The organism is Pseudomonas sp. AC070 (assembly GCF_979258635.1).
On record NZ_OZ409871.1, the window covers coordinates 2,298,336 to 2,355,308 of the forward strand.

General features: G+C 58.2%; 50 protein-coding genes, 1 tRNA gene and 2 pseudogenes (2 of these 53 running past the window's edge). 28 read left to right on the forward strand and 25 right to left on the reverse strand.

Annotation, left to right across the window (positions count from 1 at the left end; genetic code table 11):
• The 5 genes from ACZZ0Q_RS10385 to ACZZ0Q_RS10405 all read left to right on the forward strand — a co-directional run.
• A protein-coding gene (locus ACZZ0Q_RS10385) for an alpha/beta fold hydrolase (RefSeq protein ID WP_463560539.1) crosses the window boundary here: on the forward strand, window positions 1–24 show its end. The gene continues 777 nt to the left of window position 1, outside the view; the window shows 24 of its 801 coding nt (coding positions 778–801); its start codon lies beyond the left edge, outside the window; its stop codon occupies window positions 22–24.
• The gene (locus ACZZ0Q_RS10390) at window positions 21–884 is read left to right on the forward strand and encodes an alpha/beta hydrolase (protein ID WP_463560541.1); all 864 of its coding nucleotides are present in this window, start codon (window positions 21–23) and stop codon (window positions 882–884) included. The genes ACZZ0Q_RS10385 and ACZZ0Q_RS10390 overlap by 4 nt, the downstream gene beginning before the upstream one ends.
• 92 nt (window positions 885–976) lie before the next feature.
• Window positions 977–1,792, forward strand: coding sequence for a DUF4892 domain-containing protein (locus tag ACZZ0Q_RS10395; protein ID WP_463539077.1), 816 nt, complete (start codon window positions 977–979; stop codon window positions 1,790–1,792).
• A 51-nt stretch (window positions 1,793–1,843) separates the two neighbouring features.
• Window positions 1,844–2,911 carry an AI-2E family transporter gene (locus ACZZ0Q_RS10400; RefSeq protein ID WP_463539076.1) on the forward strand — a complete coding sequence of 356 codons (1,068 nt, stop codon included), beginning with the start codon at window positions 1,844–1,846 and terminating at the stop codon, window positions 2,909–2,911.
• Window positions 2,912–3,041: 130 nt separating this feature from the next.
• Window positions 3,042–4,646, forward strand: a complete 1,605-nt coding sequence (locus tag ACZZ0Q_RS10405) for a YdgA family protein (RefSeq protein ID WP_463539075.1) — start codon at window positions 3,042–3,044, stop codon at window positions 4,644–4,646.
• Between the two features lie 111 nt (window positions 4,647–4,757).
• Here the strand turns inward: ACZZ0Q_RS10405 and ACZZ0Q_RS10410 are convergent, their stop codons facing one another.
• Window positions 4,758–5,684 (reverse strand): GGDEF domain-containing protein, encoded by a 927-nt coding sequence (locus tag ACZZ0Q_RS10410; RefSeq protein ID WP_463539074.1) that lies wholly within the window; start codon window positions 5,682–5,684, stop codon window positions 4,758–4,760.
• Between the two features lie 329 nt (window positions 5,685–6,013).
• Window positions 6,014–7,447: a D-alanyl-D-alanine carboxypeptidase/D-alanyl-D-alanine endopeptidase gene (dacB, locus tag ACZZ0Q_RS10415; protein WP_463539073.1), complete on the reverse strand. Its 1,434-nt coding sequence runs from the start codon at window positions 7,445–7,447 to the stop codon at window positions 6,014–6,016.
• A 239-nt stretch (window positions 7,448–7,686) separates the two neighbouring features.
• Between dacB and ACZZ0Q_RS10420 the strand changes: the two genes are divergently transcribed.
• Window positions 7,687–8,034 (forward strand): YggL family protein, encoded by a 348-nt coding sequence (locus ACZZ0Q_RS10420; protein ID WP_122453126.1) that lies wholly within the window; start codon window positions 7,687–7,689, stop codon window positions 8,032–8,034.
• A 255-nt stretch (window positions 8,035–8,289) separates the two neighbouring features.
• Here ACZZ0Q_RS10420 and ACZZ0Q_RS10425 read toward each other — a convergent pair whose 3' ends face one another.
• The 8 genes from ACZZ0Q_RS10425 to ACZZ0Q_RS10460 all read right to left on the reverse strand — a co-directional run bounded on the left by ACZZ0Q_RS10425 (window position 8,290) and on the right by ACZZ0Q_RS10460 (window position 17,785).
• Entirely contained in the window at window positions 8,290–11,244 is a 2,955-nt protein-coding gene (locus ACZZ0Q_RS10425; RefSeq protein ID WP_463560542.1) for an HD domain-containing phosphohydrolase, read from the reverse strand.
• Window positions 11,245–11,386: 142 nt separating this feature from the next.
• Window positions 11,387–12,484: an FUSC family protein gene (locus tag ACZZ0Q_RS10430; protein WP_463539072.1), complete on the reverse strand. Its 1,098-nt coding sequence runs from the start codon at window positions 12,482–12,484 to the stop codon at window positions 11,387–11,389.
• A gap of 34 nt (window positions 12,485–12,518) precedes the next feature.
• Window positions 12,519–13,850, reverse strand: a complete 1,332-nt coding sequence (locus ACZZ0Q_RS10435) for a deoxyguanosinetriphosphate triphosphohydrolase (RefSeq protein ID WP_463539071.1) — start codon at window positions 13,848–13,850, stop codon at window positions 12,519–12,521.
• A gap of 162 nt (window positions 13,851–14,012) precedes the next feature.
• Window positions 14,013–15,385, reverse strand: a protein-coding gene (locus ACZZ0Q_RS10440) for an IS3 family transposase (protein ID WP_463541222.1) whose coding sequence is annotated in 2 segments (ribosomal slippage) — window positions 14,013–14,906 and window positions 14,909–15,385 — 1,371 coding nt in all. Because the reading frame shifts where the segments join, the coding sequence is not laid out codon by codon here.
• Between the two features lie 84 nt (window positions 15,386–15,469).
• Entirely contained in the window at window positions 15,470–16,633 is a 1,164-nt protein-coding gene (locus ACZZ0Q_RS10445) for an EAL domain-containing protein (RefSeq protein ID WP_463539070.1), read from the reverse strand.
• Window positions 16,634–16,764: 131 nt separating this feature from the next.
• Window positions 16,765–17,073, reverse strand: coding sequence for a hypothetical protein (locus ACZZ0Q_RS10450; protein ID WP_463539069.1), 309 nt, complete (start codon window positions 17,071–17,073; stop codon window positions 16,765–16,767).
• Window positions 17,070–17,468: a phage holin family protein gene (locus tag ACZZ0Q_RS10455; RefSeq protein ID WP_463539068.1), complete on the reverse strand. Its 399-nt coding sequence runs from the start codon at window positions 17,466–17,468 to the stop codon at window positions 17,070–17,072. Before ACZZ0Q_RS10455 ends, ACZZ0Q_RS10450 begins: the two co-directional genes overlap by 4 nt.
• A 2-nt stretch (window positions 17,469–17,470) precedes the next feature.
• A complete protein-coding gene (locus ACZZ0Q_RS10460) occupies window positions 17,471–17,785 on the reverse strand; it encodes a DUF883 family protein (RefSeq protein WP_122495688.1) in 315 nt (104 codons plus the stop codon).
• Between the two features lie 387 nt (window positions 17,786–18,172).
• Between ACZZ0Q_RS10460 and ACZZ0Q_RS10465 the strand changes: the two genes are divergently transcribed.
• Window positions 18,173–19,381 carry an ammonium transporter gene (locus ACZZ0Q_RS10465; protein WP_463539067.1) on the forward strand — a complete coding sequence of 403 codons (1,209 nt, stop codon included), beginning with the start codon at window positions 18,173–18,175 and terminating at the stop codon, window positions 19,379–19,381.
• A gap of 234 nt (window positions 19,382–19,615) precedes the next feature.
• Here ACZZ0Q_RS10465 and ACZZ0Q_RS10470 read toward each other — a convergent pair whose 3' ends face one another.
• The 3 genes and pseudogenes from ACZZ0Q_RS10470 to ACZZ0Q_RS10480 form a co-directional block, all read right to left on the reverse strand.
• Window positions 19,616–20,230: a hypothetical protein gene (locus ACZZ0Q_RS10470; RefSeq protein ID WP_108097644.1), complete on the reverse strand. Its 615-nt coding sequence runs from the start codon at window positions 20,228–20,230 to the stop codon at window positions 19,616–19,618.
• A 7-nt stretch (window positions 20,231–20,237) separates the two neighbouring features.
• The gene (locus tag ACZZ0Q_RS10475; RefSeq protein ID WP_463561013.1) at window positions 20,238–21,068 is read right to left on the reverse strand and encodes a methyl-accepting chemotaxis protein; all 831 of its coding nucleotides are present in this window, start codon (window positions 21,066–21,068) and stop codon (window positions 20,238–20,240) included.
• 27 nt (window positions 21,069–21,095) lie between these two features.
• A pseudogene (locus ACZZ0Q_RS10480) lies at window positions 21,096–22,037 on the reverse strand (cache domain-containing protein); the annotation flags it as partial.
• Between the two features lie 133 nt (window positions 22,038–22,170).
• On the opposite strand from ACZZ0Q_RS10480, the gene ACZZ0Q_RS10485 reads away from it, so the two are divergent.
• The 5 genes from ACZZ0Q_RS10485 (at window position 22,171) to ACZZ0Q_RS10505 (ending at window position 26,956) form a co-directional block, all read left to right on the forward strand.
• On the forward strand, window positions 22,171–23,001 hold the full coding sequence (locus tag ACZZ0Q_RS10485; RefSeq protein WP_463539066.1) for an undecaprenyl-diphosphate phosphatase: 831 nt from the start codon (window positions 22,171–22,173) through the stop codon (window positions 22,999–23,001).
• 3 nt (window positions 23,002–23,004) lie between these two features.
• Complete coding sequence (locus ACZZ0Q_RS10490) at window positions 23,005–23,832, forward strand: AraC family transcriptional regulator (RefSeq protein WP_463539065.1); 828 nt, start codon at window positions 23,005–23,007, stop codon at window positions 23,830–23,832.
• A 93-nt stretch (window positions 23,833–23,925) separates the two neighbouring features.
• Window positions 23,926–25,335, forward strand: a complete 1,410-nt coding sequence (locus ACZZ0Q_RS10495) for an NAD(P)/FAD-dependent oxidoreductase (protein WP_463539064.1) — start codon at window positions 23,926–23,928, stop codon at window positions 25,333–25,335.
• Between the two features lie 161 nt (window positions 25,336–25,496).
• Window positions 25,497–25,841, forward strand: coding sequence for a cupin domain-containing protein (locus ACZZ0Q_RS10500; RefSeq protein WP_463539063.1), 345 nt, complete (start codon window positions 25,497–25,499; stop codon window positions 25,839–25,841).
• Between the two features lie 41 nt (window positions 25,842–25,882).
• Window positions 25,883–26,956 (forward strand): polyamine ABC transporter substrate-binding protein, encoded by a 1,074-nt coding sequence (locus ACZZ0Q_RS10505; RefSeq protein WP_463539062.1) that lies wholly within the window; start codon window positions 25,883–25,885, stop codon window positions 26,954–26,956.
• A gap of 99 nt (window positions 26,957–27,055) precedes the next feature.
• Here the strand turns inward: ACZZ0Q_RS10505 and ACZZ0Q_RS10510 are convergent, their stop codons facing one another.
• The 3 genes from ACZZ0Q_RS10510 to ACZZ0Q_RS10520 form a co-directional block, all read right to left on the reverse strand.
• Window positions 27,056–28,027, reverse strand: a complete 972-nt coding sequence (locus tag ACZZ0Q_RS10510; protein WP_463539061.1) for a magnesium and cobalt transport protein CorA — start codon at window positions 28,025–28,027, stop codon at window positions 27,056–27,058.
• 250 nt (window positions 28,028–28,277) lie between these two features.
• On the reverse strand, window positions 28,278–29,030 hold the full coding sequence (locus ACZZ0Q_RS10515; RefSeq protein ID WP_463539060.1) for a 1-acylglycerol-3-phosphate O-acyltransferase: 753 nt from the start codon (window positions 29,028–29,030) through the stop codon (window positions 28,278–28,280).
• 164 nt (window positions 29,031–29,194) lie between these two features.
• On the reverse strand, window positions 29,195–29,884 hold the full coding sequence (locus ACZZ0Q_RS10520; RefSeq protein ID WP_463539059.1) for a crotonase/enoyl-CoA hydratase family protein: 690 nt from the start codon (window positions 29,882–29,884) through the stop codon (window positions 29,195–29,197).
• A gap of 245 nt (window positions 29,885–30,129) precedes the next feature.
• Between ACZZ0Q_RS10520 and ACZZ0Q_RS10525 the strand changes: the two genes are divergently transcribed.
• Window positions 30,130–30,219 (forward strand) — tRNA-Ser (locus ACZZ0Q_RS10525).
• A gap of 332 nt (window positions 30,220–30,551) precedes the next feature.
• A complete protein-coding gene (locus ACZZ0Q_RS10530) occupies window positions 30,552–30,905 on the forward strand; it encodes a hypothetical protein (RefSeq protein ID WP_463539058.1) in 354 nt (117 codons plus the stop codon).
• Window positions 30,906–30,914: 9 nt separating this feature from the next.
• On the opposite strand, the pseudogene ACZZ0Q_RS10535 reads toward ACZZ0Q_RS10530, so the two are convergent.
• From ACZZ0Q_RS10535 to ACZZ0Q_RS10575, 9 genes and pseudogenes are all read right to left on the reverse strand, one after another.
• A pseudogene (locus tag ACZZ0Q_RS10535) lies at window positions 30,915–31,319 on the reverse strand (tyrosine-type recombinase/integrase); the annotation flags it as partial.
• Window positions 31,320–31,514: 195 nt separating this feature from the next.
• Complete coding sequence (locus tag ACZZ0Q_RS10540) at window positions 31,515–33,719, reverse strand: lipase family protein (RefSeq protein ID WP_463560544.1); 2,205 nt, start codon at window positions 33,717–33,719, stop codon at window positions 31,515–31,517.
• A gap of 12 nt (window positions 33,720–33,731) precedes the next feature.
• Window positions 33,732–34,634, reverse strand: coding sequence for a hypothetical protein (locus tag ACZZ0Q_RS10545; RefSeq protein WP_463560545.1), 903 nt, complete (start codon window positions 34,632–34,634; stop codon window positions 33,732–33,734).
• Between the two features lie 12 nt (window positions 34,635–34,646).
• On the reverse strand, window positions 34,647–35,552 hold the full coding sequence (locus ACZZ0Q_RS10550) for a hypothetical protein (RefSeq protein WP_463560546.1): 906 nt from the start codon (window positions 35,550–35,552) through the stop codon (window positions 34,647–34,649).
• A gap of 12 nt (window positions 35,553–35,564) precedes the next feature.
• The gene (locus tag ACZZ0Q_RS10555) at window positions 35,565–36,467 is read right to left on the reverse strand and encodes a hypothetical protein (RefSeq protein ID WP_463560548.1); all 903 of its coding nucleotides are present in this window, start codon (window positions 36,465–36,467) and stop codon (window positions 35,565–35,567) included.
• A gap of 12 nt (window positions 36,468–36,479) precedes the next feature.
• Window positions 36,480–37,280 (reverse strand): hypothetical protein, encoded by an 801-nt coding sequence (locus tag ACZZ0Q_RS10560; RefSeq protein WP_463542192.1) that lies wholly within the window; start codon window positions 37,278–37,280, stop codon window positions 36,480–36,482.
• The gene (locus ACZZ0Q_RS10565; protein ID WP_463539051.1) at window positions 37,280–38,134 is read right to left on the reverse strand and encodes a DUF4123 domain-containing protein; all 855 of its coding nucleotides are present in this window, start codon (window positions 38,132–38,134) and stop codon (window positions 37,280–37,282) included. Before ACZZ0Q_RS10565 ends, ACZZ0Q_RS10560 begins: the two co-directional genes overlap by 1 nt.
• Window positions 38,131–40,182, reverse strand: a complete 2,052-nt coding sequence (locus ACZZ0Q_RS10570; RefSeq protein WP_463539050.1) for a type VI secretion system Vgr family protein — start codon at window positions 40,180–40,182, stop codon at window positions 38,131–38,133. Before ACZZ0Q_RS10570 ends, ACZZ0Q_RS10565 begins: the two co-directional genes overlap by 4 nt.
• Window positions 40,183–40,291: 109 nt before the next feature.
• Window positions 40,292–40,810: an Hcp family type VI secretion system effector gene (locus ACZZ0Q_RS10575; RefSeq protein WP_463539049.1), complete on the reverse strand. Its 519-nt coding sequence runs from the start codon at window positions 40,808–40,810 to the stop codon at window positions 40,292–40,294.
• 709 nt (window positions 40,811–41,519) lie between these two features.
• On the opposite strand from ACZZ0Q_RS10575, the gene tssA reads away from it, so the two are divergent.
• The 14 genes from tssA to tssM form a co-directional block, all read left to right on the forward strand.
• Window positions 41,520–43,076: a type VI secretion system protein TssA gene (gene tssA / locus ACZZ0Q_RS10580; RefSeq protein ID WP_463539048.1), complete on the forward strand. Its 1,557-nt coding sequence runs from the start codon at window positions 41,520–41,522 to the stop codon at window positions 43,074–43,076.
• 32 nt (window positions 43,077–43,108) lie between these two features.
• Window positions 43,109–43,612 (forward strand): type VI secretion system contractile sheath small subunit, encoded by a 504-nt coding sequence (gene tssB, locus ACZZ0Q_RS10585; RefSeq protein ID WP_463539047.1) that lies wholly within the window; start codon window positions 43,109–43,111, stop codon window positions 43,610–43,612.
• 28 nt (window positions 43,613–43,640) lie between these two features.
• Window positions 43,641–45,116, forward strand: coding sequence for a type VI secretion system contractile sheath large subunit (tssC, locus tag ACZZ0Q_RS10590; RefSeq protein WP_463539046.1), 1,476 nt, complete (start codon window positions 43,641–43,643; stop codon window positions 45,114–45,116).
• 13 nt (window positions 45,117–45,129) lie between these two features.
• Window positions 45,130–45,537, forward strand: coding sequence for a type VI secretion system baseplate subunit TssE (gene tssE / locus ACZZ0Q_RS10595; protein WP_463539045.1), 408 nt, complete (start codon window positions 45,130–45,132; stop codon window positions 45,535–45,537).
• Window positions 45,538–45,654: 117 nt separating this feature from the next.
• Window positions 45,655–47,442, forward strand: a complete 1,788-nt coding sequence (gene tssF / locus ACZZ0Q_RS10600) for a type VI secretion system baseplate subunit TssF (protein ID WP_463539044.1) — start codon at window positions 45,655–45,657, stop codon at window positions 47,440–47,442.
• Window positions 47,406–48,413: a type VI secretion system baseplate subunit TssG gene (gene tssG / locus ACZZ0Q_RS10605; RefSeq protein WP_463539043.1), complete on the forward strand. Its 1,008-nt coding sequence runs from the start codon at window positions 47,406–47,408 to the stop codon at window positions 48,411–48,413. Before tssF ends, tssG begins: the two co-directional genes overlap by 37 nt.
• A gap of 13 nt (window positions 48,414–48,426) precedes the next feature.
• Window positions 48,427–51,039 (forward strand): type VI secretion system ATPase TssH, encoded by a 2,613-nt coding sequence (gene tssH, locus ACZZ0Q_RS10610; RefSeq protein WP_463539042.1) that lies wholly within the window; start codon window positions 48,427–48,429, stop codon window positions 51,037–51,039.
• Window positions 51,040–51,049: 10 nt separating this feature from the next.
• Window positions 51,050–52,567 carry a sigma-54 interaction domain-containing protein gene (locus tag ACZZ0Q_RS10615; RefSeq protein WP_463539041.1) on the forward strand — a complete coding sequence of 506 codons (1,518 nt, stop codon included), beginning with the start codon at window positions 51,050–51,052 and terminating at the stop codon, window positions 52,565–52,567.
• Window positions 52,568–52,655: 88 nt separating this feature from the next.
• Window positions 52,656–52,796: a type VI secretion protein gene (locus ACZZ0Q_RS10620; protein ID WP_463542191.1), complete on the forward strand. Its 141-nt coding sequence runs from the start codon at window positions 52,656–52,658 to the stop codon at window positions 52,794–52,796.
• A gap of 17 nt (window positions 52,797–52,813) precedes the next feature.
• Complete coding sequence (gene tagH / locus ACZZ0Q_RS10625; RefSeq protein ID WP_463560549.1) at window positions 52,814–54,010, forward strand: type VI secretion system-associated FHA domain protein TagH; 1,197 nt, start codon at window positions 52,814–52,816, stop codon at window positions 54,008–54,010.
• A gap of 5 nt (window positions 54,011–54,015) precedes the next feature.
• Entirely contained in the window at window positions 54,016–54,516 is a 501-nt protein-coding gene (gene tssJ / locus ACZZ0Q_RS10630) for a type VI secretion system lipoprotein TssJ (protein ID WP_463539040.1), read from the forward strand.
• 2 nt (window positions 54,517–54,518) lie between these two features.
• Window positions 54,519–55,850, forward strand: a complete 1,332-nt coding sequence (gene tssK / locus ACZZ0Q_RS10635) for a type VI secretion system baseplate subunit TssK (protein ID WP_463539039.1) — start codon at window positions 54,519–54,521, stop codon at window positions 55,848–55,850.
• A 5-nt stretch (window positions 55,851–55,855) separates the two neighbouring features.
• Window positions 55,856–56,731 carry a type IVB secretion system protein IcmH/DotU gene (icmH, locus tag ACZZ0Q_RS10640; protein ID WP_463539038.1) on the forward strand — a complete coding sequence of 292 codons (876 nt, stop codon included), beginning with the start codon at window positions 55,856–55,858 and terminating at the stop codon, window positions 56,729–56,731.
• A gap of 13 nt (window positions 56,732–56,744) precedes the next feature.
• Window positions 56,745–56,973, forward strand: partial view of a type VI secretion system membrane subunit TssM gene (gene tssM / locus ACZZ0Q_RS10645; protein ID WP_463539037.1) — the beginning only. The gene runs 3,299 nt beyond the window's last position; only the first 229 of its 3,528 coding nucleotides appear in the window; the start codon lies at window positions 56,745–56,747; its stop codon lies off the right edge, out of view.

The following is a 56,973-nucleotide window of genomic DNA, read 5'->3' on the forward strand; positions in this document are numbered from 1 at the left end:
CAAGCCCGCCTGGAGTCCGCATGAATTATTCCTTTGAAGAAGTGCGCCTGAGCCTGCCGCACATTGAGTTGTCGGCCCATGTGTTCGGCCCGGAGGACGGCAAGCCGGTTATCGCTTTGCACGGCTGGCTGGATAACGCCATGAGCTTCGCGCGCCTGGCGCCGAAGCTGGAAGGGCTGCGCATCATTGCGTTGGACTTCGCCGGCCACGGCCATTCCGATCACCGGCCGGCCGGCGCGCACTATCAGCTGTGGGACTACGCCTACGACGTGTTGCTGGTGGCGGAGCAGTTCGGATGGCAACAGTTTTCGTTGTTGGGGCATTCGATGGGCGCGATTGTTTCGGTGTTGCTGGCGGCCTCCATGCCGGAGCGAATCGAGCGCTTGGCGTTGATTGACGGCTTGGTGCCGTTCACCGGCGAAGCCGAGTCGGCGCCGGCCAAGCTGGGCTCGGCGTTGCGTGAGCAGTTGGCGTTGGCGGGCAAGCGCAAGCCGGTGTACGAGAAGGTGGAGCAAGCGGTTAAGGCGCGGATGAAAGGCGTCGGCGGCGTCAGTTTCGAGGCCGCGCAGTTGCTGGCGCAGCGCGGGTTGATGCCGGTGCCTGGCGGTTACACCTGGCGCACCGACAGCCGCCTCACGCTGCCGTCGCCGCTGCGCTTTACCCAGGCGCACACCGAGGTGTTTGTGCGCAGCGTGGCGTGCCCAGCCTGCCTGGTGGTGGCCGAAGGCGGCATGTTGCATGCGCAGCCGACGGTGGTATCGGCGTTGGAAGGGTTGCCGTTCGAGGTGCAGCGTCTGGCGGGCGGCCATCATTTGCATCTGGACGACGAAGCCGGCGCCGAAGCGGTAGCAGCCTGTTTCAATAGGTTTTTTTCCGCGTCTTGACTTGCTCCGGGCAACTGCGGAGTCTGAGCGACTTCGCCGGGCAGCGCTCGTTAGGGCTGCCCCGTTTGCTGACACGAACAACGAGACCTTTTATGCGCGTGTACCGCCTGCTGGCCATCACCCTGGCTGCCTTGGCTAGTTCTGCCACCCTTGCTGCCGACCTGCCCGGCAGTCAGGACCTGGACATTCTGCCGCGCTTCCCCCGCGCCGAAATCGTCGACTTTCGCGATGTGCCCGCGCAAGAACGCATCTATCCCCTCGGTTCCATCCGCCGTATCAGCGGCACGTTGCGCTATGAGCGCCAGGTCGACAGCCTCGGCCATATGCGTTCAGTCACCTATGAATTGCCGCCCGAGCACACCTCTGGCCAAGCGTTCAATGCGGCCCGCGATGCGCTGCAAGAGCAGGGCGCCGAGTTGTTGTATTGGTGCGAAAGCCGCGAGTGTGGCTCCAGCAGCCTGTGGGCAAATTCGGTGTTTGGTAACGCCAAGCTGCTAGGCGCTGATGATCAGCAAGCCTATTTGCTGCTGCGTCTGGCCGAGCCAAAGCAGAACACCTTGGTGGCGCTGTACAGCATCACGCGCGGTAATCGCCGGGCGTACCTGCATGTGGAGCAGTTGGATAACGGCGCTGCGCTCGGCGAGTTGTTGCCTGGGCCTGCAACCTTGCTGCGGCAATTGCGCAATACCGGTGAACTGGATTTCGCCGCCCTGGACGGTGAACCGGTGGCGGCCTGGGCCGAGCTGTTGGGACGCACCCTTAATCAGGACAGCACCCTACGCGTGAGCCTCTCTGGCAAACACGCTCAGGCCTGGCGCGAGGCGTTGATGGCGCAGCGCGTGAGGGCGGCGCGCCTGGAAATCGATGCAGCGCAAAACGACGGCCTATCCTTTAAGCTGCTGCGCTAGTTTCATCCCTGTCGCTACATCCAGTCGCTACCCATCCCTTCGGAGCTTTACATGCTCAATAACGACCGATTGCTGGTCCAGATTCTCTTGCTGGCCCTGTTGGGCGCCGCGCTCTGGGTGTTGGCGCCGTTTTTCTCAGCGTTGTTCTGGGCCGCCGTGCTGGCCTTCGCCAGTTGGCCGTTGATGCCGCTGCTGACGCGCGGGCTGGGTGGCCGCGTGTCGTTGGCGGCGGGCATCCTGACCCTGGGCTGGATGGTGTTGGTGGCGGTGCCGCTGGTATGGCTGGGCTTTAACCTGGCCGACCATGTGCGCGATGCAGTCAATCTGGTCAAAGACCTGCAAGTACAAGGCTTGCCGGCCCCGCCCGAGTGGCTGGGCCGGGTGCCGTTGCTGGGCGAGCGCTTAGTGGGTTGGTGGATGAGCATCGACCAGCAAGGCGCGGCGATTTTCGCCAGCGTGAAGCCGTACCTTGGCGAAGTGGGCAACTGGCTGCTGGCACGCAGCGCCAAAATCGGCGGCGGCATGTTGGAACTGACCCTGAGCCTGGTGTTGGTGTTTTTCTTCTATCGCGACGGCCCGGCCATGGCCGCGCTGGTACGCAAAGGCCTGCACCGCTTGATCGGTGAGCGCGCGGATTATTACCAGCACCTGGTGGCCGGCACCGTGCAGCGTGTGGTGAACGGCGTAATCGGCACCGCCGCCGCGCAGGCCGTGTTGGCCTTGATCGGTTTCTGGATTGCCGGCGTGCCGGGCGCCTTACTGCTCGGCATTCTGACCTTTGTGTTCAGCCTGATTCCCATGGGCCCGCCGCTGGTGTGGATTCCCGCCACGGTGTGGCTGGCGTGGAAAGGGGAATACGGCTTCGCGATTTTCCTCGGTATCTGGGGCACGTTTATCGTCAGTGGCGTGGACAACGTGCTCAAGCCGTACCTGATCAGCCGTGGCGGCAACCTGCCGCTGGTGGTGGTGCTGCTCGGTGTGTTCGGTGGCTTGCTGGCGTTCGGCTTTATGGGCTTGTTCCTCGGGCCGACCTTGCTGGCCGTGGCGTATAGCCTGCTCACAGACTGGGTGAAGAGCGACCCGTCCACGCCTACCGTGAAAATTCTCGAAGAGCGATAGGCGACACAGCCTCAAGCCGCGCCACAGTGCTACCATCGCCGCCGCTTTCGCTGTGCGGCGCCTGTGGCGCACGGGTCTCCTCCGGCCAGGAAGGCACATACATAAACATGGACATTCGTTGAGTCGACTCATGAAAAAATCAGCAGGAATCGCTGCAGGCATCGTTGTTGCGGTAGGCATCATCAGCACCGCAGGCGCTTGGTACACCGGCACCAAGCTGCCCTCCGTATTGCAGAACTCCATCGCCGAAGCCAACCAGAAGGGCGCCGATGCGCTGCTGGGCACCGGCATTACCAGCAAGCTGGAACTGCTGTCGCTCGACAGCCACCTGTTCACCAGCACCGCGCACTACAAGCTGACCCTGGACATGCCCGCCTCTGAAGGCGAGGCCCGTCATATGGAAGTGCTGCTGGTCGACAACATCCAACACGGCCCGCTACCCGCCGCGCGCTTGAAAAAGCTCAACCTGTGGCCGGTTCTGGCCACCAGCAACTACGCGCTGGAGCCCAATGAACTGACGCAAAAATGGTTCGACGCCGCCAAAGGCGCGTCGCCATTGACCGGCCAGGTGAGCCTTGGTTACGACAACTCCACCACCGGCACCATCGAACTCACCCCGCTGGACTTCGCCCCGCAAGAGGGCCAGAACGTCAACTTCTCCGGCCTGAAACTGGAAGTCGAGGCCAGCGCCCACGCCAAAGACGTGGCCCTGGCCGGCGGCATGGACAGCCTGGTACTGAGCGGCACCGACGCCAATGGCGAAGCCATCAAAATCGAGCTGAAAGACCTGACCCTGGACAGCGACCAAAAGCTGGGCAGCGGCGAGTTCTACCTCGGCGACAGCAGCGTCAAGTTGGCCACTGCCTCCATTGCCGTGGCCGGCAAGCCACCGGTGGTGATCAAGAACATCGCCCAGGCCGGCACCTTTGAAGAGAACGACGGCAAGTTGGCCGGTCATGTGTCCTACGACATTGGCCAGGTCAGCTTCGACGGCAAAGACATCGCCGGTCTGCACATGATCTGGCGCATGAAAGACTTCGACGCCGCTGCCGTGCAGTCGCTGGTAAACCTCTACAAAGACAAACTGGCCCCGGTGCAGCAAGCCCAGGCCCTCGGCCAGGAAACGCCAGACATGGCCTTCACCCCAGCCGAAGAAGAAAAGCTTAAAGCCGACGTTGGCCAGCTGCTGGCCGGCAAGCCGCACGTGGCGCTGGAGAAATTCAGCATCAAAACCGCCCACGGTGAAGCGCTGGTAAGTCTGGCGATGGACTTCAACAAGCCGGAATCCTTCGACCTGCCGCCGCCGGAAATGGCTAAGCAAGTGCTCTCGCAACTCGACGCCAAACTGTCGATCGACAAAGCCGTAATTGGTGATGGCGTGCGCGTTCAGGCGGCAATTGCGGGCGAAACCGACCAGAAGGCCATCGACGACCAAGCCGCCATGTTCACCGAGATGGGCAGCGGCATGGCGCTGTCCACCGAGATGATCGTGCTCAAGGGCGACAAGCTCGAATCGAACCTGCACTACGCCAACAACGAAGTGGTTTTCAACGACCAAAAAATGTCGGTGGAAGAGTTCGCCATGTTGGTCATGTCCAAGGCCGGTGGCCTGGGCGGCGGCGCCGGTGAAGAGCAGCCGGAAGGCTACGTGCCGGACGAAGAGCAGCCAGACGCGGGCGCTCTCGACGAAGAAGCCCCGGAAGAAATGCCAGAAGAAGCGCCCGAAGAGCAATAAGTCGGGTTGCGCTGTAACGAAAAAGGCCAGTCGATTGACTGGCCTTTTTTTTCGCGTTGAGGTTCACCGCCGTAAAAACCTCCCGTCATTCCCGCGAATGACGACGTGTGTTCAACCCGCCATGGTCAAGCGGTTACGGCCTTCACGTTTGGCCACGTACAGCGCGTTATCGGCGCGGCGCATCAGGCTGTCTACCGATTCGCCCGGCAGCAGGCAGGCGCAGCCCAGGCTTACGGACACGTCGATATGCTGGCCCTGGGCGGTGCATTGCAGTTCCTGCACCGCGAAGCGCAGGCGCTCGCCGACCATCGCTGCGCCTTCGCGGCTGGTGTTGGAAAGCAGCACCAGAAACTCTTCGCCGCCAAAGCGGAAAATCATGTCGATATTGCGCAGCTGTGCCTTCAGCGTATCGGCCATGGCGCGCAGCACTTCGTCGCCGGTGCTGTGGCCGTGGGTGTCGTTGATGTGTTTGAAGTGATCGACGTCGAGCATCAGCACGGAAAGCGGTTGCAGGTTGCGGCGTGCCAGGTCGACTTCGCGCTGCAAGGCTTGGTCCATGGCGATGCGGTTGCCGGTGTCGGTCAACGGATCGCGCAGGGCGCACTGCACGGCTTTGCGATAGAGCAGGGCATTGCGCAGCGGGAAGAGCATGCACGCCAGCAGCGATTCGAGTTGGCTCAGTTCTTCTTCGGAGAAACGCTGGTTGCGGCGAAAGATCAGCTCGCCCAGGTATTCGCCGTCGTGGTTCAAGCGGTAACCGGCCGAATGGGTGGCGCGCACGCCAAGCTCCAGACGCAGGTCAGCGGAGGGCTGTTGATATGCCACAGCGTGCAGCGGCACCAGGCGTTGCACTTCGCGAAAGAAGATTTCCAGGATCCGCTCGACTTCCAGGCTGGTCTGCAATTGCAGGTTCAGCTTTTGCCGCAATTGCGCCAACGAGACTGGACGCAGCGACTGACTGCGGTTGCTGGCAAAGCCCAAGCGCTGCAGTTTGGCGGCGTCAAAGTCGATTGTGTTTGTTTTGCTTGGCGGGACCATGTCGGGGAACCTCATGCGCGAAATGCGGCGACAAGGTGCCTAAAGCGAATAGTGTGCCAGGTGCGGATTTGTCTTATAAATACGTTATAAAACAATAGGATGTGTTTGTGTTTGAGGTGTTTGCGGCTGATTTTTGCCGCCGGGTTGCCGGTTGTTTGGCGAGTACTGGCAATCTGCTGCCGGGGGAAATCATCTGTAGCCAATTTCCCGTCGCGCTGTAGGGGGATGCTTAGTGTGGTCGGGTAATGGCGTTTCCAGGGATCGCGGCTGAAGCCGCTCCTACAAGGTTGCGGGTGTCTGTAGGAGCGGCTTTAGCCGCGATGCCTGTATCAATCCGCGCGGCGATACAGGTCGAGCAGCACCTGATCAAGAATCGCCGAAGCGCCCCAGGGTCGTGGGTCGTTGAGGATGGCGACCACCGCCCAGGTGTCGCCCTTGGCGTCCCGGCTAAAACCGGCGATGGCGCGCACGGTGTTGAGGGTGCCGGTTTTGATATGCGCATCGCCATTAAGCGGTGTGTTTTTCAGGCGTTTGCGCATGGTGCCGTCCATGCCGACGATGGGCAGCGAACTGATGAACTCGGCGGCGTACGGGCCCTTCCAGGCGGTTTGCAGAATGGCCGCCATTTCCCTCGCGCTGACCCGCTCAGCACGGGAAAGACCCGAGCCGTTTTCCATGACCAAGTGGGTGGCGGTAATGCCTTTCTTCGCCAGCCACTGACGAATCACCCGCTGCGCCGCCTTGGCGTCGTCTCCATCGGCGCTGTTGCGAAACTCGGCGCCCAGGCTCAGGAACAGCTGACGCGCCATGGTGTTGTTACTGAATTTATTGATGTCGCGGATGATCTCGGTGAGGTCTGGCGAAAAGGCGCGGGCGAGCAGGGTGGCGCTTTTGGGCACGAGGTCGATGCGGTCTTTGCCCATGATGGTGCCGCCCAGTTCCTGCCAGATCGCCCTTACGGCGCCAGCGGCGTAGCCGGCGTGATCGAGCAGCGAGAGGTACGACTGGGTGTTGCAGCCTTCGTTTTGCTGGCCGGTGACCACCAAGGTGGTGCCGTCGAATTCGGTGACCGGGTTGTAGCGCACGTCGCCGGCGCACTTGCCTTTGGCCACGTATTTGACGCGGTTGTCGATGCGCACGTTGGTCAGCGGCGGTTCCATCATTACGTTCACTTTGCCGCCTTCGGCACGGGTGATCATGCGCACGGCTTTGAGGTTGACCAGCAGCGAGTCCGGGGTCACCAGGAAGGGTTTGTTGTCGTCCTTGCCGTCGTCATCAAACACCGGCAGTTGCGGCTGGATGAAAAACGAACGGTCCAGCACCAGGTCGCCGGTTACGCGCAGCACGCCGTTGGCGCGCAGGTCGCGCATCAGCAGCCAAAGTTTTTCCATGTTCAGCTTCGGGTCGCCGCCACCTTTAAGGTAGAGGTTGCCGTTGAGCACGCCGTCTTTGAGCGGGCCGTCGCCGTAGAACTCGGTTTTCCACTGGTGAGTGGGGCCGAGCAATTCCAGGGCGGCGTAGGTGGTGATCAGCTTCATGGTGGAAGCCGGGTTCACCGAGACATCGGCGTTGATGATGGTGGGGGTGCCGGCGCCGGTCATGGGCAGCGTGACCACGGAAAGCGAGTCGTTGCCGATCTTGCCGGCTTTCATGGCTTTCTGGACGGAGGCGGGCAGGGTGGTGTTCAGAGGGGCGGAGAATGCCGGCAGCGCGGCGGGTAAGAAAAGGCTGGCGATGATGAGGTGGCGAAGCGATTTGATCATTGGCAGAAACCCTTCAGGCAAGGGCCAAAAAAGAAAGATGGCGTAAAGAAGAAAGCGCTTGGGCTCACAGGTTCCCAAGTGCGTGGAGAAAGTGCCGGCATTATGCCCGAAGCGTTCTACAGTTTGCCGAGTAGTGGTGCAATTTTGTCCGCTGCAATCAGGGCGCCCGGCAGAGAGTCGGGCACGGCGCAGCCTTTGCTGGTAAAGTGCCGCGCGTTATCACTTTTGAGGATTGTTCCATGGCTACTAACCGTTCCCGCCGCCTGCGCAAAAAACTCTGCGTAGATGAATTCCAGGAGCTCGGCTTCGAGCTGAACCTGAACCTCAAAGCGGACCTGAGCGAAGCGGACATCGACGCTTTCCTCGACGAATTCCTGCGTGTGGCCATGAAAGACAACGGCCTGGGCTATGTTGGCGGCGAAGACTACGGTCTGGTTTGCCTGGCCAAACGCGGTTCGGTCAGCGAAGAACAACGCGCCGCCGTTGAAGCCTGGCTGAAGGGCCGCAGTGAAGTCACCGACTACACCGCCAGCCCGTTGATCGACGTCTGGTACCCAGAGAACGAAATCAACGCCGAGCACGCCTAAGCCGTTACGGTTTAAGCGGATGTAAAACAAAGGGGCCTTCGGGCCCCTTTGTTGTTTTCGCAGATTCGCATTGGCGACTCACGGACTGCTTTCATTGTGGGAGCGACTTTAGTCGCGATTTCCTGAAAACGCTGATCCCAAGCCAAGCGCTTTTGTAGGAGCGAGCTTGCTCGCGAACGGGGCAAACGCGGAACACCCCGCATTGTCGTTTGCAGGGTTCGCCAGCAAGCTGGCTCCTACAGGGTACGGCGGCGCTCACCCCACCTTTGCCAGCAACGCGTCCACATCCACGTCATCGATCTGCTCGGGCTGCAAAAAGCGTTGGGCGTAGGCCAGGTGCAGGCCGCTGCGCACGAACAGGGCGAACAGGTCTTTGTCGATGTGCGCGCTGTTGGCCATGCCGACCATGATGCCCAGGGCCTGCGACAAGGTTTTGCCACGTTTGTACGGGCGATCCACGGCCGTCAGCGCTTCGAAAATATCGGCAATTGCCATCATCCGCGCCGGCAGGCTCATGTCGTCGCGGCGCAGGCGTTTGGGGTAGCCGGTGCCGTCCATTTTTTCGTGGTGGCCGCCGGCTATTTCGGTGACGTTGGCCAGGTGCGGCGGGAACGGCAAATGGCTGAGCATCATGATGGTCTGCACCATGTGGTTGTTGATGATGTAACGCTCTTCAGCCGTCAGCGTGCCGCGCGCGATGCCAAGGTTGTACAGCTCGCCGCGGTTGAATTTGTAGGTGGGCTCGTTGAGTTTGAAGCCCCACGGGTTGTCGACCGGCATGCTGTCTTTTGGCCCGCGCTCGAACAGGTGCTCGGGTTTGTCGGCTAGCAACGGTTCGCTGACGGGCAGAGCAGGCGCGGGCGTGCGGCTCTGGCGCTGGTTCTCTTCCCATGACACGCCGAGGCGGTCGTCCAGGGTACGCGTCCAGGTGCGCATGCCGATCTGGGCCAGGCGCTCCAGGTCCGCGTCGGCCATGGCTTCACCGCCCAGGTTGCTTCGCGCGACAAAGGCGAATTCGTCGTCCAGCGCGGCGAGCATGTCGTCTCGCAATGCCTTCAGTTGCGCTTCATCGCCGCCACCGGCTACGCCTTGCCAATAGCTGATCCAGGCGTCGCGCTTGAGCACTTCGAAACGGGTGCGAATTTCGTGGATGCGGTCGTACAGGGTTTCCAGCTTGGTGGCTTTATCCACCACGTATTCCGGCGTGGTGACTTTGCCGCAGTCGTGCAGCCAGGCGGCGATGTGCAGTTCTTCCCATTGCTCGTCGGTGGGCTGGTAGGCGGCAAAGGCGGGCTCGTTGCTGTCGGCGGCGGCGCGGGCGAGCATCAAAGTCAGCTCCGGCACGCGCTGACAGTGGCCGCCGGTGTACGGGCTCTTGGCGTCGATGGCGCCGGCAATCAACTGAATAAACGCATTGAGCAGTTTTTTCTGACTTTCCAACAGGCGCTGACTTTCGATGCACAGCGCCGCCACGCCGGACACCGCTTCAACAAAGGCAATGCGCTCGGGCCGCAGCATGGCTTGGTCGTCGGCGTGGCCTGTATCGCGCTGTAGCAGCACCAATACGCCGAGCGTCTGGCCTTGGCGGTTGTGCAAACCCGTGGCGGCCAAGTGCAGCCGTGGGCTGTCGAGGCTCAGAAAAATATCACGCAGGGCGCCGGCTTGATCAAAACCCAGGCTGCGGGTGCAGCTCGGGCCCCCATTGGCCGGGCCGTCAAGCCAGTCGGGCATGTCTTCGGCCGCCGCCGGGTAGCTCGGCAGGTGAAAGGGCTCCAGCTCACGCGTGTGTTTGTCGAGGATCAGTCCTTTGGCGTCGAGGCTGCCGGTGTCGGCGTCGATCAGGTAAATCAGCCCGCCCTGGGCGCCGCTGATATCCACGGTTTCTTCCAGCACGCGCGCCAGCAACGTATCGAAGCGGGTTTCGGCGGAGAGGCTGGAGGTGATGTTCAAGAAGCTGGAGATGGTTTCTTTCATGCGCGCCATGGAGGTGGCGAGTTGGTCGATTTCCAGGATCGGCGAGTGGCCGCTGCTGGGTTGGCTGAAGTCGAAGCGGCGGATGGCTTCGGCTTCCTGCACCAAATCGCGCAGTGGGCGAATGATTAGCCGCGAGCTCAGCCAGCCCAGCGGCAAGCACAGCAGCAGAATGGCCAGCGTCACCAGCGCGCCCTGCCAACGAATGCGGTAAGCATCGGCCAGCAACTCGTCTTCAGGCACGACGAGCGCCAGTTCCAAGCCTTGCGGCCCGCCTTCGATCAAGTGGCTGCGCGACACCACCCAGTCGCGCTGGGCCAAGCGGATGCCGCGCAGGGCGACGTTCGGGTCGCTGTCCAGCAGGGCGGCAAGCACCGGGTTCAAATCTCGGGCTTTGGCCAGTTGGGCTTTTTCGTTTTGCACGATCAGCCGGCTGCTGTCGGGGTAAGCAATGGCGTTGCCGTTGCCGTCGTACAGCACCACTTCGGTGGACGCCGTGATTTTGTGTTTGGCCAGCGTGGCGGACAAGTCGTCCAGCGTCAGGTCCGCGGCAATCACCGCGTGTTCGCCGGTGGCGCGGGCGAGGGTGGTGCCTACATTGCCGGTGGAGAAAAAAACGTACGGCGCCGTGGTGATCTGCTCTTTGCGGCTCAGCGCGCTGGCGAACCAGCTGCGGTTGCGCGGGTCGTACCGCTCTTTGAGGTTTTGTCGGCGACTGATCAGATTTAGCTCGGCGTCGTAATACGCCGACTCCGATTGCGCCGACTCGGTCTGCGCGGAATCGCCCACCCGGTCGATGGACCACACCTGGTACGCGGCGTTTTTCGGCGCATCGAACTTGTCTTTCAGCGCCTGCGTGCGCAGCGGTCGCACCATAAAGAAGTCGCCGTCGTCATAACCCAGGAACAGCGAGGCCAGCTTCGGGTTGTCGCCCAGGGCTTGGGCAAACGCGGGCAGCAGCGCCATGCGCTGGTAGTGGTCGGTGCCGTGGTTTTGCTCTTGCAGGGCAAGCAGGCTGAGGAGGTGGCGAATGGGCTGGTAGGTATTGAGCAGGTCGTGCTGGACGTCTTCCTGAATCCGGCTGAACAGCTCGGCGCTGCTGGAATAGATGATTTGCGTGGTTTGTCGGTAGTTGAAAATGCCGAGCACGATGCCGGTGATCAGCAGCAAAAAGGTAAACAGCACACTGATGTGCACATGCAGCGAATAGCGGCGGTCTACGCGACGGGACGTGCTCATTGCGCATCACTCCTTGAACAGCGCAGAGGGAAATCTGTTGCCTGGGTGTGTCGCGGGCGTCGCTGCGCTCAACCCCTTACCGAAGCAAGAGGCAAGCATAGTGAACAGATAGCGTTTGTGCCGGGGCAAAAGCGTGCGTGCGTCACTCTTGCGAAGACGGCGTGACCGCAACGGGCGCGGGCTCCGGTTGGCTTGGTTGACGGCGGTTCAGGTACTGGTTCAGGTGATGCCGAACCCAGTGCATCAGCAACGCCACGAACAGGGCGATCGCCACGCCGGTCAGGGTGTTGAGCACCCGCACCTGACCCAGGTGCCAGTCGTGGGACAAGCTTTCGGTGAGCAGCAGAAAACACAGGGTGGTTTGCAGCACGAACAGCCCGTAGTGATGGGCCTGGAACGCGCGGCTCATGGCGATTAGCGGCAGCATGACAGCCACCATCACCGGCGGGCTTTGCAGGCTGTGGCCGAAGTAAATCAGCAACGACGCGGCGCAGAAACTGGCCAGGCTGGCTTGCAGGGCGCGCACCAGACTGCCCTGGAATTCGAGCTGCAAGGTGGCGACGACAGTGATGGTCAGCCAATAGCCGCGCGGCAGATCGGCCAGCTCGACCGTCAAGCCGGCCAAGGCAAAAGCCAAGGTGCAACTGAACGCGTGCAGCAGCCACTGACGACGCGGTTGACGTTTGGCGTGGCGGCGCAGCACTTTCAGAATGCCGACCAGACGCGGCATACGCGGCCACATGCGCAGGCCATGCACGCCGCGCAAGGCGAAGGCCAGCAAGGTCACCCACAGGCCGCCCAGAATAAACAGCATGCCGACGGCGTAGGGGTTGGTCAGGTTGCCGACGCCGTGCTGGCCTTGGCCCAGGCACAAGCAAATGGCCAAGCCGATACCGAGCTTGCCGGCCTCGGCGCCGAAGCGTTGCAGCCAGGCCAGCAAAAAGCCGAACAGGGCAAACAGGCCGAGGCTGATAAAGGGGTGATCCGCGCCCCAGAAACCCAGGCCCGCACTCCACGCGCCGAGGCCGATCAGCAGCAACATGCGCAACATGCCGAAGCGGTGCAGCGGGTTGGCCTTGGCCGCCTGAAAGGCGCCGACGGCGGCCCACAGAAAACCAGGGTGGCCACTGAACAAGCCAAGAATCAGCGGCAGCGCACAGCCGAGCATCGCCACCATGGCGGGTCCCCAGGCGGGCGGGCCGGATTGCCAACTGAACAGTTGCCGCAAGAGCGTGGGCATAGGCGTTTCTATTCCAGAGCGTTCAACAGTTGCATTACACCGGGCTGGAGCGCCCGGTCATTTCCGCTGCCATTTCGGTGGCATAGCTGTCGGTCATGCCGGCGATGAAGTCGATCATGCGCAGGAACGAGCGATGCAGCGTCCAGTCCGCCTTGGGCGCGTTGTAACCCAGCAGGTCGAGAATGCGTTGGTTTTTAAACGACAGGCTCTCGCCGCTGTGCAGTTCGAGGGCCGCACCGCAGAAATTGTTCAGCAGAATTTCCAAGGTGGTGTAGGCGCCGATCTCGTGCAGGGTTTTGCGCTTGTCCTGAAAAATTTTCTCCCGCGCCATGTTTTTCGCCCCAAGCACGCAGCGCTTGGCGGCGCCGTGCATGTGTTCCACCAAGTCGCCGTGCAAGGTGCCAGCGAGCAGGGCGTCTTGCTGCTCGACGAAAGCCTGGGCGGCGGCGTTGGTCAGGTGTTCGATGGCCTTGCCACGCAGAATCGCCAGCTTGCGCCGCTGCGAGTCGTGGGGGCCGAGCAGGCGGTAGGTTTCCGGGAGGTCGTCACCGACCAGGCCTAGCAACACCGACTCCACTTCGGGGTAATCGAGCAGCTCCATTTCCAGGCCGTCTTCCAGGTCGATCAGGCCGTAGCAAATGTCGTCGGCCGCTTCCATCAAATACACCAACGGATGGCGCGCCCAACGCTCATGTTCCAACTGCGGCAAGCCGAGCTTGGCGGCGATTTGTTCCAACAGCGGCAACTCGCTGCGGTAGCACCCGAACTTGTGCTTTTTGTAGCCCAGTGCTTCAGCGTGCGTGGAGGTCCAGGGGTATTTGAGGTAAGTGCCGAGGGTGGCGTAGGTCAGGCGCGTGCCGCCGTCGAACTGGTGGTATTCCAGTTGCGTCAGCACACGAAAGCCTTGGGCGTTGCCTTCGAAATGCAGAAAGTCCTGGCGCTCCACCTCGCTCATGCCATCCAGCCAGCCGCGCCCGGCGGCTTGTTGGAACCAATGGCGAATGGCGTCTTCGCCGGAGTGGCCGTACGGCGGATTGCCGATGTCGTGGGCCAGGCAGGCGGACTGCACGATCATGCCCAGGTCGTTCGGTTCGCACCAATCGGGCAAGGCGTCGCGCAGCATTTCGCCGACACGCATGCCGAGTGAGCGGCCCACGCAGCTGACTTCCAGCGAGTGGGTGAGGCGGGTGTGAATGTGGTCGTTGCTGGACACCGGATGCACCTGGGTTTTGCGGCCCAGCCGGCGAAAGGCGCCGGAGAAGATGATGCGGTCGTGGTCTTTGTGAAAGGGGCTGCGCCCCAACTCGGTGGCACTGTGAGTGGGTTTGCCGAGTCGTTCGCGGTTGAGCAGTGTGTGCCAGTCCAAGGCCTGTCCTCGCCGTTCAGTGGCTGATGGCGCCTAGCTTCCCGGTTCCGGGGGTTGGCTGCAAGGGTGATTGCGGTCTTGAGTTGAAGAGCTTGAGGCTGAAGCCTCTCCTACAGGGGCATGACGTTTTGAAGTGCGCCCCAAAAGTTGGACACGTACTGGTTAAGCCATGACGGCCTTTGCTCTGTAAGCAACAGGGCTGAGGCCGCCTAGCTTCATCTTGATCCGATCATGGTTGTAGTAACGGATGTATTCGTCCAGCCCGGCTTGCAGCTGAGCGACGTTATCGAAACGCTCGCGGTAGAAGTACTCCGACTTAAGCGTGCCAAAAAAGCTCTCCATTGTGGCGTTGTCCAGGCAGTTGCCTTTGCGTGACATGCTTTGCTTCAGGCCTGCTTTTTCCAAGCGCTCCCGGTAGTCAGGATATTGGTAGTGCCAGCCCTGATCTGAGTGCAGCAGCGGTTTTGCCGTCTCGGGCAGACCTTCAAGCGCTTGCTCCAGCATGCGGCCTACCAAGGCGTAACGTGGTCGGGTGTCGGTTTGATAGGCAACGATTTCGCCGTTGAACAGGTCCAGCACCGGGGACAGGTAAAGCTTTTCGCCGGCCACTTTGAACTCGGTTACGTCCGTGACCCACTTCTGGTTTGGCTGGTCCGCTTCAAACTGACGGGCCAGAACATTAGGCGAAGCCTTGCCGACCAAGCCCCGATACGAGCGGTACTTTTTCGGTCGCACCGTGCACTTAAGATTTAGATCGCCCATGAGGCGCCGCACCGTTTTGCTGTTAACCATCTGGCCAGCATTACGCAACGCAGCGGTCATTCGGCGATAGCCATAGCGCCCCATATGCTCCTCCTGAACGCTCTGGATAGAGGCTTTCAGAGGCGCGAACCGATCTCCGGTGTTCATCAGATTGAGCTGGTAGTAATACGTGCTGCGCGCCAACTGCGCGACTTCAAGCAGTTCTTCGAGCGAGAAATGATCACGCAGCTCGGTGATCAACTTCGTTTTTTCTTTGCTGCTTTCTCCTGCCTTTTCTTCTCCTCCCTGTGCTCCTTGAGCTTTTTTAGCCAGGCGTTCTCCACTTGGAGCTTGCGTAGCTTGAGCAGCAACTCAGCATGCGAAAGATCTTCATCGCTTGTGGTTTCAGGTGCAGAGGGCTTGGCGGGAGGTAGTGTCATAACGGCGGGCGGTCCTTTCCTGGCTGACTCCAGGGCTTCAAAGCCGCCACTGTAATACTGCTGCTGCCATATGCCCACTTGGGTTGAATTACCCAAATTGAAAGCCGCGGCCACGCAACGAAAAGAAAGATTTTCACGCCACATCTGCTGAAGAACAGCGAGCTTGAACTCTGCGCTATAGCTGACTGGCCGGGCCCGCAGGCTGGCATCGCCATGCAACCGGTAGGCTTCTACCCAACGCCGAAGCAGGGTGGGATCTAGCTGGAATTGCTCAGCAATAAAGCGAAAGCCTCGGCCTCGCTCAAGAAAGGCGGTGATAACAGACAGCTTGAACTGCGTTGTGTACTTGCTCATGGAAGAAGCCCCAAAGGTTGGATGGGTGTCCAACTTTTGGGGCGCACTTCATTTTACTGTGGGAGAGGCTTTAGCCTCGAGCTTTTACAAACCCGCCACATCAATATCCAACAGCAACAACCGCTGCCCGTTGTCGATAAATTGCCCGGCGGTGAGGCAGTACTGGTTGCTTGTAGCGTCGCGGTAGGTGGATGACAGAATCAGCCGACGTTCATCCCAGCCTTCGGCCAGCAATTGATAGAAGTAAGGGCGCCATGACCAGTTATGTCCGAGGTAACGCCCGTCTTCGCGCCAGCCGCTGCCGGTCCACTCCAGGTTGGGGGTGAGCTGGGTGCCGTTGGGGTCGCATTGGTAAACCCGCAGCAGCCAGGGGTAGTCGGTGGGTGCGGGCAGGGCGCTCAAGGGGGCATCGGCTTCGGCCCAGGTCTTGAAGCTGTTCATCAAGCCGCTGAGCTGCTGACGCAGGGAAACCAGGCGCGCGCGCTCCGACAGTTTGTTGCGCACATAACGGTTGCGCAGCTCGGCGAAGCGATCGACGAAGGCGTCGGCGGGAAAGAACTCACGCTCGGGTTTGGCGAACAGGTAGCCCTGCACATAGCGCGAACCGCATTCGAGGGCGAAGTCCAGTTCGGCTTCGGTTTCCACGCCTTCGGCGATGATCCAGCAGCCGGTTTTTTCCGCCATTTGCGCCAGGGCTTTGACCACTTCACTGCTCGGTCCGCCGCGCGCGGCTTCCTGAAACAGGCGCATATCGAGCTTGAGGATGTCTGGCTGCAAGGCGAGCACGCGGTCGAGCTGCGAATAGCCGGCACCAAAGTCATCAATGGCAATACGTGCGCCCGCTTCGCGGTAGCGCGCCACCACTTCGGGCAAGCGCAAGCTGCCGCCGCCGAGCTCAGTAATTTCGAAGACGATGCGCTCGGGGGAGACGCCGTATTTTTCCAGTTGCTTTAAGCTGGGCAGCGGCTGGTTCGGGCGCAGGCGGCCAATCCAGCGCGGCGAAATATTGATGCTGAGAAACCAGTCGGCCGGGGCGCCATGAAAGCGCTGCAGGGCGTCGGCACGAATTTCACGGTCGAGGCGGCGCAGGGCGGTCATGGGAAATTTGGGGTCAGCGAATAACGGCCCTACCGAAGCCAGGCGGCCGTCGTCTTGCTGCAGGCGGCCCAGCGCTTCGATACCGGCGATACGCCCGGTGGCGGTATCTATAAACGGCTGGAAGCAGGCAAGCGGTTGCCCGTCGATCACAGTCACATCCTTAGTTGCGGTTGGCAGTTCAGCCCGCACACGGCAAGGCGATGAACAGCGCCGTTGCTGTTCATCACGTTGCGTTTGCAAGAAAGTGGCCAGTTGTGGGACAGCGCCCCACGTGGGCCGGATCAGACCTGTTTGCGGTTCTTCAGCGCAACCGCAACCAGCGGATAAAGGCCCAGGCCGATTTTCAGCCAGCGGCTGAGTTTTTTGCTCTTGCCGCCGAAAAAGCCCAGCAACGAAACCCCGGCCATGCCCCACAGTGGCGCACGGCTGGTAGTCAGGCTGCTTTGCCAGCTGCTGGCGGTGCCACGCATTTTGCGCAGCGGGTGCAGCAGTTGTTGGATTTCGTGGCGCAGCTCGTGGCGGTGCATTTCCATGCGCAAACGAACCAGCTGTTTGCGCAATTCCTGGCGGGTAGGTTTGGCAGGGTTCATGGCATCAGGCGCTCACGGTCACGGGCCAGCTCTTCGAGGGTGGCGCTGAAGGGGGACGATTCATCGGTCACTGCCGCACGCAAGCGCAGGCCGCAGAACAAGGTGGCCAAGGCATAGAAGGCACACAGGCCGACGATGCCGGTGAGGCGGTAGTTGTCCCATACCAGAATCAGCACGAGGGCCGACAAACCGAGCAACAGCAGCAGGGCGAAAACCAAGGCCAAGCCGGCGAACAGCAGCATGTTCAGGCTGCGACTTTTCTGCTCTTGCAGCTCAATGCCGAACAACTCGACGTGGCTGTGCAGCAAGCCCAAAAACGCCGCGCCCAATCGCTTGGGCGACGGACCGACGCCTTGCAGCGGAGGTGGGGGTAGGGATTCCATTCCGTCACTCATGATCAGCGACGAGTAGCCAGCAGGCCAAGCAGGAAGCCAATGCCTGCACTGATACCGACGGCCTGCCACGGGTTCTGCTGCACGTAGGCTTCGGTGGAAGCCAGGGCTTCTTCAGCACGCTCACGCACGGTGTACTCGGTGAGTTGCAGGGTGTCACGGGCGCGTTTGAGGCTGTCGTGAATGCTCAAGCGAAGTTCGTCTGCTTCGGCGCCGGCCAGGCTGGCGGTGTGTTCGAGCAGCTTTTCGGTGTCCGCGATCAGGGCTTGGAATTCGGCGACAAGCTCTTCCTGAGCACGTTCATTGGCCTTGCTAACCATAGTGGTTCTCCGTGGTGGGGTCGGTGAGTGTAGGTCTTTGGGTTTCGAGTTGCCGCTCCGATGGATGGTTCCATCTAATCACGGCGCGCCAGCTCTGGATTGCAGACTTATGCAGCTGGTATAGCGCTTGCATTGTGCTGGTGCGTGACAAGTAGAAATTGCGCCCTAATCGCGCATTCTCTGCGTCAACCCAGGTGGCAACAGTGTTGCTCAACCGAATGAAAAATAAAGAAAAGAACTGATCGCTCACGCTATCTGCCCGTTTCCCTGGTTCTAAATCGGTTCGCTCGGTTGAGCAGAACTGGTGCGCTGCGGCGTCATCATGGTGCGTGCGGGTGGTGCGTTGAGCCGCTTTGGTGCTTTTTCGCTGCCGGAGTCGCTTCATCGATGGAAAACCTTAACAGCGCCGTGCAAACCCTGATTCACGGTTCCAACACGGTGTTCATTCTGCTTGGCGCCGTGATGGTGCTGGCCATGCATGCCGGCTTCGCGTTTCTGGAAGTTGGCACAGTCCGGCAAAAGAACCAAGTGAACGCCTTGTCGAAGATCATCTCCGACTTTGCCATGTCGGCGCTGGCGTACTTCTTCGTGGGGTACTGGGTGGCGTATGGCGTGACCTTTATGGTGCCGACGGGCGAGCTGACCGCCGATCACGGCTACGCCTTGGTGAAGTTCTTTTTCCTGCTGACCTTCGCTGCCGCCATTCCGGCGATTATTTCCGGCGGCATTGCCGAGCGCGCCAAGTTCGGTCCACAGCTGTGCGCGACCTTGCTGATTGTGGCGTTCATTTATCCGTTTTTCGAAGGGCTGGTCTGGAACGGCAACTTCGGCTTCCAGGCTTGGCTGGCCGAGCGCTTTGGCGCCAGCTTCCACGACTTTGCAGGCTCGGTGGTGGTTCACGCCATGGGCGGCTGGTTGGCCCTGGGCGCCGTGCTGTTGCTGGGCAGCCGCAACGGTCGCTACCGCGACGGCAAGCTGGTGGCGTTTGCGCCGTCGAACATTCCGTTTCTGGCCCTGGGCTCGTGGATTCTTATCGTCGGCTGGTTCGGCTTTAACGTCATGAGCGCGCAAACCATGGAAGGCGTCAGCGGCCTGGTGGCGGTGAACTCGCTGATGGCCATGGTCGGCGGCACCGTTGCGGCGCTGTTTGTCGGTCGCAACGACCCGGGCTTCCTGCACAACGGCCCGCTTGCTGGGCTGGTGGCGATTTGCGCGGGTTCCGACCTGATGCACCCAGTGGGCGCGCTGGTGACCGGCTTGGTGGCCGGGGCTTTATTCGTTTGGGCGTTTACCGCCACCCAAGTGAAGTGGCGCATCGACGACGTGCTCGGCGTCTGGCCGCTGCACGGCTTGTGCGGCGTGTGGGGCGGCATCGCCTGCGGCATTTTTGGGCAGCAGATGCTGGGCGGGCTGGGTGGTGTCAGTGTGGTCAGCCAGCTAATCGGCACCGGGCTCGGCGTAGTGGTGGCGCTGCTGGGTGGTTTGCTGGTGTATGGCGTGCTGAAGGCTACCAGCGGGATCCGCTTGAATCAGGAAGATGAGTATTACGGGGCGGATTTGTCGATTCATAAGATTGGGGCGGTGAGTCAGGACTGATTGGGCGCGAACTGTTGGAGCTAGCTCCTGCGGGTTGTGTGCTGGTTTGGGGATTGGGTTTTGCAGGTGCGACAGATCGCGGCTAAAGCCGCTCCTACAGGCCGCCGTTGGTTTGTAGGAGCCACCTTGGTGGCGAACCGGGAAAAGGCACCTTGAAATTGGGTTTGCAGGGTTCGCTAGCAAGCTAGCTCCTACAGAAGCCATCGGTGTTTTTTAAAGGCGATGCATCGGCCCTCAACACACCAAACTATCTGCCTGCCGGTACAGCATCAGCATCTTGCGCGTGATGGTCTGGTGGATGTCGTCGCGTTCGAAGGTGGACAGGTGGGTGAGCTTGTTCACTTGCAAGCGGTGCAGGTGGATGTAGGGCATCTGCTGGTCGAACTCGCGCAGGTCGCCTTTCATCATGATCGGCAGAAACACATCGCCGAGCTTCTTCTGGCTGTTGATGATCTGCGCCAGTGCCGGCTTGAACGGCATGGTTTTCGGCGTGCTGCCGTCGTCTTTCATTTCGGTGCTCAGCAGCAGCCCGGGTTTGCCGACCAATACGCCGGGCAGTACACACAACCCGGTTTTGCGCACGGCTGCCGCGTCGATGCCGTGCAGGGTGTCGTGGAAGGCGTAGGCGTTGGGCAGTACCACCATTTTGCGCCCCAGGTCGGTGGGGAAGTGCAGGGTGTAGTTGGTGTAAAGCTGGCGCACCGATTCGGAATACACGCAGAAGCGGTTCTCGAACAGCCGGATAAAACGCTCGGCCAGCTCACGCCGGGCCATGCTTTCCATATCCCAGATCAGGTCCTGGTTTTCCGGCTGTTGGAGGTTGATCTCCTGGTGTTCCATGCTGGTCATGCAGTCCTCATACGCGGAATTGGCGCAGTAGCCGGTTCAACTCATCGGCCAGTTGATTCAGGTGTTGGCTGGCGCTGCTCGATTGCTCGGCGGCCATTGCCGTGTTGTGGGCCAGGCTGGCGGCGTCGGTGACGTTCTGGTTGATGTCTTCAACCACATGCGCCTGCTGCAACGTGGCACTGGCGATCGAGGCGTTCAGACTGGTCAGGTTGCGTAGCGACTGGCTGATCTGGTTAAGGCTTTCCCCGGCCTGGCGCGCTTGGTCGACGGTCAGTTGCGAAGCTTTGCTGCTTTCGTTGATGACGTTTACCGCCGCCTGCGAGTTGCTTTGCAGGCGCTCGATCATCACTTGGATTTCGGCCGTCGACTTCTGCGTGCGTTGGGCCAGTAAACGAACTTCATCGGCAACTACCGCGAACCCCCGACCCTGTTCACCGGCCCGCGCGGCCTCGATGGCGGCGTTAAGGGCGAGCAGGTTGGTTTGTTCGGCGATGGAGCGTATCACTTCCAGAACGCCGCCGATCTGGGTTGTTTCCTGGGCTAAGGACTGGATCACTTCCACGGCTTCATTGATGGTGCCGGAGAGTTTGTTCACCTGTTGCAGGCTGCGCTCGATGTTGGCCTGGCCTTGCTGGGCGTTAGCCTCGGCGCCTTGCACTTCGCCAGAGGCTTGCTCGGCATTCTTGGCCACATCCTGCACGCCATAGGTGACCTCGTTGATGGCGGTGGCCACCTGTTCCATTTGCATGGCTTGTTGTTGCGCATCTTGCTGCGATTGCGTGGCGACGCTGCCCAGGGTGTCGGCGGACTGATTGAGTGCCGTCGCGGCTTGCAGCATTTGGCTGATGACGGTGCGCAGTTTGTTGGTGAAGGTATTGAAGTGCTTGGCCAGGTCTGCCAGTTCGTCGTCGCCATCGCTGGTCAGCGAGCGGGTCAGGTCGCCTTCGCCGCTGGCGATGTTGGCCATGGCGCTGACCACCTCGTTGAGCGGTCGGGTAATGCTGCGGCTGATGTACAACACCACCAGCGCCATGATGATGGCGATGCCCAAACCCAGCATGGAGGCGCTCATGGCTTGTTCGCGAAACTCGGCCTGCATGTCGTCGCTGTACACGCCGGAACCGACAATCCAGTTCCACGGCTGGAACAACTGCACATAGGAAATTTTCGGCACGGGCTCACTGGCGCCGGGCTTCGGCCAACGGTATTCGACCATGCCCGAGCCCTTGGCCTTGGCGATGGCGACCATGTCGTTGAAGAGGAATTTGCCGTCGGGGTCTTTCAGGGCGCTGAGGTCTTGCCCTTCGAGTTTCGGATTGGTGGGGTGCATGATCATTTTCGGACCCAGATCATTGATCCAGAAATAATCATCTTTGGCGTAGCGCAAGCCACGCACGGCTTCCATCGCCTGTTTCTGCGCCTGCTCACGGGTGAGCGTGCCGGCGGTTTCCAGGCTGTAAAAATAAGTCAGTACGCCGGTGGCACTTTGCACAACATGTTGGGTCTTTTGAACCTTGGCGGTATGCAGGTCGTGGTTGATCTGCTTGAGCATCAACAGGCCAAGGCTGACCAGCATGACTAACGCGACAGCGAGAATGAGCCAAAGCCGACGATGAATCGGTAGTTTGCGCAAGGTTTGCATGGTGCGGAACTCCAACCGTTTTTGTTGTTGTGCTGCCTTGAAAGTAGGCGCTGGTGATGGCTTTGCAACAGTACAGGGGAAATGTAAGTAAAGGCAGCAGCATCGGTAGGAGTTGTCTGCTACATTTCGGCGCCAAAGTGGCATTCCCAAGCGCTTGCGAGTCATTTTCCGGTTGCCAAGGTAAAGGGTTCACCCTGGCGCTTGAGGCCTTCGCTGGAGCGTGGTTTTTTCGTCCGACACTTTTTTCGTCGACAACATTTTGAGGGCGGTGCGGGACACTGCCGATGGGGGAAGTTGCATGGATCTTTGGAGCGCTGCGCAGGCGTTGATTTTGGGGATTGTTGAGGGGCTTACCGAGTTCCTGCCGATTTCCAGTACCGGGCACCAGATTATTGTCGCCGACCTGCTGAATTTCGGCGGTGAACGGGCCATGGCGTTCAACATCATTATTCAGCTCGGCGCCATTTTGGCGGTGGTCTGGGAATTCCGTAAAAAGATCTTTGACGTGGTACTGGGGTTGCCCAAAGACCGCCAAGCACAGCGCTTTACCGGCAACCTGCTGATTGCCTTCTTCCCGGCGGTGATCCTGGGCGTGATTTTCGCCGACCTGATTCACCACTATCTCTTCAACCCCATCACCGTGGCGGCCGCGCTGGTGATTGGCGGCGTGATCATGCTGTGGGCCGAGCGCCGCCAGCATGTGGTGCACGCCGAAACCGTCGATGAAATGACTTGGAAAGATGCCCTGAAAGTGGGCTTCGCCCAGTGCCTGGCCATGATTCCGGGCACGTCGCGCTCCGGCGCCACCATCATTGGCGGCCTGCTGTTTGGCCTGTCGCGTAAAACCGCGACCGAGTTTTCCTTCTTTCTGGCGATGCCGACCATGGTCGGCGCGGCGGTGTATTCGGGCTACAAGTACCGCGACCTGTTCCAGCAAAGTGATTTGCCGGTGTTCGCCATCGGCTTCGTCACCGCGTTTATCTTCGCCATGATCGCCGTGCGCGGCCTGCTGAAGTTCATCGCCAACCACAGCTACGCGCTGTTCGCCTGGTACCGCATTGTGTTCGGCTTGCTGATTCTGGCGACCTGGCAGTTCGGCCTGATCGACTGGTCGGCGGCCCAGCCCTAAGCCATGGCGCGCAGCCCCAACTTCGCCGTATCGCCGACCGAGCGCTTCGACAGCCCGGAACAGACCGATATCACCCGCGACGTGGTGCTGCGCTATCACTACTGCTGGAAATACCGCGATCTCGACGGCGTGATGGCGCTGTATCACCCGGACGTCGAGTACCACGACTTCTTCCAAAACCGTGTGTTGGCACTGGCTGAGCTGCGCGACTACGTGCTCGCCACCATGCCGCGCGCGCCGGAAGAAGCGCTGGAGCACAGCGACCGCATTCGCGTAGACGGTGACACCGCCTTTATTCAGTACCGCATCACCCTGCGCGGTGGCGAAGGGCTGGTGTCGTTTCGCACCAGCGAGGCAATAACGGTGCGCGACGGCCTCATCTGGCAGGTGAACGAATACGCCTCGCTGATGCACGAAACCAGCGGCAGCGGTAATAAGGAGGCGGTGGACAATCGCCCGGCCATCAGCCGCCTGGGTTTGTCGGCGCGGCAGCTGGGGTTTCTTGCCGATGACTTGCAGCATTACTTCCAGCAGCATCAGCCGTATCTGGACCCCGACCTGAATTTGCAGCACGTGGCCAGCGCCACCGGTTACAGCCGCAATCAGATTTCCTACCTGCTTAACCAAGTGTTGGGGCAGAGCTTCTACCGCTATGTAAACCACGCGCGTCTGCAGCATTTGCTGGCTGCTATCGACAACGCTGCCGGGCCGGTGCGCATCGACGACCTGGCGTTTGCCGCGGGTTTCAATTCGCTGTCGGCGTTCTACAGCTGCTTCCGCCAGCACACCGGGCTCACGCCCAAGGCTTACCTCAAACAGCGTGCCGGCTAACAATTTTCTTCGCGGGCCCGCGCGCAAGACACGCTGCGAATCTAGCCTCTAGTCTCTGCGCCACTCGATGGCGAACAGTTTCTGGAGCGGTACATGAGCGCGTGGCGCAACGTAAGTCTGTGGATGGATCAGCTCGAAGAGCCGCTGATTCCGCGAGCGCCATTAACCGGCACTGTCGAAGCGGACGTGGCGATTATCGGCGCCGGTTACACGGGCCTGTGGACCGCCTACTACCTCAAACGCCAAGCGCCTGAACTGCGCATTGTGATGGTCGATGCCGAGATATCCGGCTTCGGCGCGTCCGGGCGCAATGGTGGCTGGCTGATGGGCAACATTCTGGGCGAGGACCGTCTGTTGGCGGGATTGTCCCCGGCCGCTCGGCATGAGTCGCTTGACCTGCTGCACCACATTCCCGATGAAGTGGGCCAGGTGCTCGAGCGTGAAGGCATCGACTGCGACTACCGCAAGGCCGGCATCCTTTACACCGCCGCCCGTTACCCAGAGCAAGAGACTTCGCTGCGTAGCCAACTGCGCGCCCTGCACGCTAACGGCACCACCGAAGCCGACTACCGCTGGCTGTCAGTCAACGAACTGAACCAGGAACTGCGCGTCGCCAAGCCTTACGGCGCCATCTTCACGCCTCACTGCGCGACCATTCAGCCAGCCAAACTGGTACGCGGCCTGGCCCGTACGGTTGAGCGCATGGGCGTACAAATATTTGAGCAAAGCCGCGTCAACCAGTGGCAGCCCGGCGTGGTGCGCACCGCGCAAGGCGAAGTGCGCGCGCAGTGGGTGGTGCCGGCGGTGGAAGGTTATTCCGTGACGTTGCCGCCGCTGGGCAACTATCAATTGCCCGTGCAAAGCCTGATCGTCGCCACCGCGCCGCTGCCAGCCGCGACCTGGGCGGAAATCGGCCTTGAACGTGGCCAGGCCTTCAGCGAAGCCAGCCGGCAAGTCACTTATGGGCAGCGCACCAAGGACGATCGCCTAGTATTCGGCGCCCGTGGCGGCTACCAATTTGGCGGCAAGCTGCGTCAGGACTCGAGCCTTACGCCAGATGAAGTCGAGCTGCGCCGCTACCTGTTCGGCGAGCTGTTCCCGATGCTGAAGAAAGTGCCGATCACCCACTCGTGGGGCGGCAATCTGGGCATGTCGCGCCGCTTCCATCCGCACATGATCTGCGACCGCAAAAACCAGGTGGCACTGGCCGGTGGCTACGGCGGCGAAGGCGTGGGCGCGAGCAACCTGGGCGGGCGCACCCTGGCGCAATTGATTCTCGGCGAAACCAGCGTTTTGACCCGCCAGCCGTGGGTGCAAGTGGACAGCAGCATCAAACACGGCCTGCGCACCTGGGAGCCGGAACCGTGCCGCTGGCTGGGCTACAACGCCATCATCCGCAGCTTCGTCCACGAAGACAAAGTGCTCGCCGACCCCGGCAGCGCACCCTGGCGCCGCCACTTCGCCCAAGGGCTGGCGGGGTTTATGGAAGGGTTTATGAAGTAACGGCCTTTCACCCCTCGCCCGCTTGCGGGAGAGGGGCCGGGGGAGAGGGCCAGGGCGTTACGCAATGTTTTGCCCGGCGCGAATCCGCTCCCTCTCCCTAGCCCTCTCCCGCAAGCGGGAGAGGGGACTGCTCACTGTTTAACCGAAGAATGAGTAAACCCATGACCATCACCCATTTCAAAAACACCCCCACTGCCGTGCTCGAAGAATCCTTCCCGGTGGCCGTTCCCCTGAGCGACATCGTGGCCGTGGCGTCGACCACCTGCGTGGAGCGCGACGACGGCGTGGAAACCGGGATCTGGGAATGCACCCCCGGCGTTTGGCGCCGCCAGATCGTGCAACAGGAGTTCTGCCACATCATCGCTGGCCGTTGCACCTTTACCCCGGACGGCGGTGAGCCCATGGAAATCAACGCCGGCGACGCGCTGATGATGCCGGCCAACACCGTTGGCGTCTGGGACATCAAAGAGACCGTACGAAAAACCTACGTGCTTATTTTCAAATAAGCCGCACACGCTCCTAAAAACAAAAATACCTGGATAACACCATGCTCAAGTTCATCGCTCCGCTCATGCTCGTGGCCTCGGTCAGTCAGGCCGCCGACACCGTCAAGATTTACAACTGGTCCGACTACATCGCCCCAGACACCTTGAAGAACTTCCAGGCCGCCACCGGCATCGCCTCGGTGTATGACGTGTACGACAGCAACGAAACCCTGGACGGCAAGTTGATGACCGGCAAATCCGGTTACGACGTGGTGTTTCCCTCCAACCACTTCATGGCCCGTCAGATTCAAGGCGGCGCGCTGAAAAAGCTCGACAAGAGCCAGTTGCCGAACTGGAGCAACCTCAACCCGGTGCTGCTCAAAGCATTGGAAACCAACGACCCGGGCAACCAGTACGGCTTTCCCTACCTGTGGGGCAGCACCGGCATCGGCTACAACGTGGCCAAAGTAAAAGCGGTGCTGGGCGACGTGCCGCTCAATACCTGGGACCTGATTCTCAAGCCCGAGAATATGAAAAAGCTCAGCGAATGCGGCGTGGCGATTCTCGACAACGGCCCTGAAGTGCTGCCGATTACCCTGCATTACCTCGGCTTGCCCCATCACAGCAAAGACCCGGCCGACTACAAAAAGGCCGAAGCGACGCTGATGCAGATTCGTCCGTACGTGCGCTATTTCCATTCCTCCAAGTACGTGACCGATCTGGCCAACGGTGAAATTTGCGTGGCTGTGGGTTTCTCGGGCGACATCATGCAAGCCGCTAATCGTGCGAAAGAAGCCAAAAACGGCGTGGACATCGGCTACGTGATCCCGAAAGAAGGCGCACCGATGTGGTTCGACATGGTCTCGATGCCAGCCGATGCCCCGGACGAAAAAGCCGCCTACGCCTTTATGAATTACCTGCTCGACCCCAAAGTGATGGCCCCGATCAGCGACTACGTGCGCTACGCCAACGGCAACGAAAAGGCCGATGCGTTGGTGAGCCCGGAGCTTAAAGCCGACACCAAGGTGTACCCGAGCGAAGAGACGATGAAGACGATGTTTGCCCTGGAAGCCATGCCGTTGGCTACCGACCGCATCCGCACGCGGTTGTGGAACAAGATCAAATCGGGCAATTGATGCGCTCCGCCTTGCGCGCAGCGCGTGAGTGAATACCGAGGCTGAACCGCCTTCCTGCAGCGCCGTATGGGCTGTGAAAAGGGGTTCAGCCTCGTTGTTTCACAGCCAATCCATACGTTTGAAGTTGGCGAACAGACCGACGCAGCCCACGGTAATGACCGTCATCACTCCGGCGTAACCGTAGTGCCACGTCAGCTCGGGCATGTATTGAAAGTTCATGCCGTACACGCCGGCGATTGCGGTAGGAAACGCCAGAATGGCAGCCCAGGCGGCGAATTTTCGCTGGGTAATGCTCTGCCGGGATGACTCCAGCAGCAGCCCGATCTCGATGGCGTGATCGGCCATTTCCCGCAGACCAGTGAGGTCTTCCATCAAGCGCTGCACATGAATCTGCACGTCCCGAAAGTACGGGCGCATGTGCTTATCAATGAAGGGGAAGTCGAGCTGCTGCAGCTCGGTGCAAATTTCCACCATCGGCGCGATGTAACGGCGGATTCGCAACAAGTGGCGGCGCATGCGTTGGATGCGCTCGACATCTTCCTGGCTCAGCGGGTTGCGCAGCACATGCTGTTCCATGTCTTCCAGCTTGGCGTTGAACTCTTCCAGGCGCGGCCGGTAGTTCTCGATCACAAAGCTAAGCAGCGCATACAGCACGAAATCTTCGCCATGCTCGAGCATTATCGGCTGCGCTTCACAGCGTTGTCGGACGCGCGCATAGGACGGCGAATTGCCGTAGCGGCAACTGATCACATAACCCTTGCCGGCGAACAGCTGGGTTTCGACGAACACCAGCTTGTCGTCTTCCATGACCGGCGAGTACAGCACCATAAACAGTGCATCGCCGAACGTTTCCAGCTTGGGTCGGGTGTGCTGAAGCAGGGCGTCTTCGATGGCCAATTCATGCAGGTTGAATTGCTTCTGCAGGTTCAGCAGCTCCGCGCTGCCCGGATCGTGCAGTCCGATCCAAACAAAATGATCGGGCTTGGCCGCCCAGGCTTTGCCCTCGTCGAGCTGGATGTCGGTAACTTTTTTGCCTTGGGAATAAACCGCTGCTGCAACGACGCTTGTCATAGTTGTTATCCGTACGCTCCGGTTTTGAGTGGCGTTGAGCGCCTGGCGCCAAGGGTAATGCATGGCGCCGGCGCCGTATTGCTGAGGTTTAGCGCTGAGGCTATGACAAGCGCAGCGACTAGACGGCTCCGTGCAAAACCTGAATTTTAAAAGCTGGCGCCCTGCAGCGTCGTAAAGCGGACGTAAAAAAAAGCCCCGCATGGAGCGGGGCTGATTTTAGTAAGCGGAAACCGGCGAGCAGCGGGCGGCGTTAAGGCAGCGCGGGCTTGGTGGTCGCCAACGCTGGCGCCGCAATCTCGCGGTCGAGCTCGGCGATGGTCGCCTGCATCTGCTCGTGGCACTGCTGCATGAGGGCAGGAATGTCGTCTGCCGTCATGCCCTGGGTGATGATGCCTGGCAGCGAGCGGATGGTCACGCAGCCGCTGTTCCAACGATTGAGCTGCATGTGCGTGCTGTACGTGCTCACGCACACGGGAACAATCGGCACGCCAGCGGCGATCGCCATCTGGAACGCGCCTTTCTTGAACGGCAGCAGGCCGTTGCCCAAATTGCGCGTACCTTCAGGGAAAACCCAGATGGACGTATCTTTGTGCTGAAGGGTCTCGGTGGTCGTCAGCATGGCGTGCTTGGCTTTGGCCGCGTTGCCACGGTCGATGAGCACGTTGCCGGCGAGCCAATACAACTGCCCGAAAAACGGCACCCACTTCAGGCTCTTTTTACCAATGCTTACGGTGCGTTTGGGCACCACGGCGCCCAGCACGAACAGATCGTAGTTGGACTGGTGGTTGGCAATGTAGACGCACGACGCCGACTGGTTGCGCAGGGCTTCGGTTTCAGCTTTGAGCTTGAGGCGCAGGATCCACAAGGCGGGGCGTGAATAGAGGCGAGCGCACAGGCGACTGTTATCGGGATTAAACGGACGGCACAGGCCAATCAAAATGCCCAACACGCCTGCCAGAACAAAGTGCAGACCCATGAGCAACATACGCAGAAAGAAAAGCATTGAGACGCCCGTTTCGTAAGAGGTCGCGCAGTGTACGGATGTGCACTATTTTCAGCAATGACCGTTCGTTGGGCGTTTTGTTACAAGCTGCAAGCCAGGCGTTACGGGGCTTTGCGCCATAAAAAAGCCCGGCTCGATGGCCGGGCTCGTTTGCAAGATTTTGCTTAAACCGCGTGCTTCTTGTCTTCTTCAATCGCCCAGTCCAGCGTTTCCAGCAACGCTTTGCGAACCTTGAGTTTGGTGTTCTTGTGCGCCTTCATATTGATTTTCTTCAACTGCTGCGCGGCGGCAACTGCGGTTGCCATCAACTGCTCGGCGGGGACCACGGTATCAAGGAAGCCCGCATCGACCGCCGTTTGCGGATTGAACATCTCGCCATTGATAACCGAACGGTGGAACGCCGCCTTGCGCAAACGATCACGCGCCAACTCGATGCCCACGTGGTGCATGGTCATGCCGATTTGCACTTCGTTCAGACCAATGCTGAACGGCCCTTCAACGCCGATGCGGTAATCGGCCGACAACAAAATGAACGCTCCCTTTGCCACAGCATGACCGCCACAGGCCACGATGATCGGGAACGGATGCGACAACATACGGCGGGCGAGGGTAGAGCCGGCGGCGACCAGGTTAATGGCGTTCTCCGGGCCGGACGTCATCACCTTCAAATCGTACCCACCCGACAAAATGCCCGGCTGGCCCGTGATAATCACCACCGCGCGGTCTTGCTCAGCACGATCCAACGCCGCGTTAAACGCCGCGATCACATCGGGAGAAATGGCATTGACCTTGCCATTGCTCAGCGTCAGGGTGGCAATTCCGTCATCGAGTTCGTAACTGATCAGATCGCTCATGGCACAAATCCTTGCTCGGGCAGCTCTATAAGGTGGGCAGACGTTACCGAGCCGCAACCGGCAGGTAAAGCGCTAAGGCTGACCGTACGGTCGCGCCGGCACTGGCTCGAAGCAACGCGCTTGAGCTGCGGGTATGTGCCACCACCTTCGCTTAACCACATGAATCCGTTAAAAAAACTTTGCCTTTAGCGAACGCTTCGGCTAGATTAGCGCGCCTCGACAGACCTAACCCGTCTTCGAGACACGGTGAAGTGTCCGAGTGGCTTAAGGAGCACGCCTGGAAAGTGTGTATACGAGAAATCGTATCGAGAGTTCGAATCTCTCCTTCACCGCCATATTGAAACGCCTAAGGCCCTGAAAACTGAGAAGTTTTCGGGGCTTTTTGCTTTCTGGGGGTTAAGGGTGTCGAAAAAGCGTCGAAGATGGCCTTTTGTGTTTCTCTAAACATGGCAATCTTTACTCGCCCCGACTCAGCCCACCCTATACGAATGGAACTCGCCTTGAAGCTAAACGGGTTACTAAAGCTATCGGTTTTGCTCGCTCTGCTCAGTGTAGGAACATCGGCGCAAGCCGATTGGTTTCACACCTTGATCGGGTATGAGTGCGACAGTCAGAACGACCAACTCATCGTCTACTACAAGGCGCCTATAACGAGGCTGGCGAAGCAATGATCGCCGCAAAATCCGAAAACGAATGGGCACCTGGCAGCTTCATCGCCTCAATGGAAGACGATGATCACATCGGAACTCTGAAGACTGCGAAGCGGATTTGCCACCTGAAGAGTGGAAATTTGAGCGTTGAATTCGGTGCGTTGCCGGGTAATTCCAATATCCAAGGTATGTGTGGTGGGGTTATCACAGGATGGGTCGAGGTTAAGCGCGGTAATGTTTTGGTGCTTCCGAAGCTCGGCCTGGAAGATCCCTGTCAGGGTTATGAATCTGAAAATACCACCCGCATAGTTTTCAAAGGTCGGGCCGAGCCGGAGTTCACCAAAACATCAGCACCGAACTTCTATCGGTAGAGCCGAAAGTTAAACGGGGTTTAGTGGGTTTAGCGTAAGCGCGTCTTGCAGATGATCCGGTGACAGGTGTGCGTAACGCATTGTCATTGCCAAACTGGAGTGATCGAGGATCTTTTGCAAGGTCAGGATGTTGCCGCCACGCATGACGAAGTGACTGGCGAAGGTATGTCGCAGCACATGGGTCGCCTGGCCAGCAGGCAGTTTGAGTGAGGTTGTGTCGATAACGCGACTGAAGGTCAGCATGCAGTTGCTGAATAGGCCGTGCTGCTTGAAATGAACATGCAGCTTTCCCTACAGCTTCTTATCTGTCGGAATCGTCCGGGTACGTCGGGATTTCGTATTGGCAAACGTCACCGCACCATTCGCCACCCTGGCAGGCGTCAACGCCTGAGCCTCACCCCATCGTGCCCCTGTCTATAGTCAAACCTTCGCAACCAAACCAATCCCCGGCGTTACCCCAATACAACCGGTGAGATAAATTAATATTGTTGATACGGGAATCATTTTAATTATGCAATATTTAGAATTGATCATTGGTTCATCCGTAAACACCGCCAGGAAACAATACATAATCCGCGTATTCCACGCACAAGCCAGTAGACACTCCCACTAAACAGTAGAATCGATGTCCAACGTATGAGGCGCACCGATGCGAGAGGCAAACATCAAATCCCCATCGTCCTGCTGAGGAATCATTGCAATCTGCACTTGCAGGTTGTTTTCCCGCTGGCCCTTCCAGCGATGCAGAGCGGCTTCCAGGTTGGGAGATTGCACAGCGCTGCCGTAGACATCGGCAAGTGTCAGATGGCGCCCATTTTGTATTTTAAGTCGTTGTAGTGAGTCGAGAAGATTTCGCGACTCGTTATTCAAGTCTGTCACTGTTTGTAGGTACTGGGGGTCATTGTTAGCATAACGCTGGGTGTTTCTTGTTTGCTTGCTTTGATCCTGTACTTTGCCGCGCATCGTCTCCAATGCCGCCGCCACCAGATCGTATTCACGCTCAGTGACCACCGTCCCGCCAGTTTCCTGAGTTTGCTGCCAACGTCGAAAGGTCGCCCAGGAGAACGGGATATACGACCCCGGTATACTGTGGTCACCTAAACTCATGACTTGATCGATAAAGTCGCCACGAAATGGCAGGTCGCCATCTTTGGCCAGTGCCCGAGTGCAAGCGGCCTCTTCTATGGAGGCGCAACCTGGATTCCAGAGAATCGCCGACTTTTCCTTCCCGGAAAAATCCACCGGCATGAAGTGATGCAACGTGCCATGGTGCTGATAAGGATCGCCACCAACACGGACAAGACCTGTGACGAAGATCAAGATGCCTAAAACAGGGTTGGTAATAAAGAGTGCCGCAAGCCCAGGAATCCAGATGTTGCGCCGTGCGTTCATCCAGGGCGCGGGAACACCGGGAATCATGTCGTTGTTGTTTACCATCCGGTGGTGTGTCAGCGGCTCGGCAGCGGCGACGAACGTGGCATCACCCACGCGTGGCGAGCCATAGGTGTAAAGGAGAATGTCGTATTTCTGTGATTCATCACATCGCAATGCTTCCGCCAACAGCAAAGCAATCGCTCCACCTAGACTATGGCCGCTGATTATGATTTTTTGCCCGACATAAAATCGGATTAAGTAGCGTTGAATAAAGGTCTTCAGAGCTTTATACGCATCGTAAAAACCATGATGGACTTTTCCTTTGCCTTCTTCGAAGGGAACTTGAGCCGCATCCGCGTCACGCCACCAATCTGACAACTCCAGTGTTCCACGAATAGCAATCAGCACCACCTCATCATGATGCGTAATGAACGCCTGCGTACTCTTTGCGCTAAACCGATTCTGGCTGGTGTCATCAAAAAAATGCAGATTGCCAGGATGCTCCTGATTTTCACCCGGCTTGTTTTGTTCATACGCAGTTGGGTCAAACGGCAAAATTTCAAAACGTTTAGAGTAAGTAACTTCTTCGTACAGTGGAAAGTAACGGTGTACTGGCGACTGTGAGCTATCTACCTTCCAACTTTCTCGATAGTTCGAAAGCGCTTCACCAAAAAAGTTACCGACGCTGGGATCCGACGGGAAATTTACGCAATCCACGGGATCTTTAACGGGGTTTTGACCAAAGTCGGAGTAGCTCAGATTCGCCATGATCGCGAGCTGGTATAGGTTCAGTGCACTGAAGGCATCACCGGTCGAGAGCATCGGTCTAAACGCGCGCAGTGGGCGCACCTGCAGCAGCGAGTGCCGGTTCGACAGCAGCCCGACACCACACCGAGATAAAGGCTCTGGACCAAACGTCAGCTTATCAAACGCTCTGATCAAGATGTCATCCGGCGGGTATTTACGGTCAACGGGGGGAGGCAAATGCGCGCTGTGCTTGACCAGGTCCCGCACCTCTACCTGGATGAATTTGTCTCCCGCTTTTTGTGCGGGGTTGTGGTCGACAGCAAAACCGTCCTGGTGAAAGAAACAGGTTTGTTCGGCGCGAACTTGGAGTTCGGTAATCGGGAGTGGATATGTCTTACGGATCATCAAATCGTTATAAACAACCTCGCCGCCTGCATATGCGCTATCTAAGGTTAATACGACAGGCCCACGATAGCAGTCTTCAATCTTGGCAAACCCTTCGGCGTCCAGCACCCCGGTATACTGCTGCCCTGCGCTGTCCTGAAGGGTATAGGCAAGACCAGCATACGGTTTGCCATCCCCAAACTCGTCCACCAACTGAAAACTAACCCAGTGCCCTTTGTTTGGGCAGGCAAACATCTTGTCGCTGAAAGCCGGCTTATCCCCATCTGCCATTGGTTTATACGAACTCATCCTTTGATATCCTTATTCGGTGCAGTTGGGGTAGACGGTGCAGTCACGTCCATCAGGCATTTTGAAAGGTTTGAATTGAGGGGGAGTTACACATAGCTCCTCGATGTCGCGGTCCCAGTTCCCCTTGCACGGTTTCCATCCGCTTGTTGTTTTAATCCAATAGCGATCAAAGTAAGGCTGCTCCTCTTTCGCCTCCGTCAGCACCAATTTCACGGTTTTGCCCGCTAGCTGATCACGCTGCAACGCTCCGCCCGCCAGGCTTTTTTGCACGACGCCATTCGCGTCGAGTGCCCGACACTGCAGGATTTTGACTATGTAACGATACGGCCCCATCGTGCGAAACAACCACTGGCACTGGCCCTGAAAGACCATAGGTCCCGACGTGGGGAAAGGGCGAAGCGTTTCTGATGGCATATCGCGGATTGATAAACCGGCAGAATCCATATCCATGTCCAGATCACGCTTTCCCCACTGTCCTTCGATCTGCAGCACCACCTTTGTCAAAACCATCGAACAACCCTTCGCGGTGTCCGTCAGCGGCAGCTTGAACTCAACCGGACGCCCACCCTTGGGCTGCTCGCTTTGGATTAGGTTACGTCCGGAACACGACTCGTCGGAGGCTGACGCGTAATACGCAATCGGACTAATGGTGAAGTTTTCCGGCATGTCGGCCTGGAAGGTAAAGCTTTCTGTTTGCGCCATTGAGCAGCCTGAAGCGACCAAGGCCATTGCGCTGATAAACAAGACCCGCAGAAAGTAAGTAGTAACGGTAAAGGAAATACCAGCATACGGTTTGCCATCACTGAACTCGTCTACTAACTGAAAGCTAACCCAGTGCCCTTTGTTTGGGCAGGCAAACATCTTGTCGCTGAAAGCCGGCTTATCCCCATCTGCCATTGGTTTATACGAACTCATCCTTTGATATCCTTATTCGGTGCAGTTGGGGTAGACGGTGCAGTCACGTCCATCAGGCATTTTGAAAGATTTAATGAATTTATATGGCTTGGCGCAGGGCTCTTCGTTATTGGTTCCCCACAAACCAGTGCAGGCCTTCCAGCCCTTGGGAGTTTCGAGCCACCATCCGTTGTAATAAGGCTTCTCCTTATCCGCGACACTAAGCATCAACTTCACGGTTTTGCCCGCTAACTGATCACGCTGCAACGCTCCGCCCGCCAGGCTTTTTTGCACGACGCCATTCGCGTCGAGCGCCCGGCACTGTAGGATTTTGACTATGTAACGATACGGCCCCATCGTGCGAAACAACCACTGGCACTGACCCTGAAAGACCATAGGTCCCGAAGTGGGGAAAGGGCGATGCGTTTCTGATGGCATATCGCGGATTGATAAACCGGCAGAATCCATATCCATGTCCAGATCACGCTTTCCCCACTGTCCCTCGATCTGCAGCACCACCTTTTTCAAAACCATTGAACAACCCTTCGCGGTGTCCGTCAGTGGCAGCTTGAACTCAACCGGACGCACTCCCTTGGGGTGCTCGCTTTGGATTAGGTTACGTCCGGAACACGACTCGCCGGAGGCTGACGCGTAATACGCCATCGGACTAATGGTGAAGTTTTCCGGCATGTCGGCCTGGAAGGTAAAGCTTTCTGTTTGCGCCATTGAGCAGCCTGAAGCGACCAAGGCCATTGCGCTGATAAACATGACTCGCAGGAAATGAGGAATAAGGGTATAGGCAAGACCAGCATACGGTTTGCCATCACCGAACTCGTCTACCAACTGAAAACTAACCCAGTGCCCTTTGTTTGGGCAGGCAAACATCTTGTCGCTGAAAGCTGGCTTATCCCCGTCTGCCGTTGGTTTATACGAACTCATCCTTTGATGTCCTTATTCAGTGCAGTTGGGGTAGACGGTGCAGTCACGTCCATCGGGCATTTTGAAAGGTTTGAATTGAGGGGGAGTTACACAGAGCTCCTCGATGTCGCGGCCCCAGTTCCCCTTGCACGGTTTCCATCCACTTGTTGTTTTAATCCAATAGCGATCAAAGTAAGGCAGCTCCTCTTTCGCCTCCGTCAGTACCAACTTCACGGTTTTGCCCGCTAACTGATCACGCTGCAACGCTCCGCCCGCCAGGCTTTTTTGCACGACGCCATTTGCGTCGAGTGCCCGGCACTGCAGGATTTTCCTGATAAATCGTTTCGATCCCACCGTGCGAAATAACCACTGGCACTGAGCCTGAAAGACCATAGGTCCCGACGTGGGGAAAGGGCGAACCGCTTCTGATGGCTCATCAGGAATCGATAAGCTGGCAGTCTGCAGACTCATGTCCAGCTCACGCTTGCCCCATTGCCCTTCGATATTCAGCACAACGCGTTTCAAAACCATTGAGCAACCCTTCGCGGTGTCCGTCAGCGGCAGCTTGAACTCAACCGGACGCACCCCCTTGGGCTGCTCGCTTTGGATAAGGTTACGCCCGGAACACGACTCGCCGGAGGCTGACGCGTAATACGCCATCGGACTAATGGTGAAGTTTTCCGGCATGTCGGCCTGGAAGGTAAAGCTTTCTGTTTGCGCGATTGAGCAGCCCGAAGCGACCAAAGCCAGTGCGCAGATAAACAAGGCCCGCAGTAAGTGAGCAGTAAGGGTATAGGCAAGACCAGCATACGGTTTGCCATCACCGAACTCGTCCACCAACTGAAAACTAACCCAGTGACCTTTGTTTGGGCAGGCAAACATCTTGTCGCTGAAAGCCGGCTTATCCCCATCTGCCATTGGTTTATACGAACTCATCCTTTGATATCCTTATTCGGTGCAGTTGGGGTAGACGGTGCAGTCACGTCCATCAGGCATTTTGAAAGATTTAATGAATTTATATGGCTTGGCGCAGGGCTCTTCGTTATTGGTTCCCCACAAACCAGTGCAGGCCTTCCAGCCCTTGGGAGTTTCGAGCCACCATCCGTTGTAATAAGGCTTCTCCTTATCCGCGACACTAAGCACCAATTTCACGGTTTTGCCCGCTAGCTGATTGCGCTGCAACGCTCCGCCCGCCAGGCTTTTTTGCATGACGCCATTCGCGTCGAGCGCCCGACACTGCAGGATTTTGACTATGTAACGATACGGCCCCATCGTGCGAAAAAACCACTGGCACTGGCCCTGAAAGACCAGAGGTCCCGACACAGGGAAAGGGCGAATCGTTTCTGATGGTTCATCATGAATTGATAAACCGGCAGTCTGTAGGCTCATGTCCAGCTCACGCTTTCCCCACTGTCCTTCGATTTTCAGCACAACGCTTTTCAAGACCATTGAACAACCGCGTACGGTGTCAGTCAGTGGCACTTTGAACGCCACCGTGTGTGCGGTGTTGGGTTGCTCGCTTTGGTATAACTTCCGCCTGAAGCTTTGCTCCTCACCTGAAGGTATTTGGCACATGTCCCACGGTGTCTGAATGTAGTAAGCGATGCCACCAACGCTAAAGTTTTCCGGTATCTCGGCTTGGAAGGTAAAACTCTCTGTCGGCGCCATTGAGCAGCCCGAAGCGACCAAGGCCATTGCGCTCACAAATAAGACCCGCAGGAAGTGGGGAGTAAAGCGTCGTACGTGCATCACGCCGAGTGTTCTCCTGACCAGAATTTCGCTTCATTAAAAAGGCGCTCGAAGTGAACCCGCGGCGCTTCGTCGGTATGAGGCAACCAGTTTTTTATGATGGGCGGCTCAGTTTCATTGAGTTTGTTGATGATCAAAAAATGCACTTGCTCAGGGGCAGACCACCCCCATTGCTGAGCCTGCGAGAGCTGTTCTGCGAGCCACGTGCTTGGGTCTTGGCGCCGGCTGAGTCGCATTAGATCGTCGCTGTGTTCTGCCCACAGATACCGGTAGATATTGGACTGAAGCATCTCCATCGACTGACTCGCCGGTGCTGGGACGTTCAGCCACAACGGGGCAGCAGGAATTGGGTGTTCGCCGGGAGCTGGATTGTGGGTGACTTCCCAGCCTGAGCCCTGCCAATAGCACACACTGATCGCGGGCCCCAGATACTCAGGGCGAGCCTCTTCAGGGATATGCCCCAAAGCACGGGTGAGGACACGATTGTCGTGGAATCGGTACAGCGCCTGATTGGGTCGTGTGCCGATAATCAGGCGTTCACGCCAGTGTTGGGTCAGCGCGGGCAGGTCATCTTTGCGAATGCTGGCAAGCCAGCCCCAATTGCGCTCAGGCGCCTGGAGTAGGTCTCTGATGCGTTCATCGTCAGGATTGTCGATGAGGAATATGAAAGGCCCCGCAATAGCTAAATCGGAGACCTGAGTCTCACTGTACACACTGCGATGCTGATCAAGATCACTGGTGCTCAACAAGGCTTGGCGGGCTTCGAGTTCGCCTTCCGAGTCCAGAATTAGGCACAGAGCATGGTCGAGTTTTAGCTGGTCGATCATCCATTGCCGAGGGTAGGTAGCCATCATGCTGTCCTTCCTTTTGGCAGGCAAAGACCGTTTTTACAAGCCTCGCAAAGCGGGCAGAAGTCAGCGCCTTTAACTTTACTTGCCGCCATCAGCGCGTTTTGTGTCGGGGCCATGATAGGCAGTGCGGGCGGGGTCGCCAGGGCCGCTAGTACACCCGGTAACAACGGATTGGCGGCCGTTCCTCCAGCAGGCGCACCGCCGATTTGAATCTCGGTGCTACTGAAAATACCGCCAGGGCCAATCACGATGTGTTGACCACCACCTTTCAAGGTGATGCTGGCTCCGGCATCAAGTATTAGATTAGCCCCGGCCTTGAGGTGGACTTGTTGCCCGGCCTCAATCACCACCGTTTGCCCTACACTGGTGTGGCTGCTGTTGGCTACCTGCAAATAGTCATTAGCCTTGAGCTGTACCTTGCGGTCAGCGGTGACGGTGCGCTGCTCTTCAGCCTCCAGCACCGCAATGCTATTGCCCTTGATGGTTTCCCGGCGCTCATTACCTACTTCCAGTCGGCTGTCATTTTCGACCTTCTGCTCCATGTCACGCTGAGCACGCAGGTAGATCAGCTCCTGGCCGCTGCGGTCTTCAATCGACAGCTCGTTGTAGCCGCCACTGTGCGGCGAGCTATGGCTGCGCAGGACCGTTTTGGTTTTGTTCGCGGGCAAGGGGTACGGCACAGGCATGACCTTGTTAGGCACGCACCCTGTAATTAACGGATTGTCGGGATTACCTTCCAGGTAGGTCACCACCACTTCCATGCCGATGCGCGGGATAGTCACCGCACCGAAACTGTCTCCCGCCCAGCTGGATGACACCCGTAACCAGCAACTGCTCTTGTCACTGCCCAGTTCGGCGCGGTCCCAATGGAACTCGACCTTAACCCGCCCGTATTCATCGCAAAAGATTTCTTCCCCTGCTGGACCGGTGACCCTGGCAGTCTGACTGACCAATACCGATTGACGCGTGACCAGCGGTGGACGGTAAAACACGTCCCAGGGGATCGCGCTGAAGGTATTGCGGTAACCTTGAGTGAAGCCGTCTTCGGACTTGACGTCGCTGGTGATTGCTTCCTCCAGTGACTGAGGTTGCTTGCCTGAGTGCGTCACACTGAGCAGCAGCCACAACGCGTTGCACTGCTGGCGCGGGTGTTCGGTCAGATCGAAAAAGTGGCCGCTGCGCAGGATTGGCTGGTCGCTTTTACCCTCGGCCAACTGGTAGTCGGCACGGTGCCGCTCCAGGGCCTGCCGGGCAATCTGTTTGCCGAGCTTTTCATTTTCGATCAACGCCGGGTAGCGGTAATCCTCAAGCTCAGGACTGAACTCGGCGGTAAATTGGTTTTCCAGCAACAGGCTTGGGCGCTTTAAATCATAACCCCGGCGGGTGGTTGTGCTGGTTCGAGTGCTGAAACGCATCGAGAACTGGCTGACGACCGGGTGATCCGCCGCCAGACCGGAGCCTTGCTGATACGGTGTGCCCCCCAGCTTGGGGAAATAGGTCTGATCGTCAGTGAATACCAACCGATGGCCATCCTGACTGTGTTGGTGGTGCCAGGAAATCCCATCTTCACTGCACAACCGCTGAATGAACTCGAAGTCGCTTTCCCCATATTGAGTGCAGTATTCGCGCTCAGGGCTGGTGCTGACATTAAAGGTATATACATCAGCTTGAATCCCGTGGCCCTGGAGCACTTTGGCCACGATCTGCGGGACCGTCAGGTGCTGGAAGATCCGTTGGTTGTGGTTGAACTGCAAATAGTGCAGAGCGGGTACCAAGATCAGGTGATAGCGGGTCAGACGTTTACCGGCCTCGCCGACGAACACATCTTCGATACGCCCATGAATACCTTCCCCGTTCAGACCAAACTGGAGAAAAGCCGGCTGACTGAGCAGTCTCTCCAGATCGAAAACTGGGGACTCACTGACGAGTTCAACTTGAATCGCATACAAGTTGCTGATGGCTTCAGTGCCCTTGAAGGCCAGCACTTTGAAATCGTTGCGAACAGAGGGGATCAGCAACGTGAAATGTGCAGCATTGGCCGCCGCGAACATACGCTTATCCTTAGCTGAGAGAGGAGGCAAAACGCGACGCCCACCTTAGACGTAATAAACGGCATCAACCGTTAGAAAATGGTCGATGCCGCGAAACAGCTAGTCAGTTTCAGCCTGCGACAGGGGTGCGCCAGTCATCAGAACCGGAGGTGCCGGACACTTCGTGAGTCCAGGTGATTTTGCGGTAGGTGAACTCAACGTCTTCCAGGTGCGTGAAGTGCAAATTCGACGGGTCCTGGCAGTTATGCATGTAGTCCTTGATGTCGACGATGATCGCGTCTTCGAGTTTGGTGGTGTAGTAGTGTTCTTGAGTGCCCGCTGCGGAGGTGCGATACCACTGGATGGTAATCTCGGTCAGACGCTCGCCGGAAGTCAGCGCAGCCAGCAGCAGTGGTGAGGACTTGTCGAACACCTTGGTGATTTTGACAGGCTTGTGAACGCGTTGGCCGGTCGGTTGGCCCGATTGCGGATCGCGAGGAATAATCACTTCGTGGTTGAAACCCTGAACCATGACCTGGTCTTCATGACCTTCCTGGTAGGTGTTTCCGACCGAGTCAGCGGTGAAAGCACCGGCAGTGATCAGACCCTGCTTGGTACCCGTGATCGACATATACGCTGGCGTAGCCATGGATGCTCTCCTTGCTGAAAATAAATAGGAACCCACAGGCATATTTGCATTGCAGGTTCCATAACTACAATCAAGGTTTATGCCAACAAGACTAAAGTCCTTATCTATCAGTGCTATGACTGGAAAGTCGTAGATCTAACCAATTACTTACACAGGAATCATCAATAAAAGTGCGCAAGGAGTTGCGCAATGCTGTGCAACTTCTTGCGCACTTACCTGTAAGCAATGAAATACCTAATCTGCGGGAATGTATCCACAGGGTTATTCACAATTCAGTGCGCAACTTTTGGCGCATAGTGCGCGATACGATGCCGCTAGAGAAGTATCCAAATAGTATTAGGCTTCAGGAATTTCCCCGGTGCATTTTCAGAAAAATGCTACATCCTTGTCTGTCGCAATGGGTGTAAGATGCGCGAATCATAGCCCGTCGCGTTTGTCTTCGAGAGACTCTCAAGTTGCCAGAAAGTAAGGGGGGCGTTAGAGGGTGTAGATATGTTTTATTTATTTAGGTCCGGCTAGTGAGTACTTAAGCACCAATGCGCTGGAGCGGACTTTTATAAAAAACTCGTTGAAATGCGAGCTTCCGCTGATTGCCCTGTGCTCGCATAAATCGCGCGCGTCGCAATGACGAATTTAAAGTCTCTCTGGCTGTCGAGCACCGTTACAACTCCAATGGGTGCGGTGTTGCAAAACTAATTAAAGGTCATGGATGTCTTACTCCAGCAAACTTTCTGCTCATTATCTTGACCTCGCGAGAACCTCTGTTTCCGAAGAGCGTTTCGCGGGCGAAGACGTTCGCTTTTCGAACGAATATGAGGCATTGGAAAGCGAGCTGGGTAAATCATCGTCCATGCACGAAAGCGGTCAGATCGACTGGCTGAAAATCTGCGAAAACAGCGAAAATTTGTTACGTACCCAGTCCAAGGATTTACGAGTTGGCGCCTGGCTAACCTGGGGTTTATACCAGCGCGAATCCTTCCAGGGACTGCTAGCCGGTCTCGGTTTGTTGCATCACCTCTGTGAAAACCACTGGGCCGAACTTCACCCGCACAAAGCCCGCACTCGCTCCGCTGCCATCAACTGGTTGGTTCCGCGTCTTGAGCAGGTGCTAAACGAAAGTATCGCGATCAAAGAGCAGTTGCCGCTGTTCCGCCGGATGGTGGAGCACTTAGAAGGTCTCGATGCTGCCTGCACCGAGCACCTGGGCGGCGACGCGCCGTTGCTGTTGCCGATCTCCCGTCGCCTGAAAAACTTGGTCCAGCGCGCTGCCGACAACCAGCCAGAGCCCGGTGTGGTCGGCGCTGTTGTGGCCCAGGTCAAGCAGGCCACCACGCAGCTGTTCACTCCCGGCGCGCCGATCGATAACGAGAAGGAAGCCCACAAGGCCCTGCGTGCCCAGCAGGAAAACGCCCGTCCATTGTGCGCCTGGTGGCTCAAGCAGAAAGCTACCGACCTGCGCGCGCTGCGCCTCAATCGCACGCTGTTGTGGCTTCCCATCGACACAGTTCCTGAGCGCAACACCGAGCAGATCACCGCGTTACGCGGTTTGCCGGTAGACAAACTGAAGACCTATCAGGAGCGCTATGATCAAGCCAAATACGCAGACCTGATCGTGGAGCTGGAGGCGAGTCTGGCGAAGGCGCCATTCTGGTTCGATGGTCAGCGAATGGTCTGGGAATGCTTGCAAGGGCTGAACGCTGAGGTGGCGATGCGCGAAGTGGAGATTCACTTCGCGCTATTTATTCAGCGCCTGCCCGGCATCATCGAACTGCGCTTTCACAACGGTACCCCGTTCGCAGATCCGGCCACTCGCGCCTGGATCAGTGCGAACGTCACGCCGCATCTGCAAACCTCCAGTGCATTACGCAAGGTTGAAGCAACCGACACCCAATTGGCGTGGGAGTTAGCCTTGGAGGAAGTCCTGCCGATCCTGCGTAAAGACGGCCTCAAGGCTGCCGTGCAGATACTCAAGCAGGGGTTGCAAAGTGCCCACGGCGGGCGTGCCCGATTCTTCTGGCAGTTCGCCCTCGCGCGGCTGTGCTTTTTGGCCAAGAAATACGAACTGGCCAAGACCCAACTCGAAACCCTCGACCAAACATTATACGACTCAGGTCTGCAAGCCTGGGAGCCCGATCTTGTGCTCGAAGTGCTGCATTTGTTGCATAGCTGCTGCGAGTCGTTGCCGCAGAACCATGCTGTACGAGAGCGCAAAGAAGAGATTTATCGCAGGTTGTGCCACCTCGATCTCGAAGTGGTACTCGAATAGGCCCCAGGGCCACAACCGCAAGGAGAAAAGCCATGGCCAAAGAAGGCTCGGTAGCCCCCAAAGAACGCATCAACGTCACCTTCAAACCCTCCACTGGCGGTGCTCGGGAAGAGATTGAACTGCCGCTGAAGCTGCTGGCAATCGGTGACTACACCCACCGCAAGGATGAACGCAAAGTTGAAGATCGTAAGCCGATCAGCATCGACAAAATGACCTTCGATGAAGTGCTGGCCAAGCAAGAGTTGGAGCTGACACTGAGCGTACCAAACCGTCTTCACGAAGAAGGCGACACTGAAGAGCTGGCGGTGAAAGTGCGCGTCAGTTCGATGAAAGACTTCAATCCGGCCTCGCTGGTCCAGCAAGTGCCTGAGCTGAAAAAACTGATGGAATTGCGCGACGCGTTGGTGGCCCTTAAAGGCCCGTTGGGTAACGCACCTGCGTTCCGCAAAGCTATCGAAGGCGTTCTCGCCGACGACGAATCCCGTGGTCGAGTCTTGGGTGAACTGGGCTTGAACGCCTCCGCCCAGAACACCTGAGCCCCCATCAGCCAAGGAAGCCAACACGATGAGTAAGAGTGCAGCGCAGCAGAAAACTAACGAGAATAGTGAATACAGCATTCTCGACAGCATCATCGCCGAAACCCGCCTGACGCCGGACGACGAAGCCTACGACATCGCCAAACGCGGCGTGTCAGCCTTCATCGAAGAGCTGCTCAAGCCGCAGAACAACGGTGAGCCGGTCAAGAAAGCCATGGTTGACCGCATGATCGCCGAGATTGATGCCAAACTCAGCCGTCAGATGGACGAAATCCTCCACCACCCGGACTTCCAGTCCCTGGAGTCGTCGTGGCGTGGTTTGCAGTTGCTGGTCGATCGGACCAACTTCCGTGAAAACATCAAGATCGAAATCCTCAACGTCTCCAAAGAAGACCTGCTGGACGATTTCGACGATTCGCCGGAAGTGATGCAGTCTGGCCTGTACAAGCACATCTATACCACTGAATACGGCCAGTTCGGTGGTCAGCCGGTTGGCGCGATCATCGCCAACTACTTTATGTCCCCAAGTTCGCCGGACGTGAAGCTGATGCAGTACGTGTCCAGTGTTGCCTGCATGTCTCACGCGCCGTTCATTGCTGCGGCCGGCCCGAAGTTCTTCGGCCTGGAAAGCTTCACCGGTCTGCCGGACCTGAAGGATCTGAAAGACCACTTCGAAGGCCCGCAATTCGCCAAGTGGCAGAGCTTCCGCCAGTCGGAAGATTCCCGTTACGTTGGCCTGACCGTGCCGCGTTTCCTGCTGCGCAACCCGTACGACCCGGAAGAAAATCCGGTCAAATCGTTCGTCTACAAAGAAACCGTCGCCAACAGCCACGAGCATTACCTGTGGGGCAATACCGCCTTCGCATTTGGTACCAAGTTGACCGACAGTTTCGCCAAATTCCGCTGGTGCCCGAACATCATCGGCCCGCAGAGCGGTGGTGCGGTTGAAGACCTGCCGTTGCACCACTTCGAAAGCATGGGCGAAATCGAAACCAAGATTCCTACCGAGGTGTTGGTTAGCGACCGTCGCGAATACGAATTGGCCGAAGAAGGCTTCATCTCCCTGACCATGCGTAAAGGCTCCGACAACGCGGCGTTCTTCTCCGCGAGCTCGGTGCAGAAGCCGAAGTTCTTCGGCATCAGCGCAGAAGGCAAGGCAGCAGAGCTGAACTACAAGCTCGGCACCCAACTGCCGTACATGATGATCGTCAACCGTCTGGCTCACTACTTGAAAGTGCTGCAGCGCGAGCAACTCGGTTCGTGGAAAGAACGCACCGACCTCGAGCTGGAACTCAACAAGTGGATCCGCCAGTACGTGGCCGACCAGGAAAACCCGAGCGCCGAAGTGCGTGGCCGTCGTCCACTGCGCGCTGCCCAGATCATCGTCAGCGATGTTGAAGGCGAGCCTGGCTGGTATCGCGTCAGCCTGAACGTGCGCCCGCACTTCAAGTACATGGGTGCCGATTTCACCTTGTCGCTGGTTGGCAAGTTGGACAAAGAGTAAGCGGGGCTAACTCATGACTGGATACGGCAGCCTTTTCGAACGCCTGGGTGGCTACGCGGACAAACGCGTCGGCTGGAGCCGTGAGGTCTCCGCCATGGCGTCCGTGGCTTCCCATCTGGCGAAAATGCTCAGCACCCGTGCGGGCAGCGTGCAAACGCTGTCCGATTATGGGCTACCCGATCTCAATGACATGCGTCTGAGCCTGCATGATTCCCTGAGTCAGGCCCGTCTGGCCATCGAAAACTTCATCGAGGCCTACGAGCCACGCCTGAGCAATGTGCGTGTGATCTCCCTGCCGCGTGATCACGATCAGCTTCGCCTGTCCTTCAATATTGACGGCCTGCTGGAAGTGGATGGTTTCAAGCGCCAGGTCAGTTTCGTCGCGTGCCTGGATGGTAGCGGTCAAGTCAAGGTCAGCTAATGAGACTCGTAGGCACCGACGTCCAAACAGACAGGACGCCAATAATCATGAACACGGTTGAAGCGCAGGGCTACCTGGACGGTTTGTTCATGAGCTCGAATACCAGGCAGGTACCCCGTGTCCTTTAACCACTACTACCAAAGCGAGCTCACAGCACTTCGTCAGTTAGGTCGTCGCTTCTCCGAGCGTAGCCCCGCGTTGGCGCCTTTCCTCGGGCAGGCCGGGCGGGATCCGGACGTGGAGCGGTTGCTGGAGGGTTTTGCCTTCCTCACCGGACGTCTGCGCCAGAAACTCGATGACGAATTACCAGAGCTCAGCCATTCGCTGATGCAACTGCTGTGGCCCAACTACATGCGACCACTGCCGTCGTTCAGCATTTTGCAGTTTGATCCGTTGAAACGCTCTGGTCCGGCATTGAGGGTCGAGCGCGATACACCAGTGGAAAGCGTTCCGATTGATGACGTGCGTTGCCGCTTCCGCACCTGCTATCCAACTGAAGTCCTGCCGTTGGACCTAACTGCGCTGAACTACTCGGTGAAGGGCGACGGTTCGCTGTTAAGCCTACGTCTGGAAATGACCGCCGACGGTCACCTCGGTGAGCTGAAATTGAGCCGCTTACGTCTGCACTTTGCTGGCGAGCGCTACATCAGCCAGATGCTGTACCTGAGCCTACTGCGTAACCTGGACGGCATTGAGCTGATTCCGCTGGACGGCGCTGGCGACCCCATTAATGGCGTCAACGGCATGCCAATGGTGTTCAAGATGCCTGGTGACCGTGTGCAGCCGGTGGGTTTTGCTGAAGAGGAAGCGTTGATCCCATACCCACTCAACACCTTCCGTGGCTACCGTTACTTGCAGGAATATTTCGCCTTTCAGGACAAATTCCTTTTCGTCGATATTAAGGGCCTGGACTTACTCCAGGCTTTGGCGGCAGACATCCTCAAGCAGATGCGCGGTCTGGAGTTGCGTTTCGACATTCGTAAAAGTGGGGTCCTGCGCATGCGGCCGACCCTGGACAACGTGAAGCTTCACTGTACGCCCATCGTTAATCTGTTCACGCATGATGCACTGCCGATCCGACTCGACGGCAAGCAAGACGAATACCTGCTGCTGCCAGCCGATTACGATCTGGAAAACTGCGGTGTATTTTCCGTGGAAACCGTCACCGGCTGGAAGCCCGGCGGCCTTGGTTATCAGGAGTACGTGCCGTTCGAATCCTTCGAGCACGATCCGAGTTTCGACGTACCCACCAGTCGCCCTCACTACAGTATTCGCCAGCGTTCTTCCTCGCTGCACGACGGCCTCGATACTTACCTGAGCTTCGGCATTCGCCACACCGAAGCCCAGGAAACCCTGTCGATCGAGCTGATTTGCACCAACCAGAACCTGCCGCGCAAGCTCAAGCTCGGCGACATCAGCCTGGCCTGCGAAGAGACGCCAGAGTTCCTGAGTTTTCGCAACATCACCCCCGCCACGTCGAGCTTCGCGCCGCCACTGAATCGTGACTTCCTGTGGAAGCTAATCAGCAACATGTCGCTGAACTATCTGTCGCTGGCCGATGTGAACGCGTTGAAGGTGATTCTCGAAACCTATGACCTGCCGCGCTACTACGACCAACACGCTGAGAAAGTCAGCAAACGCCTGCTCGACGGACTCAAGTCAATCAAACATCAACACGTCGATCGATTGCACCGAGGGTTGCCAGTTCGCGGGCTGCGCACCGAGCTGACCATGGACCCGCAAGGGTATATCGGTGAGGGCGACCTGTTCGTTTTCGCTTCGGTTCTTAACGAGTTTTTCGCGCTTTACGCCAGTCTCAATTCCTACCACGAACTGCGGGTAAAAAGCACACAGGGAGAGGTGTACCAATGGACACCACGTATGGGCCTGCAACCGCTTCTTTAAGCAGACTGACCCGAGGCATACGCGAATATTCGCTGTTTCAGGCAGTGCTGTTAGTCGTTGACCGACTACGTGAAGCACACCCTCACCTCAGCCAAGACGATTTGTACGACCAACTGGAATTTCAGGCCAACCCCAGTCTGGGGTTCCCGGGCAGTGACGTTGATCGCGTTGAGTTCTTTCATGAGCACGGGCAGATGTGCGCGCGCCTGCGCTTCAACCTGATTGGCCTGGTGGGCTCCGGGTCGCCTCTGCCGGCGTTTTATGGCGAGCAGGCACTGGGCGATAGCGAAGACGGCAACCCGACCCGTAACTTCCTTGACCTGTTTCACCATCGCCTGCAACGGCTAATGCTGCCGATCTGGCGCAAGTACCGCTACCGCGCAAGCTTCCAGAGTGGTGCCCTAGACCCGTTCTCCGCACAGCTTTTTGCCCTGATTGGCCTGGGCGGCGAAGAGATTCGCAAGGCCCAGGAACTGAACTGGAAGCGCCTGCTGCCGTACCTCGGCCTGCTCAGCTTGCGGGCGCACTCGGCGGCGCTGATCGAAGCGGTGCTGCGTTACTACTTCAAACACGCCGAGCTGACCATCGAGCAGTGCATCGAGCGCCATGTGGACATCCTCGACGAACAGCGTAATCGCCTGGGGCGAGCCAACTCTGTGCTTGGTGAAGACGTGGTGTTGGGGGAGACCGTGCGCGATCGCAGCGGCAAGTTTCGGATTCACATCCGCGAACTTGACTGGCAGCGCTTTCACGAGTTTCTGCCAATCGGTTTCGGCTACCAGCCGCTGTGTGCACTGGTGCGGTTCACCCTGCGTGACCCGCTCGATTACGACATTCGCCTGATGCTGCGCCACGAAGAAATTCGCGAACTGCGTATTGGCGAGCAAAACGCTTGTCGCCTGGGATGGGCCAGTTGGCTCGGCCGCGAAAAAGCGGACGGTGTGGTGACTCTGGGCAGCAAAACTCATTAAGGACAGATGACAAATGATTAACGTAGACCTGCAACAACTCATCCAGGCGCTGGATGCCGAAACCCGTCGTGACCTGGAAAGTTCCGCCGAACGCTGTGTGGCGCGTGGCGGCAGCAGGATCCTGGTCGAGGACCTGCTGCTGGGTTTGCTGGAGCGTCCGCAAGGCTTGCTTGCCCGTGCGCTGCTGGATGCTGAAGTAGACTCTGGTGAACTCAGTGCAACACTGCAATCACGGGCCGAGCACAGCGCTTCGCGCAATCCGGTGTTCGCTCCGGAACTGGTGCAGTGGCTGCAAGATGCCTTGCTGGTTGCCAACCTTGAACTGGGCCAGACCCAGGTCGAACAGGCTGCATTGATTCTCGCGTTGCTGCGTAACCCAATGCGCTACGCCGGCAGTCGCTACCAGCCGATGCTGGCCAAATTGAATGTCGAACGTCTGAAAGAATTCGCTTTGTCCCAGAAAGATCCGTCGGACTCCGGTAAACCGGCTGTGTCGGGTGAGTTTCTGCTGCAACGTTTTACCCACAACCTGACCCAGCAGGCCCGCGACGGCAAACTCGACCCGGTGTTGTGCCGCGACGGCGCCATCCGGCAGATGGTTGACATCCTTGCTCGACGCCGTAAGAACAACCCGATTGTTGTTGGCGAAGCTGGCGTCGGTAAAACCGCCATCGTCGAAGGCCTGGCCTCGCGTATTGCTGCTGGTGAAGTGCCGCAAGCGTTGAAAGGCGTCGAATTGCTGTCTCTGGACATGGGCCTGTTGCAGGCCGGCGCCAGCGTCAAAGGTGAATTCGAACGTCGCCTAAAAGGTGTGATTGATGAAGTCAAAGCGTCGCCGAGGCCAATCATCCTGTTCATCGACGAAGCCCATACCCTGACCGGCGCGGGCGGAAATGCCGGTGGCTCTGACGCCGCCAACCTGCTTAAGCCAGCGTTGGCTCGAGGAGAGTTACGCACCATCGCGGCGACTACCTGGGCTGAGTATAAAAAACACTTCGAGAAAGACCCGGCGCTGGCCCGTCGATTCCAACCGGTGCAATTGCACGAGCCAACCGTCAGCGAGGCGGTGACCATTCTGCGTGGCCTGGCTCAGGTCTACGAGAAGAGCCATGGCATCTACCTGCGCGATGACGCGGTGGTCGCCGCTGCTGAGTTATCTGCTCGTTACCTGGCGGGTCGTCAACTGCCAGATAAAGCTGTCGACGTACTGGACACCGCCTGTGCCCGTTTGCGCATCAGCCTCGCAGCCGCTCCAGAAGGCCTGGAGCGGCTGCGCGGCGAACTGGCAGAGGGTGGCCGTCAACGTCAGGCCCTGCGCCGCGATGCCGAAGCGGGTTTGCTGATCGATCACGAAGCGCTCGATACGCTGGAAGCGCGCCTGGAAGCAGCAGAGTCCGAAACGGTCGCGCTGGAAGCCTTCTGGACCGAACAGAAAGCACTTGCTGAGCATCTGCTAGAACTGCGCCAGCAACTGGCCAAGGCTCGTGAAGCCGTCTTAGGAACCGTAATCGAAACCCTGCCGGTAGGCGAAGCGCAAAGCGTCGAAACGCTGGAAGCCGCGCTCAACGAAACTCACAAAGCGCTGACCGAGCTGCAAGTCAAAGAGAAATTGGTGAGCTTCGAGGTCTGCCCGCGTCTTGTGGCTGAGGTGATCAGCGCCTGGACCGGTGTACCGCTGGCGCAGCTGGCTCGTGAGCACAATGCCAAGGTTGCCAGCTTCGCTGCTGACCTGCGTACCCGCATTCGTGGTCAGGAACAAGCCGTTCACACGCTTGATCGCTCAATGCGCGCTACCGCCGCCGGCCTGAACAAGCCCGATGCACCCGTGGGTGTGTTCCTGCTGGTTGGCCCAAGTGGCGTCGGCAAGACCGAAACTGCATTGGCCCTCGCTGATTTGTTGTACGGCGGTGATCGTTTCATCACCACCATCAACATGTCCGAATTCCAGGAGAAACATACCGTTTCGCGCCTGATCGGTGCGCCGCCAGGCTACGTCGGTTATGGCGAGGGCGGCATGCTCACCGAAGCCGTACGACAGAAACCGTATTCCGTCGTGCTGCTCGATGAGGTCGAGAAGGCCGACCCGGACGTGCTTAATCTGTTTTACCAAATTTTTGACAAGGGAGTAGCTAACGACGGCGAAGGGCGCGAGATTGATTTTCGCAACACGCTGATTCTGATGACCTCTAACTTGGGTAGCGACCACATCAGCGAACTCTGCGAAAACGGCGCACGGCCATCGGCTGAAATTCTCGAAGAAACCATTCGCCCGGTGCTGAGCAAGCACTTTAAACCCGCACTGTTGGCGCGGATGCGTGTGGTGCCTTACTACCCGGTCGGTGGGTCGGTGCTACGCGAGCTGATCGAAATCAAACTCGATCGTCTGGGCGAGCGCCTGAACCGTCGTCAGCTCGACTTCACTTACTCACAGGACCTTGTCGATCACCTGGCCGAACGCTGCACCCAAAGCGACAGCGGCGCACGCCTGATCGACCATTTGCTGGACCTGCACGTGCTGCCGTTGGTGGCTGACCGTTTGCTGGACGCGATGGCCACCGGCGAAAGCCTCAAGCGCGTTCACGCAACGCTTGATGGCAACGCCAGCGTGATTTGCGAGTTTGCCTGAGGCGGGTGTGATGTTCAGTCAGGTATCGCGACCACTGCTCTATGCCGAAGCCTTACTTGCGCAGTTCGCCAGCCTGTCGCGAGCGACGGATGGAACTGCGCTGCTGGGTGACTTCGTACGCGGTCTGACTGAGCTCAGCGGTTGTGAGTTGGTACAGCTGTACCTTCTGGACGCTACCCATACCTGCCTCGGGATGAATGCGGAGTGCCTCAATGGAAACCTGCAACCTCGTGAAACGGCTAGCTTGCCAGCGGACTACAACGGTGAGCAACTGCTGCAATTTGCTCTGTGCCAGAACCGCGTATTGTTCATTAGTGAATTGAGCGGCAGCCTGCACGAGACCAGTTTTCTGCCGAGCCAGGCAAGGCCGTGGCAGTCACTGATGTGCGTGCCGCTGGTCAATCAGCAGAAATCTGTGGAAGGGTTATTGCTGTGTGCCAGCCATCAGCATATCGAACTGCAAGGCTTCGCCGATTCGTTTGGCCGACTTGGCTCATTCGTGCTGGGCCATTTGCATTTGCTGCAACGTTTACGGCGGCCAAGTGGTGGCGTATCGCCGGCACCGATCTCCACCCCGAGCGCCAGCGGTTATGGCCTGACGGGTAAAAGCGCAGCCATGCGTCAGGTCTATTCGCTGATCAGCAAAGTCTTGCACAGCCCCTACACCGTGCTGCTGTGTGGTGAAACTGGTACTGGTAAAGAGGTGGTAGCCCGGGCTATCCACGAGTCCGGACCGCGTCGTTCCCAGGCGTTTATTGTGCAGAACTGCGCGGCGGTCCCGGAAAACTTGCTCGAAAGCGAGCTATTCGGTTACCGCAAAGGTGCCTTCACGGGCGCCGACCGTGACCGAACAGGGCTGTTCGATGCAGCCAACGGCGGGACCTTGTTGCTTGATGAAATCGGTGACATGCCATTGTCGCTGCAAGCCAAGTTGTTGCGAGTTCTGCAAGAGGGTGAGGTTCGTCCGCTGGGCTCCAACGACACCCACAAGATTGACGTGCGCATCATCGCCGCGACACATCAGGATTTATTGGCGCTGGTCAGCCAAGGGAAGTTTCGCGAGGATTTGTACTACCGTCTCGCGCAGTTCCCTATTGAGCTACCGGCCCTGCGCCAACGCGAAGACGACATTCTCGATTTGGCACGACACTTCGCCAACAAGGCCTGTACGTTTTTGCAGCGTGATGAGGTGAGTTGGTCCAACGAAGTGCTGGATCTTTTGGCCCGTTACGCGTTCCCCGGCAACGTGCGTGAACTCAAGGGTTTGGTCGAGCGTGCGGTGCTGCTCTGCGAAGGCGATGAGTTGCTGGTGGAGCACTTCTCCCTGCGTATGGACGCCATACCTGAACTCGAAAACCTGAACTTGCGCGAACGGCTGGAGCAAATTGAGCGCAACTTGCTGATCGATTGCCTGCGTAAGAACGACGGTAATCAGACCCTCTCCGCTCGCGAACTCGGCCTGCCACGGCGCACATTCCTCTACCGCCTAGGGCGCCTGAACATCAATGTGGGAAATGTCGATGTGTAAGCCAAACACGCTTGACTTCAATCCGTCCGCCTTTAACAGCCTCAACCGTAAGGGCTGGTGCTTTGTGCCGCCCCTGGAGACCCTCTGGATGTCTATTCGTCACTGGCAAGTCGTCCTTCTGACAGCTGTCGTTCTATGTGGCCTCGGTGGCTGCAGCGGCAATTACAAATACAACGACAACACCTATCGCCCATTGGGCGATCCGCAGGCGGTCAATCGCGGCAAGTGACCGCAAGGAGCATCACCATGGAACTGGTTTTCGAAATGCTGAACACCAAGCAGTTCGTACCATCAGAGCTGTGCCAGAAGACCTTCAAGCAGGCCGGCGGCGTGATTGGGCGGGGCGAGGATTGCGATTGGATCATTCCGGATCGCAAGCGCCACCTATCCAACCATCACGCGTTGATCAGCTACCGCGAAGGCACGTTTTACCTGACCGATACCAGCAGCAACGGAATCCAAAGCAGTGCCAGCGGCGCACGTTTGCACAAGGGCGATACGGTACGTATCGAGCACGGCAGCGTATACGTGCTGGGTGATTTCGAGATCCGTGCACGGTTAGTTCATGCCCTGGCGACTTCCGAAGTGGAGGTCGGTCGTCCGCAAGCCGCAGGCACTATCATTCCTGATGATGCGTTCCTCGAACTAGACCCGCTGAATGCTCTAGACCAGCAGGAACGTGTGTATTCAGAAATCGACGAGCTGATCTCGCCACGCGCGGCGCCGCAAGACATCCGTCAGCGAGCCGACTTTGCGCGCATCGACATGGAAAGCTTGATGGTGCCAGAGCTGATCGGTGCCCCGGCCGAACCAGCGCCCGCCCCGGAGCCGATAGCGGTCGAGCGCCAGAGCGAAGGCTTCTGGGAGCACTTTGGTGCGGCGCTGGGCGTTGACATAATAGGCCTCAATCACGATGCCCGCGAAGCCCTGGCACTGAACGCTGCGCGCCTGCTTAAGCAAAGTGTTGGCGGTTTGCAGCAGAGCCTGCGCACCCGCAGCGAGCTGAAAAACGAATTGCGGCTTGCACAGACTACCGTGCAAGGATCTCAAAAAAACCCTTTGAAGTTCGCCGTTGATGCCGGTGAAGCACTGGGCATTCTATTGCAGCCGAACAAGCCGGGGCAGTTACAGCCTGAACAGGCTATATCTCGTGCGTTTCGCGATTTACAGGCGCATCAGGTGGCTTTGCTGTCGGCCAGCCGCGCCGCCGTTCGCAGCACCTTGGAACACTTCTCACCGCAACAGCTGATCCTGCGTTTCGAGCGCGACAACAAACTGTTGCTCACCACCTCCGGCAGTCGCTGGAGGGCTTACGGTCGCTATCACCAGGCCCTGCGTCAGGACGATGATTGGAGCGAGCGCTTGCTGGCCCGTGACTTCGCCCGGGCCTACGAAGAACAGATCCGACTGATTTCTACCCTTCACATCGACCACCAAGGATGATGCGCATGTCTCGCCGCTCGACTGTTTTCTTTAAGACCCTGACTGCGCTGACCACCTTGGCACTGTTGGCCGGTTGCTCGACGCTATCGCCGTATTCCCACGTCACCAAACTCAACCTGAAGCTGACGGCCAGCGATCAGTTGAACCCGGACCTCAACGGTCGTCCGTCGCCTATTGTTGTACGCCTGTTTGAACTCAAGCACCCGGTAGCGTTCGAGAACGCGGATTTCTTCAGCCTGTACGAGCGCGCCAAGGAATCCCTGGCTCCGGACATGGTTTCGACCGAGGAACTGGAGCTGCGTCCGGGCGAAACCATCGAACTCAAGCTTAGCGTCGAGGAGGGTAGCCGCTACGTCGGTGTACTCGCCGCCTACCGTGACCTGCCGGATACCAAATGGCGTTACACCCTGCAAGTCGCCCCGGTGGAAGTCACCGACGCCGATCTGACGCTCGACCAGAGCGGCATTCGCAATACCCATGAATTGCTAGTCAAGGCGGCTGACTGACCATGAACTCCCATAAAGTCATTTGGCAGGAAGGCATGTTGCTGCGTCCGCAGCACTTCCAGCACAACGATCGCTACTACGACCATCAGATGAAGACCCGCACCCAATTGTTGGGTAGCTACATCTGGGGCTTCCTCAACCTGGACATCGATTTGCAGTTCCTCAACATGGGCAAATTGGTGATCAGCCAGGCATCGGGGATTCTGCCGGACGGTAGCCTGTTCGAACTGGGTGGTAATACTGAGCCGCTGGCCCTAGATGTGCCGCCAAACACTGGTAATACGCCGATCTATCTGGCGCTGCCGTTGGTCACCGGCAACCACATCGAAGCCCGTCGGCCGGAGCAGTCCGACGTGCTGGCACGCTATACCGCGTACGAAGCGGAAGTCGCCGACTCCAACGCTGGTGACGACTCCGTCAGCCAGGTCAGTTGCGCCCGCCCGGACTTCAAGCTCTTGCTCGGTGAGCAGCAGAACGATCAGGCGTACGTGAAACTGAAAATCTGCGAAGTACTCGATACCACGCCAGACGGTGTAATCAGTCTCGATCCGGAATTCGTACCCACCTACATCCAGGCACACGCCTCCAGCTACCTGCTGTCGTGCCTCAAAGAGGTGATCAGCATGCTCGGTAATCGGGGCGACGCCATTGCTGACCGGATCCGTTCCAACGGCAAGGTGGGGGGCGCGGAAGTCGGTGACTTTATGATGTTGCAACTGATCAATCGCACCGAATTGTTACTGCGTCACTATCTCAACCTGGAGCAGGTTCCCCCCGAAGAGCTGTACCGCACGCTGCTGACCATGCTCGGCGATCTGGCGACCTTCTCCAGTGACAGCAAGCGTCCGCGTTTGGACAGCCGTTATCAGCACAGTGATCAGGGAGCAAGCTTTCGTAAATTGATGGACGCGATCCGTCAGGTATTGTCGATGGTGCTGGAACAGCACGCCATTGAGTTAGAGCTGCAAGCGCGTCAATACGGGATCATCGTGTCACCGTTGCACGACCACAAACTGCTGGGCTCGGCCTCGTTCGTGCTGGCGGCGAGTGCTAACTGCGATTCCGAAGAATTGCGCCACCGCTTGCCGGCGCACCTCAAAGTCGGCCCAGTGGAGCGTATCCGTCAACTGGTCAACCTGCACTTGCCAGGTATCAAGGTCAAACCGTTGCCGGTGGCCCCGCGGCAGATCGCGTTCCACTCCAACAAAACCTATTTCATTCTCGAACCCAACTCTGAAGACCTGACGCAACTCGAACGCTCCGGCGGTTTCGCGTTCCACGTGTCCGGCGAATTCGTCGAGCTTGAGCTGAAATTCTGGGCCATCAGGAACTGACCGACATGATCAAGGATATGGAATACAGCAAGGACGATAAAACCGTCCTGCTCGACCGTCAGGGGCACGGGCCGGCGTCGAGTCCGTTGACGGACTTCGCGGCACCGCCACGTTTCGAGCAATTGGAAGAGCGCATGATCTACGCTGCGCGCTTGCGCCCGGCCGAGGCGTTCAATATTAGTCTGAACTCGCTGGTGGCTGCTGCCTCCGACCTGTTGTCGGAAGTGGTTCGCCTCAAGCACAGCGACACCCGCGAAGACATGCTTGCGCTCAACGAACGACTGAGCGCCGCGCTGAAATTGTTCGAAGTCAGCGCCTTACACAATGGCGCTGAAAGCAGTCAGGTGATGGCCGCCCGTTACGTGCTCTGCACCGTGGCTGACGAAGCTGTCGTGACCACGCCGTGGGGTAACGAAAGCGTGTGGTCGAAAATGAGCCTGCTCAGTAGCTTCCATAACGAAACCTTCGGCGGTGAGAAATTTTTCCAGTTGCTTGATCGGCTGTCGAAAAATCCGGTCAAGCACCTGCCGATGCTGGAGTTGATGTACCTGTGCCTGTCTTTGGGCTTCGAGGGCAAGTACCGCGTACAGGCCCGCGGTATGCTCGAACTCGACGGCATCCGCGACGCCTTATATCGCCAGATCCGTCAGTTGCGCGGTGATGTACCACGCGAGTTCTCGCCGCATTGGGAAGGCCTGAGCGATCAGCGCCGCAGCCTGGTACGTATCGTGCCGGCGTCGATGGTGGTGCTGTTCACCTTTGTTTGCCTGGTGGTGTTGTATTCGGGCTTCGCCTGGGTACTGAGCGAACAACGCGATACCGTTCTGCAGCCTTATCAGTCGTTTGATCCGGCAGCGGCCCAGCCGCAGTCGCAGCCGTAAACAGGGACGCGTGATGAAAAAGTTTTTCAAGAAAGTCGGTGTATTCTTGCGCAAGACCTGGGTCTGGACGCTGCTGCTGGTGCTGTTTGTCGCGCTGTTGGTGTGGTTCGCCGGGCCGCTGCTGGCGGTTGATGACTACAAATTCTGGGAAGGCTCGACCTCCCGTTTGCTGAGCATCAGCGTGCTGTTCCTGATCTGGGGCCTGACCATGGTCTTTGTCAGTTGGCGCGCAGGTGTGCGTA

Bases quoted from the DNA above. Each gene is read 5' to 3' on its own strand.
- tssK (WP_463539039.1), top strand. From the start codon at position 54,519: ATGAACTCCCATAAAGTCATTTGGCAGGAAGGCATGTTGCTGCGTCCG.
- ACZZ0Q_RS10390 (WP_463560541.1), top strand. From the start codon at position 21: ATGAATTATTCCTTTGAAGAAGTGCGCCTGAGCCTGCCGCACATTGAG.
- ACZZ0Q_RS10430 (WP_463539072.1), bottom strand. From the start codon at position 12,484: ATGCCCACGCTCTTGCGGCAACTGTTCAGTTGGCAATCCGGCCCGCCC.
- ACZZ0Q_RS10565 (WP_463539051.1), bottom strand. From the start codon at position 38,134: ATGATGGCTACCTACCCTCGGCAATGGATGATCGACCAGCTAAAACTC.
- ACZZ0Q_RS10570 (WP_463539050.1), bottom strand. From the start codon at position 40,182: ATGTTCGCGGCGGCCAATGCTGCACATTTCACGTTGCTGATCCCCTCT.
- ACZZ0Q_RS10490 (WP_463539065.1), top strand. From the start codon at position 23,005: ATGGCGCGCAGCCCCAACTTCGCCGTATCGCCGACCGAGCGCTTCGAC.
- ACZZ0Q_RS10550 (WP_463560546.1), bottom strand. From the start codon at position 35,552: ATGAGTTCGTATAAACCAACGGCAGACGGGGATAAGCCAGCTTTCAGC.
- ACZZ0Q_RS10425 (WP_463560542.1), bottom strand. From the start codon at position 11,244: ATGAGCACGTCCCGTCGCGTAGACCGCCGCTATTCGCTGCATGTGCAC.
- tssE (WP_463539045.1), top strand. From the start codon at position 45,130: ATGACTGGATACGGCAGCCTTTTCGAACGCCTGGGTGGCTACGCGGAC.
- ACZZ0Q_RS10520 (WP_463539059.1), bottom strand. From the start codon at position 29,884: ATGAGCGATCTGATCAGTTACGAACTCGATGACGGAATTGCCACCCTG.
- tssJ (WP_463539040.1), top strand. From the start codon at position 54,016: ATGTCTCGCCGCTCGACTGTTTTCTTTAAGACCCTGACTGCGCTGACC.
- tssG (WP_463539043.1), top strand. From the start codon at position 47,406: ATGGACACCACGTATGGGCCTGCAACCGCTTCTTTAAGCAGACTGACC.
- ACZZ0Q_RS10500 (WP_463539063.1), top strand. From the start codon at position 25,497: ATGACCATCACCCATTTCAAAAACACCCCCACTGCCGTGCTCGAAGAA.
- ACZZ0Q_RS10615 (WP_463539041.1), top strand. From the start codon at position 51,050: ATGTTCAGTCAGGTATCGCGACCACTGCTCTATGCCGAAGCCTTACTT.
- ACZZ0Q_RS10545 (WP_463560545.1), bottom strand. From the start codon at position 34,634: ATGAGTTCGTATAAACCAATGGCAGATGGGGATAAGCCGGCTTTCAGC.
- tagH (WP_463560549.1), top strand. From the start codon at position 52,814: ATGGAACTGGTTTTCGAAATGCTGAACACCAAGCAGTTCGTACCATCA.
- ACZZ0Q_RS10485 (WP_463539066.1), top strand. From the start codon at position 22,171: ATGGATCTTTGGAGCGCTGCGCAGGCGTTGATTTTGGGGATTGTTGAG.
- tssB (WP_463539047.1), top strand. From the start codon at position 43,109: ATGGCCAAAGAAGGCTCGGTAGCCCCCAAAGAACGCATCAACGTCACC.
- tssH (WP_463539042.1), top strand. From the start codon at position 48,427: ATGATTAACGTAGACCTGCAACAACTCATCCAGGCGCTGGATGCCGAA.
- ACZZ0Q_RS10540 (WP_463560544.1), bottom strand. From the start codon at position 33,719: ATGAGTTCGTATAAACCAATGGCAGATGGGGATAAGCCGGCTTTCAGC.
- ACZZ0Q_RS10470 (WP_108097644.1), bottom strand. From the start codon at position 20,230: ATGACCAGCATGGAACACCAGGAGATCAACCTCCAACAGCCGGAAAAC.
- ACZZ0Q_RS10515 (WP_463539060.1), bottom strand. From the start codon at position 29,030: ATGCTTTTCTTTCTGCGTATGTTGCTCATGGGTCTGCACTTTGTTCTG.
- ACZZ0Q_RS10420 (WP_122453126.1), top strand. From the start codon at position 7,687: ATGGCTACTAACCGTTCCCGCCGCCTGCGCAAAAAACTCTGCGTAGAT.
- ACZZ0Q_RS10410 (WP_463539074.1), bottom strand. From the start codon at position 5,684: ATGGTCCCGCCAAGCAAAACAAACACAATCGACTTTGACGCCGCCAAA.
- dacB (WP_463539073.1), bottom strand. From the start codon at position 7,447: ATGATCAAATCGCTTCGCCACCTCATCATCGCCAGCCTTTTCTTACCC.
- tssC (WP_463539046.1), top strand. From the start codon at position 43,641: ATGAGTAAGAGTGCAGCGCAGCAGAAAACTAACGAGAATAGTGAATAC.
- ACZZ0Q_RS10475 (WP_463561013.1), bottom strand. From the start codon at position 21,068: ATGCTGCAAGCCGCGACGGCACTCAATCAGTCCGCCGACACCCTGGGC.
- tssA (WP_463539048.1), top strand. From the start codon at position 41,520: ATGTCTTACTCCAGCAAACTTTCTGCTCATTATCTTGACCTCGCGAGA.
- ACZZ0Q_RS10460 (WP_122495688.1), bottom strand. From the start codon at position 17,785: ATGGTTAGCAAGGCCAATGAACGTGCTCAGGAAGAGCTTGTCGCCGAA.
- ACZZ0Q_RS10510 (WP_463539061.1), bottom strand. From the start codon at position 28,027: ATGACAAGCGTCGTTGCAGCAGCGGTTTATTCCCAAGGCAAAAAAGTT.
- ACZZ0Q_RS10530 (WP_463539058.1), top strand. From the start codon at position 30,552: ATGATCGCCGCAAAATCCGAAAACGAATGGGCACCTGGCAGCTTCATC.
- ACZZ0Q_RS10495 (WP_463539064.1), top strand. From the start codon at position 23,926: ATGAGCGCGTGGCGCAACGTAAGTCTGTGGATGGATCAGCTCGAAGAG.
- ACZZ0Q_RS10465 (WP_463539067.1), top strand. From the start codon at position 18,173: ATGGAAAACCTTAACAGCGCCGTGCAAACCCTGATTCACGGTTCCAAC.
- ACZZ0Q_RS10575 (WP_463539049.1), bottom strand. From the start codon at position 40,810: ATGGCTACGCCAGCGTATATGTCGATCACGGGTACCAAGCAGGGTCTG.
- ACZZ0Q_RS10455 (WP_463539068.1), bottom strand. From the start codon at position 17,468: ATGAGTGACGGAATGGAATCCCTACCCCCACCTCCGCTGCAAGGCGTC.
- icmH (WP_463539038.1), top strand. From the start codon at position 55,856: ATGATCAAGGATATGGAATACAGCAAGGACGATAAAACCGTCCTGCTC.
- ACZZ0Q_RS10560 (WP_463542192.1), bottom strand. From the start codon at position 37,280: ATGCACGTACGACGCTTTACTCCCCACTTCCTGCGGGTCTTATTTGTG.
- ACZZ0Q_RS10450 (WP_463539069.1), bottom strand. From the start codon at position 17,073: ATGAACCCTGCCAAACCTACCCGCCAGGAATTGCGCAAACAGCTGGTT.
- ACZZ0Q_RS10400 (WP_463539076.1), top strand. From the start codon at position 1,844: ATGCTCAATAACGACCGATTGCTGGTCCAGATTCTCTTGCTGGCCCTG.
- ACZZ0Q_RS10395 (WP_463539077.1), top strand. From the start codon at position 977: ATGCGCGTGTACCGCCTGCTGGCCATCACCCTGGCTGCCTTGGCTAGT.
- ACZZ0Q_RS10620 (WP_463542191.1), top strand. From the start codon at position 52,656: ATGTCTATTCGTCACTGGCAAGTCGTCCTTCTGACAGCTGTCGTTCTA.
- ACZZ0Q_RS10555 (WP_463560548.1), bottom strand. From the start codon at position 36,467: ATGAGTTCGTATAAACCAATGGCAGATGGGGATAAGCCGGCTTTCAGC.
- ACZZ0Q_RS10505 (WP_463539062.1), top strand. From the start codon at position 25,883: ATGCTCAAGTTCATCGCTCCGCTCATGCTCGTGGCCTCGGTCAGTCAG.
- ACZZ0Q_RS10405 (WP_463539075.1), top strand. From the start codon at position 3,042: ATGAAAAAATCAGCAGGAATCGCTGCAGGCATCGTTGTTGCGGTAGGC.